The sequence below is a fragment of the Dyella sp. Tek66A03 genome, from assembly GCF_052567735.1.
The window spans coordinates 4,863,461-4,921,131 of sequence record NZ_CP199584.1; the positions used below are offsets into that span (position 1 = coordinate 4,863,461).

A 57,671-nucleotide genomic window follows, 5' to 3' on the forward strand; every position below is an offset into this window, starting at 1 on the left:
GCTACGCGTTCTTGGCACACGAGTTGATCATGGCTGTCCACGATCATACGGCACCCGCACACCTGTCTTTTCTCTCCCCGGGTGACCCGTTCACTTCCTCGCCTGCCGCCGATCCACTGGCGCACGGACCCCAGGCGCACTCGCCATGCGGCACGACCTTCGACGACGTTGCGCTAGCGCATTACGCGCTTTCGCGACTGTGGTTTGAGGACGAGCAGTATCGAAAGGCAAAGGCAAATCACCCCGGCGCCGAGCCTTTGACATGGCCACTTCCAACGCTTTTCAAGGACGGAGTGGCCGTGGCGATCCGGTGCCTGGAGCACTACGCCAAGCAGCTTAGCGACGAGCGAGCGATGAACGGGTAAGCGCGTCCTTGTGATCGTTCCCGCGGTGCACCGGCCGGTTAGGCGGTGCACCGCACCTTGGTGACGACTTACCCCGAAACAAGGTTTTTCCCTACACGGATCGCCGCCGGCGCCTATCCGCGGGTCCGCTTTGCCCTACGCGGTGCTCCCCCTTGGCAGCGCACGCCGCTCGCCAACCATCACTCATTCAAACGGAGTTGATCATGGTTCAGACCGATCACAAGGAAAGCGCTCGCGCGTTCGCGCCCATCGACGACGAGCGCCCGAAGCCGCCCAACCTCGAACAGGCCGCTGCATCGGGGGCATATCGAACGCCTGTTGGTGGCGTTTTAACGTTGCCGCGTCTGCGGCACACGGCGCTCGTTGTCGCCCTGAGTTCGGCCGCAATGAGTGGCGGCGTGGCGGCGCAATCCGCTTCGGGTGCCATTTTCGGCCAGGTGGCCTCGCCGAAGAACAGCGTGATCATGATTCAGAATCTCGACACCGGCCTCTCGCGCCAGGTAGCGGTGGATGAGGCGGGTCGCTATCGCGTGGTGTCGTTGCCGACGGGTAAGTATCGGGTCAGCCTGCAACGCGACGGCGCCATCGTCGGGGAACGCGATGATGTGGTGGTCACCATTGCCGGTGGCACCGAAGTGTCGTTCGCCGCTGCCGTGAAAGATCTGGAAAGTATGACCGTGTCGGCGGCTTCGTTGCCGCCCATCGACGTGTCGTCGGTCGACACGCGCACGGTGTTCAATGCCGAACAGCTATCCAAGCTGCCGATCGCGCGCAGCGTGTCCGCTGCCGCCTTGCTCGCGCCTGGCGTGGTGACCAACAGCGCCTACAACGTGCCGAGCTTCGGCGGCTCCGCTTCCTCGGAGAATGCGTACTACATCAATGGCTATGCGGTGACCGATCCGCTCAAGTCGATCGGCTTTAGCACCTTGCCGTTCGATGCCATCGACGAAATGCAGGTTTTGACCGGCGGTTATGGCGCCGAGTTTGGTCGCTCTACCGGCGGCGTCATCAACATCACCACCAAGCGCGGCACCAACCAATGGAAGGGAGGCGTGGCGGCCTATTGGGCGCCCGAGATAGGGCGCGCCACGCCACGCAACAACTTCTACCCCAAGACGGGCTTTTATCCGAAGACGGACGGCACGCTCCTCGGCTATCGCAACAAGAACCAGTACTGGGAAACGTCCTATGGCGCCTACCTTGGCGGGCCGCTGATCAAGGACAAGCTGTTTCTTTATCTCTCCGCTGAGGTTGCCCAGAAGGAGGGCGCCAAGGTCGACTCGACCATCAGCAATCCACGAGCCGCCAACGGCTACAACCAGTATCGCTACGAGATGCCGCGCTGGGTGGCCAAGGTGGACTGGAACATCACCGACGATCACATCCTCGAACTCACCGGCGTCTCCGACCGAGAGCAGTACGAGAGTGCCTTGTTTCCCTTCAACTATGGCGACTACAGCCACGGTGACAAGCAAACAGGTGGCAAGTCGACCAAGGAGGGCGGTGAGCTCTACATCGGCAAATACACCGGCTATCTCACCGATCGCCTCACCTTGAGTGCGCTCTATGGCCGGCAAAAGCTTGAGCACAAGGACGTGCCCTGGGGGTACGACGCGAGCTGTCCGCGGATATCGGGGAACATGAGCGCTGTCAATCAAATGCCGGGCATCACCTATCACCCGACCTGCCAGTTTGCGACCGAGGTGCAGCCCCCAGGTGTCAGGGACGAGACGCAGAGTTGGCGCCTGAATCTGGAATATCGCTTGGGCGATCACAGTCTGCGCATCGGCGCGGATACGCAGGAGGCGCGTTCCATTACGGGCACCGAATATGCCGGTGGTTACGTCTGGGTGTTCCAGCAAACGGCGAACAAGAATGCCTCCATCAACTCGGGCTTGGGCGTCGGCTCGCCGGGCTCGGCAGGCGGTTCCGGCCTGGGCGTGCCCGGCTCCAACAAGGGCTACTTTGCGCGACGTCAGTACTACACGCAATCGGCCGATGTGAAGGTGGAGCAGTCGTCGCAGTACCTGGAAGATCTCTGGCAGGTGAGCCCCAACGTGCTGCTCTCGGTGGGGCTGCGCAACGAACAGTTCACCAACTACAACAACGATCGCGAGCCGTTCGCCTCACAGCGCAATCAGTGGGCACCCCGCCTCGGCGTGTCATGGGACGTGCACGGCGACGCCACGCTGAAGGTCTTCGGCAACGCCGGCCGTTACCACCTGGCGCCGCCGAACAACGTGGCCGTGCGAGGCGCGGCTTCCTCGCTCTACACCCAGGAGTACTTCACCTATACCGGCACCGATCCACGCACCGGCGCACCCATCGGCCTGAAGTCAGTGCCAGTCGATAAGAGCAAGGGCTATACCTGCCCGGGTGGCAACGCCGTCTCCAGCAATCTGGAATGCGGGCAATCGCCGGACCCGCGCACGGTCGGCGCGCGCAATTTGAAGTCGCACTACCAGGACGAGTACATCGCCGGTGTACAGCACCAGTGGAGCCCCGACTTCAATTGGGGTGCCAAGCTGACCTATCGCGTGCTGCGCAGCGCGATCGACGATACGTGCACGCCCGTGTTGGGAGGGCATTGCGTCCTGTTCAATCCTGGCGTCGAGAACACCTTCCTGCTGGAACAGCCGGATGGCTCCTTGAAGGAAGTGACGTACAGCAATGCCGAGCTGGGTTTCCCACGACTGAAGCGCAAGTACTACGCCCTGGATCTGTACCTCGAGCACCCCAGCCGGGGTGGCAAGTGGTACGGCAAGGTCGAGTACACCTTCTCGCGCAACTACGGCAATACCGAAGGCCAGTTGGCGTCGGACCTGGACACGGGCGCAGGCGGCCAGACCGACGTATCGCGAACCCAGGACTGGGATCTGCCGCAACTGATGGTGGGCGCCAACGGCCTGCTGCCGAACCATCGCAGCCACCAGCTCAAAGCGTTTGGCTATTACCAGGCGACATCAGAGTGGCGCTTCGGCGCGACGGCGGTGATCGCCTCGGGTCGCCCGGCCAGTTGTACCAGCTTCTATCCCACGGCCGACAAGGGCCTCTACACCGGCGCGTATTACCACTACTGCGGCATCGCCGGCTCAGGCACGGCGCCGGGTACGCCCGGCTATATCCCGCCCTCGGCCGACTATCGTTTCTCGCCGCGCGGCACCAGCGGCAGCACGCCATGGACCTATACGCTCAACCTCAATGCCGCTTACACGCCAAACTGGGCCTCCCAGAAACTCACCTTCCGGGCGGACATCTTCAACCTGTTGAATCGGCAGATCGCCCAAGGCTACGTGCAAGGTTATGCCAGCGACCGTGTTACGCCGAGCCAGACCTATCGGCGCGAGTTGAATTACACGGCGCCGCGGCAGGTTCGGCTTTCGGCGCAATATGACTTTACTTTGTGAGGGGGATGAATCTGTAGAGGGGAAGAACCAGGCCCGCTGTGAAGTGGGCTTGGTTTTTGGGGGGTGAGGAAAAGGGTCAACGTACTGCGTTGGCCGGCGCGCATGGGTGGGGGTAGGGGCTCGAATCGAGCCTGCCTGGTGTGCGAGCGGCGTAGTTCATTGAGACAAGAATGGCTGACGGCTGGCGTCACCGCTCGCAGTTCTACCGGGGCCAGCGCAGACGGCCAAGTGTTGAAGCCGCGCCAGTAAGATGACAGCGCGTAGCCAAGCTAGTCACCAAGCCTCGCTCAGCGAAGCGGAGTGCTGGCAACGGATCGGTTTCGCTCGTGGGTCGAAGGCAAGACGGCTCTCTTCACCGCAGTGCCACCGATCGGGCGACAACCTCGCCATCTCTAATTGTCCCTGACAGCTTTTTCCTAATTGTCCCTGACACCTTATTTTTATGAACTACGCTGCCATCAGACTATCGACAGCGTGCTTTGCCACGCGAGCATAGTGACCGGCATGGGGATGGCCGGCCTTCAGCTCTTGCTCAAACATGGTCATCGCAGTTGTATATAGGGTCTCATAAGAAACATTCCTCCCAGCATGCTCGCGCACGAATCGAAGAACTGCCGATGCAAAAACGTGCCCGCGTAACAGCAGCTCGTGGTACCCACCGTGCCGACTCAATGATTGCTCAGCCCTGTCCCTAGACTCTTGAGAAATCTGTCGCTCAATTCGAGCCAAACGCGCTTCGATTTTCGCAGCTGATGTAAGAGGCGAACTGCGATTAACCATGAAACTCTCACAATTGTCGCTTAGAGCTACGACACCGAGATTATCGAGTTCACTTGCCAAATCGTTAACTACGACTGGACGTAGCGCTTGAACCAGCGAGTCGATCCACGCCGATACATCCTCATCTTTCGGGGCTGACTTTCGATGCAAAAGGTGAGCAATTCTCTTGATGACAGCACGCGTATACAGCGAGTTTTCGATCGAGTGACCGTAACTGTACACGACGCGATTGCTGCCACTCCGCGTACCCGAGTACAGGGTGTAATCTGCATCTCGGGCGACTACGAGCTTCGCACCTTCGCGCTCAATGCGAAGCACGAGCTTTTCGACCTCCTCAGAGCCACCCGCACTCTCCACCGTTACCCTCCCGCTCTCCACCCCCGCAAATACCGCGGACCAGAACGGAATATCGTCATCTCCCTCAACATAGACCAGCGCATCGGCTCTGTAGAACTTACTAAGAACGTTTACCGCGTCAATCGAGTACTCAAGCTGCGCCATGAATCATGTCTTCCATGTCGATCATTGAACTCTTGTAACCAGCGGCTACTTCTGGCGAATGTGTCGCAACGATAATCTGCGCATTTGGATTCATTTTCTGCACAGCCGGAACGATTCGCCTCTGCCAAGCGATATGGAGGGACAGCTCGGGCTCATCGGCAAGAAATACGAAAGGCTGCTGCCGCTGAAGAAGTGCCTCGATCAAGAGGATTAGAAGTTGCTTCTCACCAGAAGAGAGCCGTTCCGGTGAGAGTGGGCCGGACCCCGCTTCGATCTTTAGATCGCCGCCTATGAGCGAGAATTTTTTGTCCGTGATGAAAGTTCGAACCTGCTCAAGGAATAGGTTTATCTGGCTATAGATAACCGTCGTGTTAGCACTCGCGTCTAACGACAGTTTTACGACCTTCTCTGTTCGACGCATCGCCTCGAATGTCGCGAAGTCAACCTTCTCCTCCCTTGCGGCGAGGCTCTTCACCGCCTGCTCGATCGACACAACATGCTCATTTATCCGCTTACTGATGTTCGACCCGGTTACACCCAACTGACTGTAAGCGGCCACCAGCTTGCTCTTTTCCTCCTGAGCATTGAAGGCAAGCGAAATCTTGTGCGAGTGCGCTTCCTTCTCGTAAAGAAGAGTAGTGAGCACTTGCCTCTGCAAGTTGATCGAGATTTCTTGAGCCTGCTGCGATAGCTCAAGCTGGTAGTGGGTGAGTTGCTGAGTGAGCTCCATCAGCCGAACATCGACTGGGGATATATAACGCTTTCCAGCGGGCCGCTCCCGCCCGTCTGGAGGAGCATCACTGCGCATCCGGTATACAGAAAGCGAGGCAAGGGATAGCAGACCGCTCAGGACGCTGCGGACCTCGGCGGCCTGTTCGTTTGCACGTCTGCGATATGCGCGGTTCGGCTCGTCGGCGGTACTAAAGATCACTGCGTACTTCTTTCCCGAGATCCGGTATTCGACGTGTGCATACGGCCGGTCAAGGTTTTCGTGCTTTGTGACTTTGATCGTGCGCTTCTGCCCAGATTCGTTCATCAGCACGATCGTCGCACTATCGAATTGATTTCCTTCAAGCGCATCAAAGTCTACGGATAGGATTCCCTGCAAAATATTCATGAAGGTGGTCTTGCCGGTGCCGTTCCGGCCGATGATCACGTTGACTTCAGGATTGAACCCCACACGCACGCTGTGTCTGTGCCAGAACCCGTCAATTTCGATGGATTTGATTGTGAACATTTACCACTCACTGTAGGGCTAGGCTGTCCCGGTATGCGCCGGGCCCGAGGATGCTGAGGGATCTCGTTCAATATGTATACCTTTCGATAGAAGCTTAGCCGATACTTCTGCCGCCTAGTCACACAACGCGAATATCGCCCTGCCTTCTACACCGACCTCCGGGCTACCTCTTAAAGCCTCCCGGAGGTGTCGCGCCTTGTGCCAGCTTTAGGACAATTACCGAAGGCGTCACCGAGAAAGGGCCCGAGGGGGTTAAGACGTTTAACTACCTCCGACCCTTTTCGTGGCCTACTTTTTGCGCTTTCGCTTCTTAGGCTGGCGTCGACCGCCCGGCGCCTGCGATACAGGTAGCTTGAGACAATCCACTACATCAAAGAACAGCCTCCTCTCCTGCTCAAGGGGCATGTTTAGCCACTCGGTAAGCTCGTTCAATGGGCCGCAATGACGCTCGACAAAACCGCCGAACGGCCGGGGCTCGAAGCTAACTTTCTTAGTGTCGCCACCGGCATTCACGCCAACGACCGTTGCCGAGGTCTGGCAAAGAGCAAACGTCATGAGCGTATGGGTCGGTTGCGCAGTGCGAACAAAGAAAAAGAGGTCGCCCAACACGCCATCCAGCTTTGCGACATATTCACGAACCTCGGGTATCTCGAAAAGCTCTCTGCTGTCGTTGTCGTAGCCAGAAAAGAATATTTCGACTTTGTTTTGACAATCGGCGGCGAGTTCTCGGGTTGCCCGCAACCGGTCGAAAAATGCGCGTGGATAGGCGAGCTCGGTGGACCTCACATCCTCCGCATCCAACGCGTAGAGGATGACCTCGGATTGCTGCAACAGCTTGTTGAGCGCCCAATAGTCGGCCAGATCTTCGGCGGCATCGCGTACCGGCCCAACGATATCTATTAAGGCCCCTTTCGATGTGCGCAGCCTATTGGAGAAGGGAACAGTCATCTTCCACGCTTTCTCGGTAGGCTCAGCTGTCGTTGCCTTGAACTGCTCCCAGTAAGCCTCACCAGACTCGGGGTCGCAAATAATCACTATCACAGGCAAGGGATAATTGGCCAAATAGTTCAGATGTTTCTGCTCACCCCGATATACACAGCCCCATTGGTTACGCTCCTCCAGAAAAGACTTTCCGCATTTGATCTGGACGGCCAGCACCTGTCCAGTGACGGCGCCTTCGGGAGTGACGACGTCGACCTGACCGTCGATACCGAAGTCATGTTCCTGCGGATTCCGGCGAAATATCCAACCGAAGTCGTCGTTGACCACCTTAGAAACAATACTTACGCCTTTCTCGCCGAGCTTTGCGCTGTGCGAGAACTGTGGAAACGCGCTGGTCATGGACTGAGCTCCCTAGTCATTCCTGGCCGAACTGCCGCGATGGCAGTTGGTCGTGTATCAAAAAGGTGTCAGGGACAATTTTTGACGTCAGGCCGGTGCTTGGCCTGAGGCCGACGGTCCACATGCACTCATCGTCGTATCCGCAGCCCATGAGCGATGCTATCGCGGATGGCCCGACCTTTAGGCATCGATGTCGCCGTCATTCCTCTGCACGTGGTGCAGCGAGGCAACAATTGGCTCCCATGCTTTCTAGACGATGAAGATCGCCAGCGCTACTTGCAATGCCTGCTCCAGGCACTATTGCGTTTCGGATGCCGACCGCAGGCCTATGTGCTGATGACAGCCCATGTGCACTGCCGCTTAAGCCGAAGAGGTGGACGTGAGCTCGCATTAGATGCGTACCTTTTCGCGCAACCACACGGGCCTATTCAATGGCCCGTACGGCCGTACCGGTACACGTTGGGATCTGACTAGGTCATCGGTTCATCTGCTTTGCCCACAAGACCATCGTCGGCAAATCTTCTTTCAAATGCGGTTGCTATCAGCCACACCATCGCAGCTGGCAACATCCAAAGAAAGAGAGCAAATATGTACATCTTGATCGATCCCGGCGATGGACCGAGCAATCGGGAAATCCCTACGTCAGGGGTTCCGAAAGAGTAAAGGATGGCTCCAAGCGTCAGCTCCAGAAAGACGATAGAGAACGAATTCCCGTGCTCGCGAAGATGTCGGTAGGACTCAATGATGTCCCCTTTTCCTCGTTCCTTTGCGCTGGCTCGGCGGCCTGCGAGCCGCTTATAGAAAGCGTAAAGCTCGTCTGACTTAACGAGAGTTTTGATCACAAGCCAGAGTTGCCCTGCGATAATGCCTCCAAAGAGAGCAGCGGAACCGAAACTCACAAAGGTTGAATCTGCATCCGTGGATGGCAGGTACTTAGTGAGCGCATATGCTCCCCCCAATATTGCCGCCAAGCCGGTAAGAAAGATCAGCGGCCTTTTCCACAAGGGACGGTGGTTGGTCACATCGATTGAATACCGTACGGCGTGCAGCACGAGCATCGGCGCGCTAGCGATGTAGCAGAAAGTCAGTCCATATGCTCCGAGCAGTAGAACATGAGCAGACTTAAGGCTCGCCGCATCCTTGGGTAGCGGCAGCAGTGGCTGAAGTACAGGGGCCTTCTGGAAGAGAAAGTAGACGATTAGGGCGCCAACTACCGTGCCTGTCGCATAGCGCACTAGATAGAATTCCCACCAACGGGAGCCGGCCTGCGGCTCTTCTTTGTCACTCTTCTTAGTCATCCATCCCCCTCTAGATACTCAATTCAATTGTATTCAGGTGTTGCATAGCCCGCTGATCGCCGGTCTTCTAAATCGAACGTTTCTTGGTCTTCTCCAATAGGTATCTCTACGTAGAGAGAGAGTGGTCTGGCCAACCAGCCACTCGTAGTGCATCACCGCACCAACACCGCCATCGCCTTGGCTCGAGTCATTGCAACGTAGACGAGCTGCGCGAGATCTAAATCGTCGGATGCATCACCAAGCATGCCATTAGCAAGCACAACGACTCGATCGAACTCGAGTCCCTTGGCACGATGCATTGTCGAAACCCGCACAGCATCGTTGCCAGCCGAGTCAGCCGTATCAGACTCGATCGTGCTCACCTCGATGTTAAAGGTCCGCAACGCCTGCGCCACTTGATCTCGGGTAACCTTGGTATGTGTCATCACGCACACTGATGGCGGGGACGGATTCACTCCATCTCCCCACCACTGACGAACGCGATCAACTGCCACCTGCACAGCTTCATGCGAGCCAACCACGTCGACGATCTCGGGAGAAGGTCCATGAGACAGTGACTTATAGCGCTGGTTGTCGTCACGACCTCCATCGAGATCGTCGATCTCACGCCCCTCAAGAAGCGCCACTGCCTGCTTGCGTATCTCATCTGTAGTTCGGTAGTTGAGATACAACTTGCGCGAGCGTCCACGGATGTCGATGCCGCAATGCCCCATCACGGCGCGATGCTTGGTATAGATGCGCTGGTGACCATCCCCAACGAAGAAAAGGTCGTTCTTGCCTTTGGCGATCATGGCGCGCATCAACCGCAGCGCTTGAGGACCGAAGTCCTGTGTTTCGTCTACCACGATGGCCGAATACGGTGCGGGCGCCTCATCTAGGGCAAGGAGTTGCGCCGCATCGTGGTACGCATCATCCACGTCCTTCAAACGCTTGGAACTGAGGAGGGTGCGGTATTCCTCGAACACCGGCCAGATGAGGTCGCGCTTGGCACGCCCCAAGATGGTACGACGCCCGATCCGCGACACCTGGCGGTAGCCATCGAGATCTTGTACACCCTGGGCGGCAACCACACGCTCCCATTCCTCGACATAGAATGCTTCATCCAAATCGACTTTGGGGCTAACCACCTGCATGGCCTTGCCCCACGCGTCATCGTCCCGCTTGTAGATGATACGGTGCTCGTAATTCTTGCTGCGCAGATATCGATGCACCCATCGGTCGAGATTGATCACCTCCAGTCGATTGATGGCCTCGTCCTCCATGAACAACGACTTCATGTTCTGCGCGACATCCAGTGCCAGATTCCGGGTAAAGGTCGTAAACAGTACCTTTTGCCCCTCTGCTGTGCGGTTTTGTGCCAACCACTTTGCGCGATGCATGGCCAGCACGGTCTTTCCCGTTCCGGCACCACCGAGGATACGCACGGGACCACTGCGGTCTCCGACTGCGAGCTTACGCTGCAGCGGGTGGAGGAATACGCGCCATTGCGCCAGCGGAGCATTGAGAATCGCTGCCATCTCGTTGTCACTGGTGACGACCACGAAGCGTGACTGGCTTTCCGCAGCATCAAGGGCAGCTGCGAAATTCGCCGTGTCGATGGACTGATTCACACGGGTCTCGCGCTCACCCAGGATCGTCGAGACGCTGTCACCCGTCAGGACTAGGAACAATCCCTCGTAAGCCTCCAGCGGAAGCGATGCCTGGGCCGCATCGAGATCCCGTTCGTTGCACATACGTCGGACCAGTGGGAGCAATTCCACTGGGGTACCCAACTGGACCAGCTGCTCATCCGTAACCGATGCAAATAAAGGCGCGGTAGGCTCGTCGGCCGTCGGCCCGTTCGCCTGCGTCGCAGGCGCCGTATCCCCGGTGGGTGGAAGCTCGTCCACGGACTCCAGACTGACTATCTGCAGCGAGCCCGTAGCTGGATTGACTGCAATCTTGCGCCGTTCGGCCCAACGGTAAGCCTCATCATGGTGATCGACATGCAGCAGGATGTAGATGTCGCCTAAATCAGGCTTGAAGACGATTCCGCGCCAATCTTGGTCGATCCGCACTGAGCGTAAATTGCCGTCGCGTGCGCCCTTGATGGTTTCGTAGTTGATGCCGGTCGCCGTCGGGTCCTGCTGAAACTTAAGTGCCCACTTCACGATGCGGGCATGCATTGCTGACGGCAACTTGCCTAGCTTCAGCAAGAAGTCCTGGGACAGTGCGACACGGGGGGCAAGACTCATGGTTCGGTTACTCCTTGATCATCGTCGATACATGGCTGGCCCACTCGGGATCATCGCCGAGCACCACCTTCCACGCCTGCGCCTTCCAGCGCTCCAGTTGCTCCACTTGCGAGGCCATTAAAACGACTACACGCGCTGATTCCCAGATCAGCTCGGCCTCGGCGACCACCTCGCCACCCGACTCCCATTCAAAGCCGACTTGGTCAGGTGGTTCAACGTTTTGTGCACGCAAGGATTCGAGCCCAGCCCGCATGGACTCGAGTGTTGAGGCCACGACTTGTGCCCATACGCTATCTTCGGCGTCAGAGGCAGAGACGGTGCGCTGTTTGGCCAAGTCCAGGTAGTCACCGTGGACAATTCCTTCATCTTCCACCAGGAACAGATTTGGCAACACTTGTAAGTGATTGAACAGCACCAACCATTGTTGCCATGCAGACTTCAACGCTAGGGCATCTGCAGCACGCAAGCTGTGCAATTGGACGACGCCATAGCCGGCTGAGAAATCGCCTGTCATATAACCCGAAGGCCATGCCAAACTTGCGACTACCGGGCCATCCGCACGGGCAGACAGCGCATTGGACGCTCCTGTAGGGGCAGTATTCATGCCCTCTGGAAGGGCTGCGGACAACCGCTCTACCGTAGCTTTTGCAAGAGCGTGTTCCACGTTGTTCGACGGTACGGTCAGCCGGCAAACCAAGACCGCCGCCTGGCGTTGTTGCCGGGCCAGCCCCAAGTCCGGCAATTCTGCATTGTTGGAAACCGCCAGCCAACGCAACAACGATGCCACCGCGTTCTCTGGGGTAGCTGGTGGAGCGACACCCAAACTGTCCATCGCATGTTTGGCCAAAGTATCTGTATCGGCACGACGATGCAGTGCCACCACATCGACGTCGCTGCTGACCGATCCGGACAGGGCTGCAGCCACGTCATCCCATGTCACCGACCACACCCAGTAGCGACCACTAGCGACAAGTGCAGAGCGCTTGCGCGCATCCTCGCGCAGGCAATCGCGATGGTAAGCCCAACCATCGGCGAAGACGGCGATCGGCCGACGCGAAGTTCCCGGGCGCACGGGCACCAGGAGGAAGTCCGGTCGTGAAGCAGCAACCACGCCCTGCTCCAGGCCGATGTCCACCTGGGTACGCATCCAGTAGCGTTCGGCACCCACCTCCAGCAGATAACCCGTTTTGCCCTGTACAACTTCCTGCATGACGCGGATCGTGGGCAGCTTCTCGACGCCGCTCAAGCGACGCAAGCTTTCCACGAAGCGCGATTCCAGCTCAGAATCGAACTGCGGGTTGATGAAGATCTCCGAAATGGATTTGACCCGCTCCAGACGGTCAAGTGAACCCACCAGATCGCCCAGCACTGCGGCCGCCGAGCGACGCGACACCATGGCCATAGCCCGCCCCTGCCGATACTGATACAGGCAGCGATAGCACCCGTCCTTTTCCGGATTCTCGTTGCACGCGCAACTCTGGATTGCGGCATACGCTTGCTTGAGGACCTCGCCCAGCGTCTGCGCATCCTGGCTCAGCAGCTGGTGCAGGTAGCCGGTACCACCAGGCACCGAATCGTACAGCAACACGTAGTGTCGCCTCGGGGCGCCCTCTTTGCCGGGCTCTTCCTGCGCCGTGATGCGCAAGTGATCCACCTTGCCACCAAAGCGCTTCTTCAGCCCCAGCTGCAACGAGGCCATGAACGACTGCAGTACAGTGTCGTCCAGGCCCGATCGCGTGTATGGGACAAGGATACGCAATGCCTCGGAGGCAAACTCGCGATACAGGTACAAGCAATCGATGATGTGCTTCGGATCGTCACTGCCATACGCCTGGCAGTCGCGCATATGCGTCTGGGCCGGGCCCGCCTCGCCTGCCGGGTTGCGTCGCGGCGGCTTTTGCACCATGCCGCAATGACGGCATAGCTTGAATCCGGGCCGCACCGACTCCTGGTCGGCAACGCGGAAACTCTCGCCGGCCTTTCCACGTTCGCCAAAGTTTATATCGCGAAAATTCGCGTGACGGATGAATTCGAAACCGAACGCCAAGGCATCCGACTCCAGCTTCCAGGCGATCTCCACCGCATCCGGCTCGAAATCCACTAGCAGCTGGCGCAGGAAGAAGCGCGGTTCGCGGTCATCGCTGCTGTCATCAATCCGTGCGTAGCGATCGTTGGCGTTGGCCATGGCCTGCCTAAAGCGAAGCAGCGTCCGCTTCTGCGTCACATTGGCCCACATCGCATCGCCGCAACGTGGGCAGGCGGCGTGGGCGTCACCGGTCTGGTCCACGTTTTCCATGTGATGGCAGGCCGGGCACAACCGCCACTGTTCGGCCTTGGCCAGCTCCATGTTGACCTGATCAATTTCGACGCGGCGCCGATTGGCATAGAAGCGGTTTTCTGGCGCGAACTCGGACAGTGCAGACGACGCGGGTGTAGTGGCCGGCTTTTTTTGGACCAAGAGATAGGAGCGTTAAGCCGCCAGTGCCTCAAACTCGGCGGGCGGCCGGTAATCGAGCGTGGAGTGTAGACGTTCGTGATTGTAGTAGCGTGCGACGTAGTCGATCACGGCATGACGCGCCTGTTCGCGCGTTGGGTAGGTTCCGTCGATCCATTCCTGTTTTAGGCTGCGGAAGACGCGCTCGACCACCGCGTTGTCCCAACAATTACCTGTACGACTCATGCTTTGCACGGCACCGTGTTGCTGCAAATGAGTGACATAAAGGTCCGCGGTGTACTGGCACCCTTGATCGGAGTGCACGATGAGCCCGGGTCCGGGCTGGCGGATGGCGAACGCCAGTTCGCTGGCCGCAAGAGCCAGCCGCGCATCAGCCACCTGCGCGGTCGCCCAACCGATGATGCGCCGGGAAAACAGGTCGACCACGATGGCCAGGTAAAGCCAGCCCTGACGGGTCGGGATGTAGGTGATGTCACTGGCCCAGGACTGGTTAGGGCGGCCCGGATCGAACTGGCGCGCGAGAAGGTTTTCCGCGGGCGCCGGCTTGGTGTTGCGACGGTAGTGCTGAAAACGCTTCGTCTTGGCCGTGATGTTCATCAGACGCATGATCGTGGCGGCCCGTTCTCGCCCGGTCGGGATGCCGGCCCGACGCAGCCCGTGCGCCAGGGTGCGGGCGCCGCAGCTGCGGTTGCTTTTGGCGTGGAGGTGGCGAACCTTCCGGGCGATGACTTCATCCACGACCGGCGCCGGACGCGGTGCGGCGTAATAGCTACTGCGCGACCAACCCAGCAGCCGATGGATGCGCCGGATGGATACCTCCCCTCTCACCTTGTCGAGCGCCTGCGCCGTTGAAAGAGCACGGCGAGGTGAGAGGGCAACGATTTTTTTAGGGTATCGCGCTCTTGTGCCAGGGCCTCGCGCGCTTCTTCCGAAGCCTTCAGCTGCTCCTGCAGCTCCCGAATGAGGCGCTGCTGATCGGCGACGCCGCTGGGAATTTGCGCTTGATGTGCGCGCCACGCTTGGACCCAACGACGCAGCGCCGTCGGCCCAACCCCTGTCAGTTGCGCCGCCTGCGGCGGGGAATAGCCCGCCTCAACGACCAACCGAATGGCCTCTGCCTTCACCGCAGCGGCAATCTTTCTATGACCCATGGTTCACCTCGTAGGAGATTTTGCTCCTATCCGGTGGTCCAGAAATACCCGGCCACTTCAGGGGCGCTCATAGGTCTGCGCTGGAAGCGTGACGTAAGCACCGGAACCCTCCTCGCCATCACCGCGTTTGCGCCACAGCAAGGACTTGAGTTCGACGCCCGCCTCGGGAAATGCATAGTTCGGAATCAGCCCAGCATCGGTGAGCGTGCCCAGCAGTTCACGCGCGCCAATCTCCCGGGCCTGCCCTAGTGCCGAGTCACGCTCGCGCGCCAACTCATCGATCTGGACCTGGGTAGCCTCGTCAGCGGGTTGCTGCCGGAGCACCTGGATCAGCCGTTTGCCTTCCTCCGCCCGACGCCGCAAGTTGGCGCGCTCCCGTGCCAGCTCCTCCAGCAACTTTAGGAGTCCGATGCGCAGGCCGTCGAGATCACCCTGACCCAGCATGTAGTCGCTCAGGCGGTCACGCACTCGTGACTGCACGTCATCGCCCAGCAGGCCGAAGAATCGCTCAAGCAACGTCATTTCGTTTTGCTGCACGTAGGTCAGCAAGTTGTACGGGAAACGGCCAAGTTCGTTCTTTTCGACCGCATCCAGCGCCACACTAGTTTTGTCGGGAAAGGACGTTTCCGGAATGCCCGTTGCGACCCAGCTATCGATACAGAAAGCCAGCAACTGGCGGCGCATGACCTCGGCAGCCTGCAAGAACACTCCCGGTGGGTTGACCTCGCCGGCCATCATTTCCAGAGGTTGCTCGTAGAAGTAAAGATCGTGTGGACTGGCACCGTCGGCCAGGGTCACCACCACTGCATTGCCATCCCGGCGGCCAGCACGACCGATGCGTTGCAGGTAACTGGCCTGCGTCGGCGGCACCGAGCACAGCAGCACCGATGATAGGTCACCGATGTCCACGCCCATTTCCAGCGTGGGCGTGGCTGATAACAGGTTTTCGTACCACGGTTTGCTGACGGGCGGGCGCGCTTTGAAGCGGATTTCCAGCGCCTCACGCTGCTCGCGCTCGAGCAGACCAGTATGCTCGGCCGCGATCACCCGCCGAATATCGCCCTCGCGAAACCGTCGGGCCATCCACGCATCGGCCCCGTTCACCGCCTGCGCTTCGGTGTAACTGTCCTGCATGGCATCGACGCAGGGCATGCCCAACAAACGCTCGACCAGATCCGCCGCCACCGTCAACGCACGCTTACCCTGTGCCGAGCGTAGCTGTACCACGCGCGATTCGAGGTGCAGGCGATCTGCGGCAAGGGCGAGCGAGCGCCCAGGAACACCTTCCGCCGCCACCAATACGCCGTCGGCCAACAAGGCATCGATAGCTGCCAGGTAGATGTCCTCATCACCCCGCTTCGGAAGCAACACGTCTTGCCCGAGGCAAGCCGCCAACCATTGTTGGTACCAACTGCGGCCCTGGCCTTGTACCAAACGATCAAAATCAGCGTGCCGACCCAAAGTGAGCATCGCCGGATGCGCCGCCTTGGAGCCCATGACGGGCAACCAGTCTTCACGCCTCTGATTGGCGCGAAAACTGAACAGCCCACCCTCCCGGGCGTAGTGTTCCATCTCTGGGTGACTCACTGCACCCCGCTGACGCAGATGGATCAGGAAGCCCCACAACCATTGCAATACGCGCGGCATGGTCAGACCGTGCAGACCAAACTGTTCACGCAAGGTGTCGCTTAACGAGCCAGCCACCGCGTCCAACGCATCCGCCGGCAGTGTCAATGTCGCCAAACCGAGACGATCGAGGGTGCGACCGCGTCGACTGAGATAAGTGAATTCCGCCACGGCCTGCCAAGCCAGGCGCTTGCTTACCCGCTCCAGCAGCCGGCCATCGGCAGGCAGGTGCCCTGTCGACTGCAGACGTTCCCAGTCGGCTTGCCACATCATGTTTGGGCCGATGAACTCGGTGACGAACTGTTCCGGTGTCAGACGAGCGGACCACGCTGGATCAAGCCATAGCGCTGGCAACTTCTGCAGATACTGCAGCCACGGCACCGAGGGCATGGCCATCGTCTGCAGCGTGCGCGTCATTGCCATGCGCACATTGTTGAGATAGGTGCGGCTGCTGAAGAAGCCGGAGCGGTGTGCGGCATCCTGTACCGAGTCGGAGAATGCGATTAGCTTCTTGTCATCGTTATATGGCGTAGCCCAGCTCTGCTCGATAAGCTGCGCCCCCAGCGTGGCATTGCGTGCACCAAGCAACAGCAGGCGATCGCGCGTGCTGCAAGCGGGGCACACCGGCACGTGCCAATTGAAGGTCACCCCTGCTCGCTCGGTCTGACGCTGTTCCAGGATCTCCCAGACAGGGGTCAGTTCTTCATGACCACAAGCTCCGCATTTACCATCGCCGTCTTGCAGCGAGCCACAGCGTCCGCACAGGTTTTGATGGCGCGCATCGCACTGCGGCCGCATACCCGTCGCAGGATAGAGGCGCGACACTTCCGGGGCCGAACGGAACCAGGCGTTGTAGATCGACTCCAACTCAGTATCTAAGCGCGTGGCACTGTCCGGTCGGCGTGCCAGCCAACCGGTCGTGTGACACTCTGTGCATTGCACCAGCGGCAGATGAATGCCCTCCGGTGCCGCCTTCAGGTCCGCGGCCGAACGCAACGCCACCTGCTTGCCTTCCGGGCGCACGCTTGCAACCAGGCGCCGCAGTTCGCGCATCCACAACTGCACTCGCAAGGTCACCAGCGGGCGGCGGGGATTGGCCGGATCACGCGCCCATGCCAGCAGGGCCACTAGCGCATCCAACACTCGCTCTGCATGCGGCCGCGCGATCGCGGGCATTGGACCGGTCAGTTGCTCCTTCAGCTGGGGCCACTCGCCGATACCTCCCTTGAGTACACGTAGCAAGTTGTGCACCAGCAGATGCCGCTTCAGCAGCGCACCCAGCTCGCTACGCCATAGGTCATCTCTCACGTTTGCCGGTACCGGCAGCCCCGAGAAGAACAATGGGAACCATGCCTCGATGGCCGCTTCCTGCGAACGATAGCGCGCCGCATCCAGGGTTTCGCCAATGTCATCACGCCCCTGCAAGACGTGTTCGATGGTGGCGTCGCCCAGAAAGTCCGCCACACTCTCGCGACTCTCGGTGATGACCGAGGCAGCCGGAAACTCGCTGCCAAAGATCTGTCGCGCGTAATCACGCAACGGCGAGGTATCGCCATCACCTAGCGTGGCCGAGGTGCCTGCGCAGATCATGTGCCCATCAGGTGTATTCAGGCGGGCCCGCAACCGGCGTAAGAGCATGGCCAGGTCTGTACCCTGCGCACCATCGAAGGTGTGCAATTCGTCCACTACTGCGTATCGTAAGGTGTCTGGACCGTTGTGCGCCCAGAGGGGCCGATCCTTGGGGCGGATCAGCAGGTAGTCGAGCATCTTGTAGTTGGTCAGCAAGATGTCCGGAGGCGCTTTGCGCAAGCTGTCCCGATCGGTGATCACCGTCGTTGCCGTCATCGATGCGCCGCTGCCGGGCTTACCCTTGCCCCCGCCAACATACAAGCCAACTCTCAGGTCCTTGAACACCGGCGTACCGGCAATCACCTCAGCAAAACGCCGGGCCTGGTCGCTGGCCAGAGCGTTCATCGGGTAAATCACCAGCGCCTTGATGCCTTTGACCTGGCCGAGTGCGCGCGTTCGCACGCAATGGTCAAGCAGGGGATAAAGAAAACATTCCGTCTTACCGCTGCCGGTACCGGTGGCCACCAGCGTATTCGCCGCATCACGATCACTTGCCAGACGCTGCCAAGCGGATTCCTGATGGCTGTAGCCTGGGTTGGGTAATGTGAACCCACCGAAAAAGCCCGTCCCCTCCACGCCCGTACGAAACGGCAATCCCGCCTGCAGATAGGGCCCCTTGCCGACGCCATCCATGCCTTCGACGAAACGCTGCACCACGCCGCCAAAGAACGTATCAGACGGTTCGTACGCTGTGACCAGAAAGCGACGTGTGCTTTCGCGAATCTCGTGGGCAAGGATGGACGGCAGCATGGTTTTCCCTGTTTCCACTCATGCCAGCACACCGCTGACTGAATGAGCTTGGTGGGTCACGACAACGTATACGTTGTTATCGTTCGTTGATTCTGCTTCTTAAGCGACACCGTGGCCAAACATTCTTCACTCATTAGCCAGTCAGTAACTCGATCATTGATGGGAAGTTCTTTGCAATCATGTCTCAGACACCTGTTGCAAAAAAATCCCAGGCAATGCGGTAGTCGGCTTCACGGTTTGCGAGGGTGAAGGGCGCTTCGTAGCGGCGACTTTTTTCGCGGGAGCCGTTGGGAAGGGTGTCGTCGCTGACGGTCTGCTCGATGACGGTGCCCTCGGGGGCGTCTTTGACGTCTTCCCAACCGTGGTTGCCTTTGACGACCTTGCCATCGGGAAGAGTGATCACGGTGGGCGGTTCTTTGCGAGCGCCTTTGCGGGGGAGGCCGACGCCAACGAGGCCTTTGGAGTTGGTGAAGACGATGCGACCGTGGATGTCGTACCAGGTGTCGCGCTCGTATTGCAGCATCACCGGAAACTGTACACGGTAGATCAGCAACAATTCGTCGAGGGTGAGGCCAAGAGCCCGAGCGACCAGCACGTCGATCTCGATCAGGGCCATCCGTCGGCTGTAGTCGGTGCGCAGCGCGCAGTCACGGGTCCAGTCGCTAGCGAGGTTGGCGAAGAAGTCTTGTGGCAGGCGCGGGTTGTCGGGCTGGCTCCGGCGCTGGTCCGTGAAAGCCAGGTCAAAGACTTCTTGCCAGAGGTCAGCGTAGTGGGAAGTGAGGCAGTTGAGCGCGAGATATCGAGACGCAACTTCGGAGGCGACATCCATCTTTGGAAGCAACAACCACGTGCCATGCAAATTACTTCGACCAATTGTCTTTATATAGAAATCGGCGAGCAGTGATGAAGTAACGATCCCTGCGCCGAGCAAATCCACAATGCGATGAAATGCATTGCTCTGCACGCCATGTATATGAGCAACACCCAGCGGGGCTAACGCACCTGTAATGGTTCGCTCTCCGGAAATCGAGAGCATGCCCCGGAAGCAAAGCCTGTAGTAATCCGTCACCGACCTTGCCGCCGTCTCACCCTCCTCCACCCAGCTCACGCGCGGAATGCGGCGTGCGTATTCGGCACGGTCGGACATGGGGTGATAGTTGCTGCGCGGCAGATAATGTTCTGGCAAGGTTTCCAGGTCGAGTACGTCGTAATGGCCCTTTTCCGTGCATACACTGCGCGGTGTCTTGTTGTAAGGGTTGGCGAGAAAAAAGTGTGGGCCGGATAGTATCCAATCGGCTGTCGTGTCAGGAAAGTGATTGTCGCCAGACGCACGGCGGACGATGGTGCCGTCCTTTTGCTGGCTGGTTTCGTGCCACATCTCGCTGGTATAGAAGTTCTGACCCAGATCGCCGAGTCGGCGCGGATAGTCGGCTAGCTTGCGAAGCACACTGTTGAGCGCACCGGCGTGCAGCGCCGGCAGACGCGCACGGCGCGGTGGCGTGCCAGGTTCGTCGTATAGCTTCGCGAAGACGGCAAGCACGGCATCGTCCACGTGCACGATGCGGTCGCGGTGGCCGGCGGTGTTCCATTGTCCAGCAATTGTCTTAATCCCACCGACCGGATCAGTGCCGGAATACTGATAGCAGCCATCTGTGGTGGAGGGAGAGAAAAGATTGGCTATGTGTTCGAAGTCAACTTGGACTCGCTCCGGACCGTAGATGTTTACACTCCACGTTCTCGTGACGCCGATAGGAAACAAGATCAGCGCGTTCATAAACTGGAAGTGCGAACGTAAGCGAGCATACATCGCCTCGCGCAGGTTGCCGCCCTTGGGATCGTCATACGGCCCCTCCGGATGCAGCAAGCCGGTGAAGCCACGACTGCCAGCCAGCCGCCAGGCCAACGGCATGAAGCACTTATACAAATTGGATTGCACGCCCTTGAGCAACGGATAGTTCTGGACCGCATTGAGCATGGCCTGGGTACCTTCCGCCTCCTCCAGCTCAGCCGTCCAGTCGGATTGCAACCTAGGGAAACGCTCGAACGCCTCCGCGCGCAATTTCATCAAGTCGCTGGCGCTGAACTTGCGGATCGCAAACAGCGGGTTCGCCTCGCCCAGCACGCCGGATTCGTTCCACTCCACCTTGAGCCATGGTGGATTGCCTAGCACCAGATCGAAACCGCCTCGATCGCGAAAAACGTCGGCAAAGGTGAGCTCCCAGTGCATGAAGCGGCGCTGGCGGGAGATAGCTTCCACGCCGGCGATGCGCGGGAACACTTCGCGTAAGCGGTTGATGCGCAGACGGCCGAAGCGATCGTGCAGGGTCGGTTGCACGGGCGTAGCGGTGAGCTCGAGTTGGGCCTCGAATCCAGTCAGCGTGGCTTGCGGTTTGGGGGCAGGTGCCTGCGGTGCTGCAGTGGCCTGAAGGTCGAGCGAGGATTGCGGGGCGAAATCGACGATATTGCCTTCAAGGATGGCTCCAATCTCCATCCACCATTCCTCACGACCGGGCAGGTTGGCGCTTTGCTGGATGGGCCAGAACCAGAATGCACACCAATAATCCATCACTAGCTTCAAGCGGCGGTAAGGTGTGGCTTCATCGGCGTCCTCGTTGAACAGGCCCTGCTTGCGGGTGGCCTCCTTATCAGCGCGACTACTGACCGACGCGGCGACATCGCGCTGCGGCCAGACGCTGAGCGGGTCTTCAGTAGCCCTGCGATCGCGAGCCAAGATGTGGATGTGCTCGGCCCACAGCTGGTCGACCTTGTTGCTGAGTTGCTGCAGACGACCGATCTCATGCGCTTCGAGTGGTTTGCAGAACGCCTTGCGCCATTGCTTGAGGCGCTCAAAGTCATCCGGGTAGAGGCTCTTGGCGACCTTGTCGGTGTAGCTGGCCATGCCTGGGTCGGGCAGCAGGAAGTGGTAGACCTCGCTAGATTTTCGGTCGGGCTGCTGCGGATCGAGTCGGCGCGGGGCCTCTTCATGCCAGGCCGGCCTGGCGCCCTTGAGCAAGCTGCTGGCGGGATACACCTCGTTGCGCGCGCCGATGAGGCTGTTGCCGTCGAACAGCTGGTAGCCGAACCACGGCACGCGCGCTGGGCGGGGGTGGCCTTGCTCGTCCTCGCCGTCGCCGTAAATGGCGTTGAGCCACAGAGAGACTTCGGCCAGCTCAACCGCGATGGGGTTGAGATCTACGCCAAAAACGTTGCGGTCGGCGAGGTACATGCGCACTTTCTGCAGCTCGCGCGGATAGTCGTCGTGCGGTATGCGGCGTTTCATTTCTTCCTGTTTCAGCTCCAGGTATTTTTCGGCGAGCTGATTGACCGCCTCGTTCAGGAACGCGGCGCTACCCATGGCCGGCTCAACAACGGTGAGCGCAAGGATGTCATCGGCTTTCTTGCCGACCAGCAATTCCTTTAGCGCGTACTTGACCAGGCACTGGGTGAGTACCTGCGGGGTGTAATAGCTGGCGCTCTTCTGGCGGTCGCGGCCAGCGAGGCGGTAGATGAAGCTGCCTTTGGGATAGCGACGCAGTTGCTTGTGGCCGTCGTCGTTGACGAAGGTGACCCGCTCGTTGTCTCTGTATTCTCTGATGCGTCCCTCAGGGACGAACCAAGCGCTGTCCATAACGTCGGTGCCGCTGCCTCCCTCTTCCTCGTGGGTGTCTTCATCGTCGTCATCGCCGCTAGCACGGGTCTTCTTTGGCGCGGGCTGCACCTCGAACAAATCTTCCTTGGCGAAGAAACCACGGTACGACAGCAGCGCCTCATAGACCGCGCCGAGCTGATTGATCGACAGCAGCTGGTAGCTGACCCGACCGCGACGCAGACGCCCCTTACCACGGGTGAGCGACATCTGGCCGATGACCGATTGCCAAACATGGTTCGGAAACGCTAAGCGATTGAGCAGCGGGGTGGCGGCGGGGTCGAATAGGCGGCTATCGAGCGGGGCGAGCGTGAAAGCGTCCTTGACGCTGGCGGCGTGACCTCGCAGTCCGGGGTTGACCGCCGCCTCGCTGCCTTCGTGGATCAGGCTAAACAGGCGCTTCAAGGTGGCATCGAAGTAAAACCCGTCGCGCGCCTGCGGCGTGCTCAGTGGCACTTGCTCCAGATCGCGCAGCGATTCGAGGCTATAACCCTTGAGATAGGTTTCGCTGCGCTGAATCGGCACATAACCCAGCTCCGGGCGCGCCTCGATGTAGAACACAAACAGCAAGCGATACATCAGACGCAGGCATTCGAGGCTGAGCTGTTCGGCATCAAGCTCGCCGCGACCGGAGAACACCGACTTTTTTTGCTCCTCGGCCAGGGTGCGCAGCTGGGTCGCAGCATCGTTGCCGAGCAGCTCGATCGCTCCGCGGATGGCGTATTTCAGATCCTCGCTGACACCGAAGGCGTGCTTGTGGGCGTTCTCATCGAGGCCATCAAGCAGGATGCTGCCATCGTCCGGCGCCAGGCTTTCGCGATACAACAGCGCGGCGGTGGCTTCCATTGTGGGCGTGTCGCGACGGTCGAGGATCTCGGCCCAGGTGAAACGCAGGGCGCGATTGTTGGGCCACTTGTAGCGGTCAACCAACAGCCAGTCGTCCAGGCCCACCAGCAACACGAACCGCGGCGCATCGTCGGCGCCAAATACGGCGTCGGACAGCCAGCTGGCCCACGTGGCGTCTTTTGCGTCTTTCGGCGGATCGCCGGGATAGACCGAGAGGTCGATCGGCTGATCGAGGATGTCCTCGTCTGCATGGCCGGGGATAGCGGCGGGAATCACCAGCAGTTGCGCAGCGCGATCGGGGGGACCGAGGCGCTGCCAGATTCGCAATGGTGAGTGTGCGACCAGGGTGAGCACGCTGGGAGTGATGGCATAGCCGAGCGCCGCTAACAGCGGGCGCTGAAGTTCGGCGACGGCAGAGAGGAAAGTATCGGGGTCCTGGATGGAACCTACCTTTTCGCGCTGGCGGAACCAGCGGCCGCCACAACCGGCGAGCACGCGTTGCGGACTGCGCCAGTCGCCTCCGTCAGCCTTGGCGGCCTCCTCGCGCGCGTTCCAAGCGTCCAGGCGCTCGCGAATGTCGCCCTTGAACACCTCGGCCAGGTAGTGGTGACCGTAGAACTCGTTTTCGTTGGCGATGCCGGCAAAGACGTCGGCGTTTTCCACGGCCATCAGCGGTAGTTCCTCTTGCTCACCGGCATACGGCGGCGAGCACTTGCAGGTGCGGGTGCGGTTCGGTTTGCAGGGTGTCGCGCACCCAAACCTCGTAATCGTCGAACACCTTGCGGATCTGACTCTCGCGTTGTGCGCGCTTTCCCTGCACCAGGCTTTGCAGGCCGCCTTGGTGCTCCAGGCGCAGCTCAAGCTGCTCGATCTGCTTGTCCTGCAGGCGCTTCAGGTTAGCCAGGGTGCTTCGCAGACGTTCGGCCATGTCGGCGGCAAAGTGTTGCTGGCGTTCGCGCATGTGTTGCTGCATGTGCGCAACGGCACGGCGCAAGTCGTGCTGCAAGACGGCGGCATCTAGCGGCTTCCCAGGATTGGGCAACGTACCGGCCCTGAGCTGGGCACGCTCACTGAATGTCGTGAACGGCTCCAGCATGATCGATGCATCGCCCTTGAGCACAGCGACCTGCCAATCCACCAGCAGGGGCTGCCCCTTACGGTTGGGGATCAGGCCCATCAGTACGAAAGCACGCTCGCCCTCGGCCAATTGGGGTGAGCGAATGACGGGCGCGGAGTGCCTGCCAAAATGTGTGAGCACGCGATCGCGCAGCCATTCCACGATGGGATGTTGTGGCCACAGATAATGCACGGCCGGCCAGCTCTGTTCTTCCGACTTGGCCTGGCGGGCGCGCTCAATGGCGTCGGCCACGCGCTCGGCATTGGCGCTCAGGACATAGCGGTCGTTGTCTGCGATGGCCTCGCGTGGAATCTGGCGCAGGCGCTGTTTCAGGTCCGCCGGTGCGGTGAGCGAGAGCGTGCGCTGGCCATCGTCGAACGAGAGCTGGGCAATGGGCCTGGCCCGGCCGAGTTCTTCCAGTGCGGTCTTGGCGAAGGCGTAGTCGTCGGCGAACAGGCTGGGCATGGGTTTGATCTGGTCCAGAGGGGACGGTGCCGCCTCGGCCGCACCATTGAAGAACTGAAGCAGCCAGTCGCCCTCGCCTTCACTCGGCTGGGTAGCTTCGTGCTCCAGTTGTTCGGCCACGACCTCAGCGGCGGTGCCCTCGGCCATCAGCTCGCTGACCTTGCGCGCCTCCAAGTCGGGGTCGTGCAGGTTCATGAAGGCGCTGGGATCGCCTAGATCGCGGTTGGCACGCTCGTCTTTTTGCTGTAGCACTTCGAGAATGCGCAGGTCGCCGCGGATGCGCTCGACGGCGGTTTCAGTGAGCAAGTAGGTGATCAGCGGCTGCTTGGTCTGGCCGTAGCGGTCGATGCGGCCGTTGCGCTGCTGGAACACCATTAACGACCACGGCAAATCGAAGTGAATTAAGCGGTGGCTGAAGTAGTGCAGGTTGAGACCTTCGGAGGCCACGTCTGAGCACAGCAGTACGCGGATAGGATCCTCGCTGCGACCAAAGCGCTCGACCAGCGCCTGCTGCTCGGTATCGCCGAGGCCACCATGCAGGACGCCGACCTCGTTTTCCTTCAGGCGCAGGTCCGCGCGCAGGTGCTGCTGCAGGAAGTGCAGCGTCTCGATGCGTTCAGAGAAGATCACCAGACGGTCGTCGGCGTGGGACGGGGACCAGGCGTAGTCGGTGTCACGCAGCAGGACGAGTAGCCGCTGGTATTTGCTGAAGCCGGCAGCGTCAATGGACTGAAGTCGCGCAACAAAATTTTCTAACGCCTCGTGCTCGGCACGTTCGTCCGCGGTTTGCTCGGCGCGCCTAGCGAGGGTGGCCATGCGACTTCGAGCCGATTGCAGCGCCGCGGCCGGGCTGGAGAACAGGCCCTTTTGGGCGCCCACGCGCTGCAGTTCGTGCTGGCGACCACTCTGGCGTTTGCCGGCCTGGGTAAACGGGATCTCCAGCAGTGCCTCGAACCCTTGCTCTTCGGCGGGTGTGGCCTGCGCGCGGTGCACGCTGGTGATGCGGTCCTTGAAGTCGCGCTCGACTTGATCGCGGATGTCTTTCTTGAAGCGACGGATAACCAGGCCCTTGTCGCGGTAGTCCTCCGGGGTGTAATCGTCCGGATCACTGATGGCCGTGGGATCGAGCAGGCTCATCAGAGAGGCGAACGAACGGGCCGAGCCGTCGTGCGGTGTGGCCGAGAGCAGCATCAGTGTGTCCGAGCGGGTGGACAGCAAGCGCGCCAGCCGAGCACGGCGGGACAAGCCACTTTCCTGCGCCCGCGCCGCGACGTTGTGGCATTCATCAATGATGATGATGTCCCACCACGCGTTCTCGAGGTAATTGCGGTATTCGAGGTTGTTCTTCAACGTGTCGATCGAGATGATCGTGCGGTCGTAGAAGTTGAATGGGTTGTGGTTGGCGGGGATGCGGTTGCGCACGGCCGCCAGGCCGGTGGAATCCAGGCGAACCAACGGGATGGAGAAGCGACTCCAGAACTCTTTCTGGAACTGAGTGAGCATACTTTTGAGTGTGATCACCAGGATGCGTGCACCGCGGCCGCGCTGGATCAGCTCGGTGGCGAGAATGCCCGCTTCCAGCGTTTTGCCCAGGCCTGTGGCATCGGCGATCAGTATGCGCTGGCGCGGCTGGGCCAGCGCCTGCAGTGCCGGATCGAGCTGGTAGGGCACTAGGTTCATCACGGCGCGATGGCCGAGGCGGATGGCCTGGTCGTTGGGCAGGTTCCGCCGCAGCACGCTCTCGATGTACAGCATCGAGGCGTTAAACGCGTTGGAGTCGTCCGCCACCAACTCGGTTTTGGCAGGGTCGAGCACGTCAACGCGCTCTTCCAGACGGGTCAGAAACTGGGCGGAACGGCCACGCACCAACTCCGATACACCGTCACAGATGAGCAGGTCACCGCCGTCGCTAGACGGGTCCACCCGCCGCACCAACCACTCCTCATCGCGGATGAGTACGCGTGCGCCCGGCGCTACCGTCGTGTCCAATTCCTGAGCCCCTCTTCCTATGACGCTGCATGCTGGCTCAGGGAGCCACGCAGAACAAGGAGGGCCACGCATTGAGCTTCCCGGCCCGCGGGTCCCGAATCGGATTAAACGTGCATGCAAGCCGCCCTCAGAATCCCGTCATCGCAACAATGTGCCACGGAGGGTTAGGGTCGTTTTGGTTATTTCTCGGACTCCGAGCCCGTCACGACTGTCACGGAATGTGTCACGGACTGTCACGGGCATGACCCCAGCGCAAAGCGCCGCCACGCGCCCTACTGGGTAGGCCACATAAGTGCGTGTAATTAAGGGGCTTTTTGCTAAATTCGATGGTGGCTATGGGTGGACTCGAACCACCGACCCCAGCATTATGAGTGCTGTGCTCTAACCGGCTGAGCTACATAGCCTTGGGTGCCGCCCGGCACTGTCGTCGACGTGACGTCGATCAGGCGGGGCCCGGCAGTCTAATGGCCCCTGCCTTTCGGTTCAAGTGTTCCGCTTGCCGCCACTTCCTGCGCTATGGTTGAATCATCCCCAGCTAAGGCGTTCTGGACGCGCGAATTTTGGTCGCGCCAGCAGCCTCAGGAGGCGACATGATCGACGTTGATGGCTACCGTCCGAATGTGGGCATCGTGCTGCTTAATGCAGACGGCCGACTATTCTGGGCGCGCCGCGTCAATCGTGATGGCTGGCAGTTCCCCCAGGGCGGCATGCGCAGCGACGAGACGCCGCTGGAAGCGATGTATCGCGAACTGGAAGAGGAAACCGGGCTCGCTGCCCACCATGTGGAAGTGATTGGCGCCACCCGCGGCTGGCTGCGTTATCGCCTGCCGAGCCGCTATGTACGCCACCACCAGCGCCCGACCTGCATCGGCCAGAAACAGGTGTGGTTCCTGCTGCGGCTGGTGGGCGAAGAGAATGCCCTGCGCCTGGACGCCTGCGAAAAGCCCGAGTTCGACCTTTGGCGCTGGGTGGATTTCTGGTACCCGGCCTCGCATGTGGTCAATTTCAAGCGCCAGGTGTACGAACGGGCGCTGCGCCAGTTCGCGCCGCTGGTGGAGTCGCTGCTCAGCGTCCAGGTGGGTGAACTGCCCCAGCGTGGCGAGCACGATCCCGACGGCCATCCCGGCAAGGGTTGGGCCGCTGCCTGAACCGAAAGCCAAGGCTGCCCGGGGCCGCCAAGCGATGTGTTGACAATCATTCGCATTTGCGTTCCCATATGTGCCATGTATATCTGCATGTGCAACGCCGTTACCGACCATGACATCCGCCGCGCCGCGGCCGATGGCGTGCAAAGTTTTGCCGAGCTGCAGTCCCGCACAGGGTGTTCCGACTGTTGCGGCACCTGCGAGCAAGAGGCACGCGCCACGCTCGATCAGGCCGTCGCCCAAGTGGCGTTCCCGCTGCCGATTTTTGCTGCCGCCTGAGTCGGCTTCGAACCTGCGTTAGGCGCTACAGCGCGCGGCCTTGGCCGCGCGTTTTGCTATGGGCAATCCATAGCAATTCTCGTTTCGTCAGCCCTTGTTGGGACGCCGTATAGTCGAGCGCTGTAGACGCAAGGAGACTTCTCATGAAGGGCGACGCCAAGGTCATCGAGTTCCTCAACAAGGTGCTCTACAACGAGCTGACCGCCATCAACCAGTACTTCCTGCATTACCGGATGTACAAGAACTGGGGTTACGGCGAACTGGCCGCGCATGAGTACAAGGAATCGATCGAGGAAATGAAGCACGCCGATCATCTGATCGAGCGCATTCTTTTCCTGGATGGGCTGCCGAATCTGCAGCATCTGGGCAAGCTGCGTATTGGCGAGAATCCGCTGGAATGCCTGAAGGGTGACCTCGACCTGGAAATGGCGGCGGTGAAGGATCTGCGCGAGGCGATCGCCTACAGCGAAGGTAAGGCGGATTACATCAGCCGCGACCTGTTCAAGAACATCCTGCACGACGAAGAAGAGCATATCGACTGGCTGGAAACCCAGTTCAGCCTGGTCAAGGACATCAGCGCCGAGCGCTACTTGCAGAGCAAGATGGACAGCTGAGCGCCTACGGGCTGGCGAAGCTGGAGACGCTTTAATACAGATCAGTCGGTCATCCGGCGCCTTCAGAACCATGCAAAGGCGCTGGATCCCAGCTTTCGCTGGGATGACGGATTAGGCGGGGGTTCGTGGGCTGGAAGCGTGGCGCTGTTCCTTGACGCTCCTGCCAGGGCACGGCTATACCTTGCCTTTTCCTGGGAAGGCCGTGCATGGCTTCACGCCCACCACCGCGATTCGTGGTTCGGCCGCATGACGCGGCTGGGCAGCGTCGGCGTGTGCTGTGGCTGGGGGCGGCCTGGCTGATCAGCCTGTTGCTGGTGGCGCTGATCGTTGGCGCCACGGTGCGTCGCGCGACGCCGGCCGCCAAGGAGCAACGGCAGCTCAAGACGCTGACCCAGGAAAATGATGATCTCAAGCAACAGGTTGCCAACCTGCAGCGCGCCGAGCAGGTGGGCGATATCGCGACGAAATCGCTGCGGCAGACCCTGGCGGAGCGGGAAGAAGAGATCAATGGCCTGCGCACCGACCTGGGTTTCTATTCGCGCCTGACCGGTGGCGACACCCAGCGCGAGGGTCTCAAGGTGCAGGAAGTGCGCCTGCAACCGGTGGCCAACTCGCGGGCCTGGAACCTCACCCTGAGCATCACCCAGAACGCCAAGCGCGGCGAGGACGTGACCGGTACCGCCACGATCAGCGTCGAAGGCTTGCGTGGCGACAAGGTGGTCCGGCTCGACTGGCCGGCGCTGGGCGACACCGCCCAGAGCGGCGGCATGGCTTTTCGCTTCAAATACTTCCAGCAGCTGCACGGCACCATTGTGCTGCCCGCCGACTTCCGCCCCACCCGCCTGCTGATCCAGGCCCAGCCGACCGGTGACGAAGCGGTCAGCCGGACGGTCACCTGGGGCGATGCGCTGTCTGGCAACCTCACACCGACCCATGGAGAACAGGATGCTCAACCGTAAACGCCCGGACCGATCGCCCACCAGCCACGACACCAGCCTGATCGCGCGCGGCACGGTGATCCGCGGTGATGTGCACTTCAGCGGCGCGCTGCACCTGGATGGCCGGATCGAGGGCGCCGTACTCGCCGTTGAGGAGCATGCCGTGTTCACGCTGAGCGAGAACGGTGTCGTGCAGGGTGAGATCCGCGTACCGCACGCCATCATCAATGGCGAGGTGCACGGCGACATCCATGCCGGGGAGCGCCTTGAGCTGGCACCCCAGGCGCGCATTACCGGCGACGTGAACTACCGGACGCTGGAAATGGCCGCGGGCGCTCAAGTCAACGGACGCATGAGCCATCTGGCCGTCGACCGGCCGCGGGAGCTTCCTGCACCGCAGCTGGCTGGCATCGAGGTGGTGCCGGCCTGATCGCGCTATGCTTGCGCCTTAGCCGCTGTGCCCCCATTAGAACGCCATGGATACCGTCATCCCGTTTCCCACTGTCCCGGATTACCGCAGCGCTGGTGCGCCTCTGGTCTTCACGGAAGCCGCTGCCCGCAAGGTGCACGAGCTGATCGTTGAGGAGGGCAACCCAGAGCTGAAGCTGCGCGTGTACATCACCGGCGGCGGCTGTTCAGGTTTCCAGTACGGATTCACGTTTGACGAGGCCCAGGCCGAGGACGACTTTGCGCTCGACCGGGAAGGGGTCACCCTGCTGGTCGACCCGCTGTCGCTGCAGTACCTGACCGGCGCCGAGATCGACTACTCGGAAAGCCTCAGCGGTTCGCAGTTCGTCATCCGCAACCCCAACGCCAAGAGCACCTGCGGCTGCGGTTCGTCCTTTTCTGCCTGAGCATCGTCACGGCATGGAACGCACCACCTTGCCGCGACTCAATACCTTCGCGGGACTAAGCCTGATCCTGGACCGGGTCGCCGAGCGACGCGACGAGTCGCTGTGGGTGAACGAGCAGGCGAGTTCCGAGCATGCCCGCTACCTGCTGCTGGATGCGCTGGGCCAAACCTACCTGCTGCCCGATCGCGAGGCGCTGCGCTGGCTCGACAGCGGCGAGCGCGAACGCTTGCTGGGCGAGCTCAAGGCGACGTTTTTAGGTTTTGCCGGCGAGCGACCGCATTTCCTGCTGGCCATGGACGACGGCAACCAGGCGACCGAGATGGAAAGCGCGCTCGGCGCCCGCCGCGCCGGTTTGCGCGATGTGGGCTTGCAACTGGCCGCCGACGAGGCGGGCCTGTTCGCCTATGCCAAGGGGCTGGCGCATTGGCAGCGTGAAACCCGCTACTGCGCGCACTGCGGCGCACCGGTGATCCTGGTTGCCTCCGGCCACCGCGCACAATGCACCAACGAAGCCTGCGGGCGCGTGCATTTTCCGCGCACCGACGCCGCCGTCATCGTGATCGTGGAACACGAAGGTGCCTGCCTGCTCGGCCGCCAGGCCGGTTGGCCCAAGGGTCGCTATTCCACCCTGGCCGGTTTCGTCGAACCCGGTGAGGCACTGGAAGACGCCGTACGCCGCGAAGTGTCCGAGGAATCGGGCGTCGTCGTGGGCGAGGTGCGCTATCACTCCTCGCAGCCATGGCCGTTGCCGCAATCGCTGATGGTGGGTTTCACCGCGACGGCCGTGTCACGCGTAATCCGCCTGCGCGATCACGAGCTGGAAGAGGCGCGCTGGTTTACCCCACAGGACATCGTCGACGGTCTCGCCGACGGCAGCTTCCTGCCCTCGTTGCGGCTTTCGGTGTCGTACCAGTTGCTGGCGCATTGGCTGCAGCAGCGCGCGGGGCTCGACCTCGACGCGTTGATCGCGCAGACCAAGCGCTGAGTCCTTCAGCGACCGCTCGCGCGGTCGCTGTGTAAGCCTGTTGTTGTCGCCAAGCTGTCATGGCGCTTGCGCCGTGCTATTCGCTGGCCTTGGCCTACAATGCGGCCACTCAATCGGAGAGCTGCACCCATGGCTGTCAGCCTGCTTACCGCCCTCATCGCACTCGGTCTGGTGCATGTGATGCCACAGCTGGCGCATTGGCGCGGCGATGGCGGCTTCCGCCGCTGGGTGGCGCAGCTGGGGGACACCGGTGGACCGGCGCGTGTCGCGGTGACTCTGGGTGTACCTGTGGCGCTTTGCTCGCTGGCGATCTGGCTGATCAGCCTGGTTCCGGGCGCCGATCTGCTGCGCCTGATCTTTTCGCTGGTGGTGCTGCTGTACTGCTTTGGCCCGCACGCGTTCGAGGCTGACCTGGAAGCCATCCTCAAGGCGCCCGACCAACCCTCGCGGGAGGCTGCCGCACAGGCGCTGTCGGACGATGGTGAACCCGTAGCGTGGCACGCCGTTGCCCTGGGCGAGGCGACGGCTTATGCGGCGCTGCGCCGTCGCTTCGGCGTCTTGCTGTGGTTTTTCCTGTTGGGCCCTGCGGGTGCGCTGCTCTATCGCCTGGCGCAGACCTTGGGCCGCGACCAAACCCTGCGTGTGGATCCACAGGCACGCGCCTCTGCACACGCCTTCGCCAACATGGCCGACTGGCTGCCCGCGCAGCTGATGGTGTTCACGCTGGCGCTGGTCGGGCATTGGGATGCGGTGATTGGTGCGTGGAAACGTTGGCACCAGCAACAGCCGCCGCGTAGCTGGTACGTGGAAGGCCCGGGCTTTCTGGGCGCCGCGGCGCGGGCGGATGTGCAGGTTGATATCGAGGCGGGTGATGGGTATGCCGAGGAACGCTTCGATCCGATCGCCGAGCTGATTCGGTTGCGTGGTGCGTTGCTGCGTGCGTTGCTGGCGTGGCTTAGCGTGGTGGCGGTGATTGTGTTGGCTGGGTGGATGAGTTGAGTGTTTCGGCGCGTTGATTCGCGCACAGGGTGCGCTCCTACAACGGCGTCGCTACTGTCGAGACCCGATGCGAGCTCAGGCGAAGTCTCCGCGTAGTTCGCGCACGCGCGCTTCCAGTGCCTCCGTGCGCGCCTCGGCCGGCGCCATCGGTGCGCCTGCCACCAGCTCCACTCGTGCGCGAAAGCGGCGCGGCAAGCGTGCGCGATGCAGCATCGAATCGCGGCGGCTCCACACACTGCCCCATAGGCCACGTAGCGCCAGCGGCACTACCGGTACGGGGCGACGTTCGAGGATGCGTGAGACGCCTTGTCGGAAAGGTGCGATGTCGCCGTCAAGGGTCAGGCCACCTTCCGGAAAGATGCACACCAACTCGCCGTCCGCGAGCGCCGCATCCACCTCGTCATAAGCCCGCTGCAAGACTTCGGGATCTTCCCTGTGCCCTGCGATGGGAATCGCCTTGGCGGTGTGGAACACGAACTTCAGTACCGGGATGTTGAAGATCTTGTAGTACATGACGAAGCGCGCGGGGCGGCGCAGGTTGGCCATCAGCAGCAGCGGGTCCATGAAGCTGACGTGGTTGCACACCAGCAGTGCCGGGCCTTCTTCCGGAATCTGGTCCAGGCCATCCACGCGCACGCGATACAAGATGTTCACCAGCACCCAGGTGATGAAGCGCATCAGGAATTCGGGCACGAGGGTGAAGATGTAGGCGGCCACGACCACATTGAGCACGGCGGCGGCGAGGAAGATCTGCACTGCCGTGAAACCCATGGCCCCCATAGCCAAGCCGAAGCCCGCGGCCAGGCAGATCAGCAAGGCGTTGAGAATATTGTTGCCCGCGATCACGCGCGACAAGCGATCACGCGGCGTGCGCGCCTGCACGAAGGCAAACAACGGCACCACGTAGAAGCCGGCGAAGACGCCGATCATGGTGAGGTCGAAGGCGATGCGCCAACTGCCTGCGCTGCGCAGGAAAGCCCACCAGTCCAGTCCATGCGTGACAGCGACCCCGGGATGGGCGAAATAGAGATCGATACCGAAGGCGGTCAGGCCGAAGGCGCCCAGTGGCACCAGGCCCACTTCCACCCGCCGTCCCGACATGCGCTCGCATAACAGCGCGCCGACGCCCGTGCCGATGGAAAACAAGGTCAGCACGAGGGTGTTTACCGAGCCGTCGCCACCCAGGTTCACGCGCGTGTAGCCGGGCAACTGCGCCACCAGCACGGTGCCGAAGAACCAGAACCACGAAATGCCGAGCACCGCATTGAATACCCTGCGGTCCTCACGCGTGATGCCGAGCACGCGCGAGGTTTCGGTGAACGGATTCCAGTTGAACACCAATCCGGGCGCCGTCGCCGGCGCGGCCGGAATGCGCCGGCTGGCGAGATAGCCGAGCACGGCGATCAGGATCGTCGCGGTCGAAGCGAGGATCGGCCCATAGCCGGCAATCAACATGAGCGAGTTGCCGACGATCATGCCGATCAGCATGGCCATCTGCGTACCCATCTCCACCAGGCCGTTGCCACCGACCAGTTCCTCGGGCTTCAGCGCCTGCGGCAGGATGGCGTACTTGATCGGCCCAAACGTGGTGGAGTGCAGTCCCATCAGGAACAGCACGATCAACAACAACGTGGTGTGATGCGTGTAGAAGCCGATCGCCGCCAGCAGCATCGCGCCGATCTCGAACAGCTTCACAATACGGATGATGCGCGTCTTCTCGTATTTCTCCGCCAGCTGTCCTGCGGTGGCGGAGAACAGGAAGAACGGGATAATGAACAACGCGGGCGCGAGGTTCGTATACAGCGACACCGTCTTGTCATCCAAGCCCATCTGGAACGCCACCAGCATGATCAAGGCGTTGCGGAAGGCGTTGTCATTGAAGGCACCCAGCGCCTGCGTCCAGAAGAAGGGAGCGAAGCGGCGACTTCCAAGCAGGTTGAACTGGCTCATGCGAGGCCTTGGCGTTGAATCGCCGTCAAGCCTATCTCGAAATCTGCCAGGTCACATGCCTAGCTCTACTGTCGCGCTGCCCGCCGCGGGCAGGCGGCCCCAGGGCATGGCATGACGAACCGTCGTAGAGTGACTGCTGACGCAGCCCGCGTGCTGCCACACCCGGGGCAATCGCCATGGCTGACACCCTTCGATCCACACGCGAAGTCATTCTGCGCACGGAGGCCTGGGACCAGGCGGCGAGCTTCTACGGCTCCGTCCTTGGCTTGCCGGTGAGTTACCGGAGCGACCATATGATCGGATTCGAAACGGGTTCGTTTTGCCTGTATGTCGAACGTGGCGAACCCCATCCGCCGGTCTTTGAGTTTCTCGTCGATGACCTGGCCGCGATGCGAGAACGGCTAGTCGCAGCGGGTTGCACGGTGGCGGAAGAGGATGCGTCCTTGCCGCGTTGCTATATCCGCGACCCTTACGGTTTCGTCTTCAACCTACACATTCGTTGACGCGTGCTTCTAACCCCGACACAGGGAACGTTTGCCATGTGGACTCATGAAGAAAGTATCGAAACCCGCGCCACGCCGGCGCGGGTCTGGCAGCTGTTTTCGGACGTGCCGGGATGGAAGGCATGGAACGCGGGCATCGAGCATATCGAGCTGCATGGTCCGTTTGCCGCAGGGACGACGTTCACCATGCAGCCGCCGGGCACCGACGCCTTCGTCAGCACACTGACTGCCGTGGCGGAGAACCAGGGCTTCACGGATGAGACGGTCATCGATGACACCCGGGTGATCGTGGCGCACTTGATCGAACCGCTGGCCACGGGCCTTACGCGGATCACCTACAGCACCCGTATCACGGGACCGCTGGCAGCCGAGATCGGGCCGATGGTCACCGGCGATTTTGCTGAAGTGTTGCAGTCGCTCAGGGCGATCGCTGAAAGCACATGACTGGCGGTCGATGCGGTTGACGCCATGCCGGTGCTGGCGCCGAAGCGCCAGCAGCTAAGCGCGACTCAGCCGCGACGAAGCGCGCGGTAGGCGATATCGCGGCGGCAGAACGCGCCTTCGTAATGAAGCTTGCCGACCGCGGCATAGGCGTGTTCGCGCGCGGCGGCGATGTCCTTGCCCAGGGCGCAGACGGTCAGCACGCGACCACCCGCGGTGATGACGTGACCCTGTGCATCGAGCTGGGTGCCGGCGTGGAATACCTTCACGTCCGCGCCGAAGTCGGTTTCGAGACCCGTGATGACATCGCCCTGGCGGACCTTGCCGGGGTAGCCACCGGCTGCCATCACCACACCGATGGAAGGGCGGGCATCCCATTGCACGTGGGTGTGATGTAGCTCGCCGTCCAGCGCTGCCTCGATCAGGTCGACCAGGTCGGACTTCAGGCGCAGCATGATCGGCTGCGTTTCCGGGTCACCAAAGCGCACGTTGAATTCGATGACCTTGGGCGCGCCGCTCTTGTCGATCATCAGACCGGCATAGAGGAAACCCATGAAAGGTGCGCCTTCCATCGCCATGCCGTGCAAGGTCGGCTCGATGACTTCCTTGAGGATGCGACGCTCGACCTCGGGTGTCACCACCGGCGCGGGCGAATACGCGCCCATGCCACCGGTGTTCGGGCCCATGTCGCCTTCGTCGCGGCGTTTGTGGTCCTGGCTGCTGGCCATGGGCAGCGCATGCTGGCCATCGCTCATCACGATATAGCTGGCTTCCTCGCCGTCGAGGAATTCCTCGATCACCACGCGGGCGGAGGCATCGCCAAACGCGTGCGCACCGAGCATGTCATGCAGCGCCTGCTCCGCATCGGCTAGCGTGAGTGCGACTACCACGCCCTTGCCGGCGGCCAGACCATCGGCCTTGATGACGATCGGCGCACCGTGCTGGCGCACATAGGCCAAGGCCGGCTGGAGCTCGGTAAACACCGCGTAGTGGGCGGTGGGGATGTTATGGCGGTGCAGGAAGTCCTTGGCAAACGCCTTGGAACCCTCCAGCTGCGCGGCAATCGCGCGCGGGCCGAAGCAACGCAGTCCGGCCGCGCGGAACTTGTCGACCACACCGGCGACCAGCGGCACTTCGGGGCCGACCACGGTGAGGGCGATCTTTTCAGCCTTGGCCAGCTTGAGCAGCCCTTCCAGATCGGTGACGGCGATGTCCGCATTGCGCACGCCTTTTTCACGGGCCGTGCCGGCATTGCCCGGAGCGACAATCACCTCGCTGACGCGAGCCGACTGCTTGAGCTTCCACGCCAGCGCGTGTTCGCGCCCGCCGCTGCCGATGACCAGGACTTTCATGCTTGCTCCGCTACCGAAAGAAGCGCCGGGGGGCGGCGCAGCGCGCCATTGTAAAGGCTGAGGGGCGGTTTTCGGCGCGCAGCACGGGTGGGGGGTTCAGAATGGCTCAGGCATCCAGGGCCCCCTGTAGGAGCGCACACGGTATGGGCCTACAGAGGTGGGCGCGGTCGCAAGACCGCGCCCCAAGTCATTCGCGGCCTTCCAGCAAAGCCTGCAGTGCGGCGCGGGGCAGCTTGCCGGTTTCGTTGCGGGGCAGGGCCGCGACCAAAGTCAGGCGACGCGGCAGGAAGACCGGATCGACCGCCCGACGCAAGGCCTCGACGATGGTTTGTTCGTCCAGATCCGGCGCCACAGCCAGGGCCGCGATGCGCTGCACACCCATCGCGTCGTTGCCGTCCAGCTGGAAGACGACGCCGTCCGTCACACCGGGGATTGCCAGCAGGCGATGGGTGAGGTCGCCCAGCGACGCGCGCTTGCCGGCGATCTCCAAAAGATCGGCATGGCGACCGCATAGCCGGAAGCGACGGCCACCGTCGTGCAAAGTCACCAGGTCGGCCAGCGTGATCGGTTGCTCCAACTGCGGCGCACGCACCTGAGTACCATCGGGCTGCGGGTGCAGCTGGACCTCGTCATAGAGGGTCCAAAGTTCATCGCCCGCCGCACGGCGACTGGCGATCACGCAGGTTTCGGTGGAGCCAAACACTTCCAGCAAGGGACCGCCGAAGCGCGCCTCGGCCGCCTGGGCCAACTCGAGCGGCATCGGCGCGGTGGCGGACACCATGGCGGCGATGGGCGGCAGCGACACGCCCGATTCGATCAGCGCGCGCAAATGCACCGGCGTGATCACCAGCACGCGTGGCGCAGGTATGTCGGCCAGCGCGGCGGCCACGTCGGCCGGAAAGAAGGGGCGGCCGGCATGCACGCTCACTTCGCCCAGCAAGGGCAGCAGCACCGTCATCTCCATGCCGTACATGTGTTGGGGCGGCACCGTGGCGACCACGTGGTAGCCGACGCCCACCGCGGCTTGCAGCATGCGCTGGTTGCCGCCGTTGCTGGCGTGGAAGCTAGCCCAGGTCTTGGCGTTGCCCTTGGGCACGCCGGTGGAACCGGAGGTATAGCCAATGGCGACTACCTGGTCGGCGGGAATCGACGGCACCTCAAAGTGATCGCCAGCCGTCGGCGCTGCGGACAGCGCCGGAAGTTGCCGGTAATGCGGCGGCGCCTCATCGAGCGCCAGCTCGCCCACGGCATAGCAGCCCGGATGGGCGGCCATCACTTCGCTCACCGCCTGGTGCGCGCGCGAAGGGGGCAGCAGGTTGGCCTGGCCACGCAGGGCAATGGCGCAGAAGGCGACCAGGAAGGCGTAGCGGTCCTCGCACAGATTCACTGCGGTAGCGGCCGGCGGCAGCTGCTCGGCGACTTCGTGCACGTGCGCCAGAAACGCTTGCGCGCTGACTGCCTTGCCGTGCCGCCACGCTACCGTGCGCTCTGGATGCCCAGCCGCCAGCAGGGGCAGTCCAAGCGCCGCCTGTTCCTGCCGACTGAATTCGTAAACGATGGCCAAGTCTTACTCCACAACGGCAATCTGCCCGACGACGAACCGGTGGGCGCCGGTCCGAGCTGAGGGCGGTGAAAAACGGAGCCCACGAGGTTCCCCATCCTCAGGGCGGCCACTGAATCTGCCCCTACCGGCGCTTCGTGGCATGCAGAAACCGTTCATCCATCCAGCGCCATACCCGGCGGACTCGGTCAGGTGCGGATGATAGCGCCGGTGAGTGCGTCGCGGATCACGGTGGGGCGCTCCTGGCCGCCTAGCGGGGCCTCGAGCACCCCATCCAGCGCCTCGCCAAAGTAGTCCTCGACCATGGCCGATGAACGCGCCGCCGGCTCGCCGTGCGGATTGGCGCTGGTCGACACCAGGGCCGCGCCGAACGCGCGGCACAAAGCCGCTGCGGGTGCGTGGGCGGTCACGCGCAAGGCAATCCCGGCATGCGCACCAGCGACCCAGTCCGGCACGGCTGGCGAGCGCGGGAAGATCCACGTATGCGGCCCCGGCCAGCTTTCCCGCACCTGGGCGAGCACCGCGGCCGGCACCGCGGCGAAATCGATATACCGCTCGACCTGGGCGAAGTCCGCGGCGATCAGCAGCACACCCTGGGTCGGCGGACGCTGCTTGAGCGCGAACAGGCGCTCGAAGGCCGCCTGGTCATGCGGATCGCAACCGAGGCCATAAACCGCCTCGGTGGGGTAGGCCAAGACGCCGCCACGACGCAAGAGCGCGCCGGCGGCGTCGACCTCAGCCAGGGTAAACCGAGCCGGCACTCAGGCGCTGGCCTTGCTGCCCGCTGTCTTCTTGCTGGCAGCCTTCTTGGTTGCGGCCTTCTTGGTTGCCGTCTTTTTGGCAGCCGTTTTCTTGGTCGCGGCTTTCTTGGTGGCGGTCTTGGTGGCGACCTTCTTGGTGGCGACCTTCTTCTCGGCCGGGGCCTTCTTGGCGGCAGCCTTCTTGGCCGTCTTCTTGAATGCCCCGCGCCCCTTCTTGACCGGCGCCGCCGCGAGCAGCTCCAGGCATTGCGCCTCGGTCAGCTCCTTGGGCTCCTGGTCCTTGGGAATACGCGCGTTCTTTTCGCCATCGGTGATGTATGGGCCGTAGCGACCATTGAGCACCTGCACGCCGTTGCCGAAGTCCGTGATGATGCGATTGGCCAGCATCTCGACCTTCTCCTGCACGATCTGCAGGGCACGCGGCAGCTCGATCGTGTACGGATCATCCTCGGGCTTCAACGAGGCATACGTGCTGCCCTGCTTGACGAAGGGGCCGAAGCGACCGACACCTACGCTCACCTCGTCGCCGTTCTCGGCCTGGCCCAGGTTGCGTGGCAGCTTGAACAGCTCCAGCGCATCCGCCAGGACGATGGTGTGCATGCTCTGGCCAGGACGCAGCGAAGCGAACTGCAGCTTCTCGTCCGTGTCCTTGTCGCCGATCTGCGCATACGCGCCATAGCGACCCAGGCGCACCGACACCGGCTTGCCGGTCTTCGGATCGGTGCCCAGCTCGCGCGCGCCGGTGGCTTCGCTGCGATCGACCGACTCGGTCTTCTCGTCCACCTGTTGCTTGAACGGCTGCCAGAAGCGCTCCATCAGGGGCACCCAGGCTTCTTCGCCACGGCTGACCGCGTCGAGCTCGTCTTCGAGCTTGGCGGTGAAGTCGTAGTCGACATAGCGGGCGAAGTGCGCGGTGAGGAACTTGCTCACCGCACGACCCACGTCGGTCGGCTTGAAGCGCCGGCTGTCGAGCAGCACGTATTCGCGGTTGAGCAGCACCTGGATGATGCTGGCATAGGTCGACGGACGGCCGATGCCGTGCTCTTCCAGCGTCTTCACCAGGCTCGCTTCGGAATAGCGCGGCGGCGGCTCGGTGAAATGCTGGTCGGCCTGGATATCGTGGAGCGCAATCTGCTCGCCTACTGCCAGCTTCGGCAGGCGACGGCCTTCGTCCTCATCGTCCGCGCCCTTCTGGTCGCGGCCTTCCTCGTACACCGCCAGGAAGCCCGGATCGACCACCGTGGTACCGGTGGAGCGGAACGAGGCGTCGCCCCCGGCCACATGCGGCAGGGCGAACTCCACCGACACCGTGTTGAGGGTGGCGTGGATCATCTGGCAGGCGATGGTGCGCTTCCAGATCAGTTCGTACAGCTTGCGCTGTTCTTCGTTGAGGAAGGCCGACACCTCGCGCGGCGTCTGCATGGCCGAGGTCGGGCGGATCGCCTCATGCGCTTCCTGGGCATTCTTGGACTTGGATTTGTAGACCTGCGGGTGATCCGGCAGCGCCTTGGTGCCGAAGTCGCGCGCGATCAGCTGGCGCATCTCGGTCACGGCATCTTCGGAAAGAGCCACCGAGTCGGTACGCATATAGGTGATCAGGCCGACATTGCCCTCGCTACCCAGCGCGACGCCTTCGTACAAACCTTGTGCGATCTTCATGGTGCGGCTGGTAGAGAAACCCAGCTTGCGTGCCGCTTCCTGCTGCAAGGTAGAGGTCGTGAACGGCGGCGCCGGGCGACGCTTGCGCTCCTTGCTGCCGACGTCGCTGACGGTGAGGCGACCGTGGGCGGCCTCCTTCAGCGCTGCACGCGCGGCCATCGCGTCGTGTTCGTTGGTGAGGTCGAACTGCTCGAACTTCTTGCCGTTCAACTTGGTGAGGCGAGCAGTGAAATCGCCCTCGGGGTGGCGCAGGGCAGCCTCGACGCTCCAGTACTCGCGGGCGACGAAGGCTTCGATCTCCAGCTCGCGCTCCGCGATCATGCGCAAGGCCGGACTCTGCACGCGGCCAGCCGAAAGGCCACGCTGCACCTTGCGCCAGAGCACCGGCGAGAGGTTGAAGCCGACGAGATAATCCAGCGCGCGGCGCGCCTGCTGGGCGTCGACCATGTCATGCGAGAGCTGACGCGGGTTGGCCACGGCGGCCTTGATCGCCTTGGGCGTGATCTCGGAGAACACCACCCGGTGCAGGTGCTTGCCTTCGGTCAGGCCTCGCTCCTTCAGGATCTCGCTGATATGCCAGGAGATCGCCTCACCTTCGCGATCCAAGTCGGTCGCCAGATAGATGTCGTCGGCTTGCTTGGCGGCCTTGGCGATGGCATCGACATGTTTCTCGTTGCGCTCGATCACCTCATAGGCCATGGCAAAGCCATTTTCAGGATCGACCGCGCCTTCCTTCGGCTTGAGGTCACGCACGTGACCGTAGGAGGCCAGGACGTGGAAGTCCTTGCCAAGGTATTTGTTGATCGTCTTGGCCTTGGCCGGCGACTCGACGATAAGCAGGTTTTTTGCCATGTAACTCGGTATCCGCCATCAATGGCCAGGCCCATCAGGGCTGGTCTCTCTATCTAGTTAAAGGCATGGCGGCTCGACGACGTCAAGCTGGACCATGTGAAAACACGGTGTAGAGCGCCTTTGCTCAGTCCGGCAACCGCTGGAAACGATTGCCGGGCAGGGCTTCGATCCGACCGTCGAGCTCCAGCATCAGCAGCGTCGACGACAACGAAGCGACAACCTGACCGGTGGATGTGATCAGTTCATCCAGCGCTATCGGCCCATGACCGAGGGCATTTAGCACCAGCTCGCTGGCTGGATCCGTTGCCGAAGCCGAACGACCCGTCTCAACCGGCTCAAGATCGAGCCGGCTGGCCAGTTCGCGACCCAGCGCGACGGCTGCAGGCGCAAGCGCCTCCACGATCTCAGCAGCGCCTTCGACCAGCCGCGCACCATCGCGGATGAGCCGATGGCACCCTCGGGCGAGCGGATTATGGACGGAACCGGGCAAGGCGAACACCTCGCGTCCCTGTTCGGCCGCCAGCCGCGCGGTAATCAGGGAGCCGGATCGCAGCCCGGCCTCCACCACCAGGGTGCCCAAGGACAGTCCACAAAGCAGGCGATTGCGGCGGGGAAAGTGGTCGCTGCGGGCCGGCGTCCCCGGTGGAAACTCGCTGACCAGGGCGCCCTGCTGGGAGATCCGCCGAGCCAGACCCTGGTGTATGGGCGGATAGACCCGATCCGGCCCGGTGCCTATCACCGCCACCGTGGGCAATCCGGCGTCCAGGGCGCCCAGATGCGCCGCCCCATCGATGCCCTCGGCCATGCCGCTGGTAATGGCGAAACCGGCCAGGCCCAGTTCACGAGCAAACGTACGGGCCTGTTTCCGGCCACTCAGGGTGGCGTTGCGCGAGCCGACGATGGCTACCTGTGGATGCAACAAAAGGCTGGCATCACCGGCCACGAACAAGGCCACAGGCGGCTGGGGAATGGTTTCCAGCAGTGGCGGAAAGTCCTCGTCGAGGCAGCACAGCAGGCGGTGGCCGGGTTCGGCCAGCCAGGCCAGGTCGGCGGCCAGGCGCACTTGGTCCGGACGCATCAGCCAGGCGCGGGCCTCACCGGCGAGGCTGGCGGCCTGCCGACGCAGCGCATCCAGCACCGCCGTGATGCTGCCGTCGTGCTCGGCCAGGCGCGCGCGCAGACCACCGGGGCCCAAGCCAGGCGTACGCAGCAGGATCAGCCAGGGGAGCCACGCGTCGTGATCTTGGGTTTCGTCCATGGACGGACTTTAGGTGGCGGCTCCAACAGAAACGGCGCGGTGATGACCGCGCCGTCCTGTCGTCCACTGCCGTCGCTGCTTACGCAGCGGCAGGTTTTATTCCGGTAGTTCGAGCTTGTCGTGCCTATGCACCGGGCGCAGGCCATCCATGACCAGGCCGTAGCTGACGCGGTCAAACGTGCGGAACACCATCACGTGGCCCACGAACTCCTGCGGCAAGTCCACGCTGTGGCCGACTCCGCGATTCCAGCTGTTGCTGGCGACGTCGTCGGGAATGGTCTCGCCCGGCTGGTAGATCGAATAGGTCTGGCCGTTGTCCACGCCGTCCTTCGCACCGATGTTCAGTGCCACCACCTGGTGCGGACCGACCGCGTCGAAGGCATCGGCAAACGCGATGACACGCGCATTGCCCGGCAGCGACTTCGGTGCATGCGGGTAGAAGTAAGGGTCGTAGGGCTTGTCATCCACCGGCAGGATGCGATCACCCTTGCGGATTTCCATGGTGGAATCGAGCAAGAGCATGGTCGACGGATCGCCGGTGCGCAGCACCTCGGCGGTACCGATCACGCTGACCTCGGTGCCGATTTCCTTGCCGCGGCCGTAATGACCGTCATTGCGGAAATCTTCCTTCCACGGCGTCCGCACCAGCGATACGTTGCTGTCGAGCTCATGGGCCACCAGGTCGGCGCCGTTATCACGCCCCGCGTCGCCGTTGAAGTTACGGAAGACATTGGTCGGGCGCACGATCACAAAGCGCTGGCCCGGCTCGGCATGCAGGTCGCGTACATAGACATTGCGTCCGACCGTGCCACGCAGATCCGCCTCCTCGAAGCCCACGACGTAGGGCAACGCGGATACTTCGTTGGAATCAAGCACGCGCATTTCCTTGAGGAAGGTGCGCAGCTCGGACAACGGAATGGCCGGAACGGCATCGCCTTCAGGATGGATGCGAGGCTGCAAGCCCAGGCGCGGACCATTAATGAAGGACAGGTTGAGCACATCGCCCGGATATATCAGATGCGGGTTCTGTACTTGCGGATTGGCTTGCCAGATTTCCGGCCACAGCCACGGCTTGGATAAGAAACGCGCGGAGATCGCCCAGAGCGTGTCGCCCTTTCGTACCGTATAGGTATCTGGATGATCGGCACGCAATTGCGCGCCAGCAGCGTAAACAGCCACAGTGACCAGCATGCCGGCCAGCAGCCCAATGGACTTTCTGATCATAAACGGGATTCCCCATCCCCCGATGCTCGGGCGAGTGTAACCGAACAGTTCAACCACGCAACTGGCGCCAGTTCGCAAAATGGCATGCCAGACACGAGGTTGGCGACGTACAATAATGCCCATTCTAGATCGCGCCCGGGCTTGGCTTTTACCAATTCGCCCGCAATTTGCGCGCTGAGGTAAATGCCATGTCCGTCTTGTCCATTCTCGAATTCCCCGATCCCCGCCTGCGCACGAAGGCCGAACCCGTGCGGGTGTTCGACGCCGAACTCAAGCAGTTCGTGGCCGACATGTTCGAAACCATGTACGCCGCCAATGGCGTGGGCCTTGCCGCCACCCAGGTCAACGTGCACCAGCGCGTGCTGGTCGCCGACATGAGCGACGAGCGTAACCTGCCCCTGGCCCTGATCAACGCCGAGATCATCGAGAAGGATGGCGCCCAGGTCTATCAGGAAGGCTGCCTGTCGTTCCCCGGCATCTATGCCGATGTGACCCGCGCCCTGAAGGTGAAGGTGAAGGCGCAGGACGTGGACGGCAACGAGATCGTGGTCGAGGCCGAAGGCCCGCTGGCGGTATGCATCCAGCATGAGATGGATCACCTCGCCGGCAAGGTCTTCGTCGACTACCTCTCGTCGCTGAAGCGTTCGCTCCTGCTCAAGCGCATGGACAAGCAGCGCAAGCAGGCGGCCAGCGCTTGAGCGAGCGCCCGTTCCGCATCGTCTTTGCGGGTACGCCCGATTTCTCCGTTCCCTGCTTTGAAGCCTGCCGCGCCAGCGGTGCCGAGGTGGTGGCGGTCTACACGCAACCGGATCGCCCGGCCGGCCGCGGCCGCAAGCTGACGCCCAGCCCGGTCAAGCAGGCGGCGCTGGCGGCCGACATTCCAGTGGAACAGCCGGAATCGCTGAAGTCTGTCGAGATCCAGGCCACGCTGTCCGCTTATAAAGCGGACCTTATGGTGGTGGTGGCCCACGGCCTGATCCTGCCGCGCAAGGTGCTGGCCCTGCCGCGCCTGGGTTGCTGGAACGTCCATGCCAGCCTGCTGCCCCGTTGGCGCGGTGCGGCGCCGATCCAGCGCGCGATCCTGGCCGGGGATGCCTATAGCGGTGTCGACCTGATGCAGATGGAGGCCGGTCTCGACACCGGCCCCGTGCTGTTGGGGCGGCGCACGCCGATCAGCCGCGAGGACACCGGCGGCACGCTGCATGACCGCCTGTCCGCATTGGGTGCCGAGGTGCTCGCCGAGGGGCTGGCCCAGGTCATGGCCGGCGCCACCCTGCTGCCGCACCCCCAGTCGGAAGAGGGTGTCACCTATGCACACAAGCTCGATAAGGCCGAGGCGCGGCTGGATTTCGCCCGACCTGCGATCGAGCTGGAGCGCCAGGTGCGCGCCTTCGATCCGTGGCCGGTCGCCGAAGGCGAACTGGCTGGTGAAACCCTGCGCATCTGGGCCGCACAGGCCAGCGAGCGCGAACACGGCGCCGTACCCGGCAGCCTATTGAGCGCGGGCCGCGACGGCATCGAGATCGCCTGCGGCCAGGGCGCCCTGCGCATCACGGCGCTGCAGCGCGCCGGCGGCAAGCGCATCAGCGCGGTCGACTACCTCAACGCACGACCCGAACTGCGGCGCGCCTAAGCATGAGCCAGGACACCCGCGCCCTCGCCGCCCAGGCCCTCGCCGAGATCGCGCTTCGTGGCGCCTCCCTGCGCGATGCCATGGAGCGCTACGCGCCGCGACTGGCCGACGCTCGCGATCGCGCCCTGCTGATGGCCCTGCTGAGCGATGGCGCACGCTGGTGGCTGCGTTTCGACGCGGCCATCGACCGCCTGCTCGAAAAACCGCTGCGCCAGAAGGAGCCGGCCATCCATGCGCTGCTGGTGCTCGGCCTGGTGCAGCTGGAAGTACTGCAACTGCCCGATTACGCCGCCGTGGCCGCCACCGTGCAGGCGACGCGCACCTTGCAGCGGCCACGCATGTCCGGCCTGGTGAACGCCGTACTGCGACGCTGGCAGCGCGAGCGGGTCGAACTGCTGGCGGCGCTCGACGCGAAACCGCAGACGCGCCATGCGCATCCCGCGTGGCTCGCCAAAGCCATCGCGCGCGACTGGCCGGAACAGGCCGACGCCATCATGGCAGCCGACAATCTCGAACCGTCGCTGATGCTGCGCGTGAATCGCCGGCGCGCGGCGCGCGACAGCGTCATCGAGCATCTTCGTTCAGGCGGCTATACGGCTGACGCGCATGACTGGCTGCCCGATGCCATCGTGCTGCCGCACAGCACCGACGTGACGCGCATGCCTGGTTTCGCCGCTGGCGAATTCGCCGTGCAGGACGGCGCGGCGCAGATTGCCGCCGATCTCGCCGACCTTCGTGACGGCCAGCGCGTGCTCGACGCCTGCGCCGCGCCGGGTGGCAAGGCGTGCCACTTGCTGGAGCGCGCGGACCTCGCGCTCACGGCGCTGGAGTTCGAACCGAAGCGCGTTGCGCGCATCCAGCAGAATCTCGACCGCCTTGGCCTGAAGGCCCATATTGTTACCGGCGACGCCGGGCAGCCAGCCGATTGGTGGGATGGCAAGCCGTTCGATCGCATCCTGATCGATGCGCCGTGCTCGGCCACCGGCGTATTGCGCCGTCGCCCGGATGTGCGATTGCATCGGCGTGAAAGCGATATCGCCCCCGTGGTGGCACAGCAGCGGCGCATTCTCACCGCGCTATGGCCGTTGCTCGCGCCGGGCGGACGCCTCGTCTATATCACCTGCTCGCTGCTACGCGCTGAAAACGAGGCCGTGGTCGGCGAGTGGCTGGAGACGCAGGCGGATGCCCAGGTGGTTGCCTTCAGCTTGCCGGTCGGACAGTCCGCTGGCGTGGGCTGGCAGGTGTTGGCGGGTGATGGCGACCTGGACGGTATGTTCTATGCCGTGCTCGAAAAGGCCTGACGCAAGATAATCACCCGCCCGTGCTCAAGCCGGCCAGTCGGCGCGGCCCCTGGCATCATCGACCGCTGGCGACGCGGCACAGCCACACCGGAATCCACCCATGCCTGCTTCTGTCCAAGCCACCACCGAGGAACGCCGCCGTTTCTGGCTGCTGATGCTGTTCGCCCTGGTGGTGATCGGCATGGGTATCGGCCTGCGCGATCCCTGGCCGTCGGACGAGCCACGCTTCACCCTGGCCGCCAAGCAGATGGTGGAAAGCGGCGACTGGCTGTTCCCGCATCGCGGCAGCGAGTTGTATGCGGACAAGCCGCCGATGCTGATGTGGACGGAAGCCGCGAGCTATGTGCTCAGCGGCAGCTGGCGCATGGCGTTCTTGCTGCCCTCGCTGCTGGCGGCGCTGGGCACCATGCTGCTGGTCTACGACCTGGGACGGCGCCTGTGGAATCGACAGGTCGGGCTGTATGCGGCGGCGGCGCTGCTGATCACGTTCCAGTTTGTCTACCAGACCAAGCGCGCGCAGATCGACCCGCTGGTGATGTTCGCCATCACCGCGGCGAACTGGGGCTTGCTGCTGCATATGCTGAAGGGCCCAAACTGGCGCGCGTATTGGTTCGGCTGCTTCTGCGCCGGCCTGGGCGTGATCACCAAGGGCGTCGGCATTCTCTCGCTGCTCCTGCTGATCCCCTACGCAGCCGCCGCGCGCTGGCAATGGCATGGCGTGGCACGCATGGGCCCAGGTGCCTGGTGGCGCTGGCCGTTGGGCTTGGTCGCGCTGCTCGCAGCGATCGGGCTGTGGCTGGTACCGATGCTGCTGGGCGCGCACGCCCACGGCAACGACCCGGCCTATACCGCCTATATCAATGACATCCTGTTTCACCAGACGGCCGGTCGCTATGGCAAGTCATGGGATCACCATCACCCGGTGCTGTTCTATGTCCCCATCGTCCTGTTCAGCTGGCTGCCGCTGTCGCTGACCTACCCGGGCACGCTGCCGCGCTGGTGGCGCGCGCTGAAGGCCAAGGACGCGCGCATCCTGTTGCCCTTGTGCTGGATCCTGCTGGTGCTGGTGTTCTTTTCGATACCGAAGGGCAAGCGTGACGTCTACATCATGCCGGCCGTGCCGATGTTGGCGCTGATCACGGCGCCGTATCTCGACGAGCTGCTGCAGAAGCGCTGGCTACGGGCGGCGGGACTCTTGTTTATAGGGGTCTTTGGACTGGCCATGCTGGCGGTGGGCGGCGCGGCCCTGGTCGCCCACCCGAAGTTCGCCAGCGAATTTGCCGCGACGCGTGGCTTCGACGATGGCGGCCGCGCGCTGTGGTGGATGTTTGTCGTGATCGGCGCCGCGCAACTGCTGCTGGTGGCCACCTTGCGCCTGCGCCGAGCCGTGTTCGCGGTCGTCGGCGGCTTGACGGCCATGTGGCTGGTCTGGAGCCTGTGGGCGTACCCGCTGCTCAACGATTCCAGCTCCGCGGCCGGCCTGATGCAGGAAGTGCGCGAGCACCTGGCCACGGGCGACGCACTGGGCCTGGTCGCGTGGAAGGAGCAGAACCTGCTGATGCTCGATCACCCGGCCACCGACTTTGGCTTTACCCGGCCGTGGCCTGAGCAGTACGCCGCCGCAGTCGCCTGGCAGGCACAGGATCCGGCGCACCGCTGGCTGTTCGCCCTGGACCCGGCGCTGGGCCACTGTGTCGACCGCAGCAAGGCCATCAGCCTGGGTCACGCGAACCGGCGCGAGTGGTGGATGTTCAAGGCGGATGCGGTGACGCCCGGCTGCCTGCCGGATGCGAGCGATGAGCGGGCAGCGGCGGCCGAGGGATAACCGCCTGGCATGAGCTTCCGTCAGGCTTGCCGCGAGTCCAGCAGCTGGCGATAGACCGCTTCGGTTCGCTGCACAAACAGCGGCAGGCCGAAGTCGCGCTCCGCATGCTGGCGCGCGGCCCGCCCCATGCAGGCAAGTTCGTCGCGCTGCTCCAGCAAGCGCCTGACCGCAGCGGCGATCGCCACGCGGTCGCGAACTGGCACCAGCCAGCCGTCGACCTCGGCATCGATGTTCTCGGGCAGCCCTGCGTAGTCCGTGAGCAGCACGGGCTTGCCCATGGCCATCATCTCGCGGCAGGCAAACGAGATGGTCTCCACGTCGTACGACAGCACGAAGCCGACATCGAGCGCAGCCACCAGCGGTCGCGGATCGGTCAGCACACCGGGAAACACCACCTGCTCGTCCAGTCCGAGCGCACTGACGCGCTGACGCTCCTCCGCCGTGGGCGGCACGCCGGCAATCGGTATCCGCAGCCTTCGGCGGATGTCCTCGGGTAACGAGGCCACCGCATCAAGCAGATCCATCCAGCCCTTGTAGTTGGCGGTGCCGGCGTTGCTGCCCAGCAGAAAAACCGTGGCATCGCCCCCGTCCCAGCGCCGACGCTCGGCGGCGGCGGCTTGTGCCTCCCAAGGCTTCCAGCGCTCGATATCGACGCCGTTGTAGACCGTGTCGAGCCGGCAACGCCGGTAGGCCGTGTGCTTGAGTTCGCGGCGCGTGTATTCGCACACCGCGATCACCTGGTCCGTCTGCCGCGCACGCAGCCAGTGGCCCAGGCCACGCACCGGCTTGGAGTTGTGCTTGGTCCAGACCAGGGCGGGGCGGGTGGCGGGCATGGCCGACAGCACCAGCCGGTGGTCGGCCGAACCGTTCACATGGACCAGGTCGAAGGCCTGGGTCCGCAGGTAATGCCGCAACTGCGCCCGCGCCCGGCGGCGTGCCCGCCATCGGTTCAGGCCGTTCGGGAACGGCTGGTCGAGCACGAAGACACCGGGCAGGCCGCGCGCTTCCCGATTCAAACGGCTATCGGGCGGTGCGGCCACATGCACTTCGTGCCGCGCCGCCAGCGCCGCAGCGAGTTCACGGATATACGTGGTGTGGCCGCCGCCGTCCCCGGCGTGGAAGTTGGTGAACAAAAGCTTCAAACCGGTGCCTCGATAACGACGAAGTGCTGTTCGAAAGGGCTTGCGACGGATGAACCCAGCCTCGCCGAATGCGCAGCACGGGGCTCTTTTTCCCCATAGAATGTCATAGCTTGTGCGGCAATATTCCGATCGCCGCCAGGCCGGGGACCTAGCGGAATACCGTAGTGAAACAAGGTTCGCACTTGTGCGGACAAGGCTGGCTTATACCTCGCAAGCCGGACACTGAAGAGGATTTGATGAACCAGGTTCCACGCGCCCCCCAGGCTTCACGCGCCCGCACGGTTGTCGCGACGCTGCTGCTCGCCCTGCTGCCGATCTCGTTCGCCGTGCCAAGCAAGCTCAAGGCGGTGCCGATCGCCTTGCTGTTCTTCTACGGCATCGGCCTCTTGATAGCCGATCGGGATGTGCGAACCAACTACCGGGCAGCCAGGCCGGTCGTACTGGTTTGCGCATTGAGCCTGCTCTATGCGATCGGCAACATCCTGGGACATCGCCTCGGATGGAGCGAGCTGGACCTGCCTTCGCACATCCTGGCCTTCCTGGCGATCGCCGCGGTTTTTGGGCGTTCCGTCCATGTGCGCTGGTTCTGGCTGGGGCTCAGCCTTGGCGCCGCCGCACTCGGACTGGTGTGCATCTATCAGCACTATATCCAGGGCGCTCCGCGTGCTTCCGGGCTGGATGGGGCCGACTGGGGCGTCATCGAGCTGGCCATGTTCATGCTCGTCCTGTCGCTGAGTGCCGTGGTGCAGATGCTGCGTCCGCAGCTTGCCTGGCCGGAGCGCGTACTCCATGCGGCATGCGCCATCCTGGGCAGTTTCGGCGCCCTGCTTACGCAAAGCCGCGGACCGCTGCTGGCTTGCGCACCGGTTTTCCTGCTGGTTGTGCTGCTCCATGTCGTGCGTACGAAACAGTGGCGTGATGGCCTGGTCGTGCTTGGCGGCGCCTTGGCGATCGCCACCGTTTCGGTGGTTTTCCTGCGCAGCGAGATCCTCGAGCGCTTCAACGCCATCGGCCAGGAAGTAACGACCTTCCACGCCCAAGATACCCAGGGTGCCGTCCGCGAGCGGCTTGAAATGTGGCGCGTGGCCGGCCGGGCGTTTATGGAGCACCCGGTGGCCGGCGTGGGCATCGACCAATTCGGCAAGTACACCCAGACCCTGGTAAGCAAGGGGCTGGCGAGCGAGAGCATCGCGAAATACACGCACCCGCATAGCGAATACCTTGAAGCGGCCGTCTCTGGCGGCGTGCCTGGGCTTATCGTCCTGCTGCTGCTGTTTGGCGTTCCCATGGTGTTTTTTGCCCGCCGCGTGTTCGACCCATGCGACACCGTGGCCACGGCGGCAACCGTCGGTCTGCTGACGGTGAGCATGTACGCGCTATGCGGCTTGACCGACAATGTGTTGTATCGACCCATGCCGCATTCGCTGTTCTTCTTTCTGACCTTGGGCATGGCCGTCTTGGCAGGCCGCCTGCAGCGTGAGCGGTCACTGCGCGAGATCGCCGCCCCATGAGCATCGCCTCCCGGATCGCCCAGCGCTGACGCCATGGCACGCATCAACCTCATCGCTTGGGACAACAACCGCGGGCTCAGTCACGATATCCGCCTACTGACGGAGGCCTTGCGCAACCTCGGCCATGAGGTGAGTTTCACCGCCGTGGGACCGCCGCGCCAGCGCCGCTGGTGGAAGTCCCTGGCGCAGCGGTTGGGGCTATGGACGCGACGGGTGCAGGGCGGCAGCGGGTATCGCTACGATCTGAGCATCACCCTGGAACACGTGAGCCCGGCCCATTTGGGCTTGGCGCGCCGCAACGCCTTCATCCCGAATCCGGAGTGGTTCTCCAAGCGGGATCGCCGGCACCTGGGCCAGTTCGACGCGGTGTTCACCAAGACCCAATCGGCGACGGCGCTGTTCAAACGTCTTGGCGCGCCGGCCGTCCATATCGGCTTCCAGAGTACCGACTGCTATCAGCCGAACGTCGCGCGGCAACCCAGCTTCCTGCACCTGGCGGGCGCCAGCCGCATGAAGGGCACGGAGCGACTGCTGGCGGCATGGCGGCGGCACCCCGAATGGCCGACGCTGCATGTGTTGCAGGCGCCCCGCGGGGACGACGACTCAAACAGTACGACCAGCAATATCGAACACCGGCGCGAGTACGTGGCGGATATCGCCGAGATCCGCGCGCTGCAAAACGCCCATGTGTTCCAGCTATGCCTTTCGGAAACCGAAGGCTGGGGCCATTACATCGCCGAGGCGCTCAGTTGCGCCGCCGTCGTGCTGACCTGCGATGCCCCACCCATGAACGAACTGGTCACGCCCGAGCGTGGCATCACGGTGGCTGCGAGCGCCGGCGAAGCGCTGAATCTTGCCACCCGCTATCTGTTCGATGAGCAGGCGCTGGAGCAGGCCGTGGAGCGCTGCATCAGCATGCAGCGGACCGAATGGGAGCAACGGGGAAGACAAGCCCGCGCCTGGTATCTGGAAAACCAGCAGGCTTTTGAAGCGAGGCTCGACGCCGCCGTGCAGAAGCTGCTTTAGCGCCGGTTTACGCTCTCCGCATGGCCCGGACCATTGGTCTCCGGCCCACCTCTGGCTCTAGAATCGCGCTTATGCCTACCCTTCCCGTCACCCTCGTCGTCATCACTTACAACGAGGCGAACAACATTGCGCGTTGTCTCGACAGTGTCCCGTTCGCCGCTGAGAAGGTCGTGATCGACAGCGGCAGCACCGACGACACCGTCGCCATCGCGCAGGCGCACGGTGCCAGGGTGGTGCACCATGCCTGGCTCGGATTCGGTCCGCAGCGCAATTTTGCCACCACCCAGTGCAGCCACGAATGGATCCTGGCGCTGGATGCCGACGAGTACCTGACGCCCGCGCTTTGTGCCGAACTGGAACAGCGTCTGCCGGCCTTGATGGCCAGCAATATCTGCGCCGCCTACCTGCGCCGGGCGACCATTTTCATGGGTGCGCCCATGCGCTGGTACCTGCCTGCGATGGGCGAAAAAATGGCACGCCTGTTTCATAGCGGGCGGGCACGCTGGGCCGATGTACGCGTGCATGAGTCGCTGCGTTTCAACGGGCCCTCGGTGACCTTGAAGGCGGCCTTCAACCACGAGAACAACCCGAGCCTGCCCGAGAAGCAGGTCAAGATACTGCGCTACGCGGAGCTGAAATGCCGTGACTGGCTGGAGAAGAACAAGCCGCTGCGCCTGTGGGAGATGCCCTTCGTCTATCCGCTCACGTTTTTCAAGGACTACTTCCTGCGGCTGGCCTGCCTCGACGGCTGGCGCGGTTTTGTGGTGGCCGAGACCGCGGCCTCGTATGCCGTCTATAAGCGCATGCGTTACTACGAAATGAAGTGCAATCCCGCCTCGCTCGAAAGTGCGGCCGACGCCCTGCTCCGCCATGGCATCGATCGCTGAGCCATGAGCAAGCAGCACTACCTCCTTTATGGCTCCGAGCGTTACGCGTTGGCCATTCTGCGCCCGATACAGGAGGCGATTCGGGCGCGCGGAGACGACGCGGCGTGGTTCTTCGACGGGCCCGGCGCGGAAGATCTGGCGGACGACGAAACGCTGCTGACCGTCGCTGAAGTGAGGCGCTGGAATCCGCGGGCGGTGATCACGTCCAGCAACGCCGTGCCGCATTTTTTCCCGGGCGTGAAGGTGGAAACCTTCCACGGCTTCGACGCCGGCAAGCCGCGGCATATCTATGTCCGCGGCTTCTTCGATCTGTATTGCACGACTGGGCCGCGCGACACCGCCAAGTTCCAGGAAATCGCGGACCAGGTCGGCCACTTCACGGTGATCGAAACGGGCTTCCCCAAGCTCGACCCTTTCATGAAGGAGATCAGCGGGCCGTTGCCGCCGGTGCGCAAGCCGCCGGTGATCCTCTATCACTCCACCTTCTCGCCCTCGTGGAGTGCCGCGGAAACGCTATACGACGAGGTGCAGCGACTGTCGCGCGATGGGCGCTGGCGCTGGATCGTCACCTTCCATCCAAAGATGAAGCCGGAAACCACGGCGCGCTACAAGGCGCTGCAAAACGAGTTCCTCAGCTTCGCCGAGAACGACAACATTCTCGAGCTGTTCCCGCAGGTGGACATGATGTGCTCGGATACCTCGTCCGCGCTCAACGAATTCCTGCTCACCGGCAAGCCGGTGGTGACGTTCAAGAACCGTCGCCCGGGTCCGCAGCTGATCGACATCGACGAGGCATCGCAGTTCGAGCCGGCGATCGAGCGCGCCCTGGCGCGACCGCCCGAGCTGATGCAGGCGATCCGCGAGTACGGCGATGCGATCCATCCGTACCGCGATGGCCACTCCAGCGAACGCGTGCTGCGGGCCATCGACACCTTCATTGCCGCGGGCGGGCGCAACCGGCGCCGCAAGCCGTGGAATTTCTGGCGCAAACTCAAGATCCGCCGTCGTATCGGTTACTGGGGTCCGGCCTGACATCGCTGCACGGCCTACCCGCTGGTGAAGCCGGGTAGACGGTGGAAGCGGCTGGGTCGAGCTAGAATCTGCGCACCTTCACAAGGGGACTGCCCGTGGCATCCAGCAGCTACAGCCGCTCCGAACACCTGCGCTCCCTGTGGCCCTGGCTGCCGCTGTGGACGCTCGCCGCGCTGCTGGCGATCTTCTCGCACGGCCCGATGCCGCTGTACTCCACCCGCACGCTCGCCGTGGCGTGGGAAATGTGGAACCACCAGCACTGGCTGGTGCCGCATATCAATGGCACGCCGTATAGCGAGAAGGTGCCGCTGCTGTTCTGGATGATCCACGCCGGCTGGCTCGTGTTCGGCGTCAACGACATCTGGCCGCGCGTGCTCGAGGTAATCTTCGGCGGCGCACAGCTGGTGCTGGTATCGGTGCTGGCACAGCGCCTGTTCCCCAACCGCCCCTGGGTGGCCAAGGGAGCGCCATGGATCCTGCTGGCGCTGGGCTATGCGTTCCTGTTCGGCCTGCAGATCATGTACGAAGTGCTGCTGGCGGTCTGGGTGCTGGCAGCGTTGCTGTGTCTGACCCCCAAGGCGCATCGCGCCGAACCACGCTGGCTGCTGTTCGGCCTGTGCATTGGCGCCGGCCTGCTGACCAAGGGCCCGGTCATGCTGCTGCACGTCGCCTTCCCCTGGTTGCTGGGGCCGCTATGGAATGACTGGGCGCGCGACAACCGCGCTCGCTGGTATGGCCGCGGCCTGCTGTCCGTACTGCTCGGTGGCGCGATGCTGCTGGCCTGGGCGCTGCCCGCCGGTTTCAGCGGCGGCGAGGCCTATCGCCAGCGCCTGTTCTTCACGCAGACGGCCGGAAGAGTGGTGGATGCGTTCGATCACGCGCGCCCGTTCTGGTGGTACCTGCCCGCGATTCCCGGCCTGCTGTTCCCGTTCAGCGGCTGGCCGCGGGCCTGGGCTGCGCTGATCACGCTGCGGCGTCCGCTGGATATGGGCCTGCGTTTCGCGCTGTGCTGGCTGCTGCCGGTGATGCTGGCGTTCTCGTTCATCAGCGGCAAGCAGCTGTATTACCCGCTACCGGAGTACGCCGGTGCGGCGCTGCTGATCGCCGGTGCCATCGCCGTGCTGCGCGACCAGCGCCCGGCGCTGGCCACGAACCCCTGGCTGGGAACCTGGCCCCTGGGCGTGGGCGGCATCCTGTTCGGCGCCTTCCTGTTCGCCCTGCCCGTGCTGGTGGCGCACAACGATTTGCATGGCGAATGGTTCGATAGCTCGCAGCGCTATAGCCGCTTCTTCAGCGTGGTGTTCGTGCTGCTGGGCGCGCTGCTGTTGTTGCGTGGCCGTGGCGAATTGCGCCGCCTGGCGTTCGCGGGCCTGGTCGGCACGCTGGCCCTCAATACGCTGTTCACCCTGACCACCTGGCAGAACTTCGACCTGCGTCCGTCGGCGCACCTGCTCGGCGCTGCCGATGCCGATGGACGGGCGATCGGCTACCTGGGCACGTACGCAGGCCAGTTCCATTTCGAGGGACGCATCAGCCGGCCGATCGAGCGCCTCAGCGAAGGCGATTCGCTGCAACAGTTTGCCCGTGAACACCCCGACGGCCTGATCGTGGCGAATCCAGAAAAACTTGAGGCCAGCGACCTGCGCTATCCGCTGTTGGTGCAACCGTTCCGTTCGAGCTGGATCGTCATCTGGCCCGCCACCTCGCTGGCCCAGTTGCGCGCTGGCCAGAAACCGCCCGAGCCGCTGCATCCGACCCGCGTCTATCAGGTCGATGACTGGCGCTTCCGTTCCATGCAGTGATGAACGCCACCCTGATCGCCAACCTGCGCGCACAATGCGGCGGCCCCCGCGATGGCGCGCTGTTGCGTTTCTCGCTCGGCAACGCGCTGCTCGGGGCCGGTGACGCACACGGCGCGGCCGAGGAACTGCGGCAGGCGGTGACCTTCGATCCGACCTATTCGGCCGCGTGGAAGCTGCTCGGCAAGGCCTGCCTGGCGCTGGACGACCACGCTGGTGCGGCCGCCGCCTGGCAGCAGGGCATCCAGGTCGCGCAGGCGCGTGGCGACAAGCAGGCCGAGAAGGAAATGACGGTGTTCCTGCGTCGCCTGGAACGGTCCGCGCCCTGAATCGGGCTCAGGTTTTCTGCAGTTCGTACGGGCTGGTCCGGTCATGGGCCGTGTAGCGCTTGTAGTGCCACTGGTACTGGGCGAAGGCCAGCTCCACGCATTGCTCGACGCCGCGATTGAGCGCGGCGCAGGCGAGGGCAAGGTCTTGCTCCACCACACCCGACGGCGCGGGTAGCAAATGGATGCGGTAGCCCTCGCCCTTGGCAAGCCGCTCGGCGAAGGCGAACAGCACGGTGGCCCCGGTACGCGCCGCCAGACGCGGCAGCAACACCATGGTCAGCGCGTCACGGCCAAAAAACGGCGCGAATTCGCCATCGCCTGCGCGCGGCTTCTGGTCCGGCAGGATGCCCACCGTGCCACCTGAAGCCAGCCGCTTGTACAGCGTGCGCACGCCCGCCCCCTCGGCCCGCACCTGTTCGGGCGCCAGGCCACCGCGCACCTTGCGCAGCAAGGCTTCCACCGCGGCGATACGTGGCGGGCGATAGAGGATGGCGATCGGCGTTTTGCGACACAGCCAGTAGTTGAGCAGCTCCCAGCAACCCAGATGGGGCGCTGCGATGATCACCCCCTTGCCGGACGCCAGGGCTGCATCGAACAAGGCCTCGCCGCGCACCTCGCGCACCATGTCCAGCGCGCGCTCCGCATCGCTGCCCCAGATCTTGGCGATCTCGGTGGCCGACTTGCCGCTTTCCATCATCGCCGCACGCAGCAGCTCGGCATGCGCCGCATCGTCCAGGCCCGGGCGGGCAATGCGCAGGTTGACCGAGGCGATGTGCGCGGCACCGCTGCGGCGCCATAGCGAGAAACGGCCGATCGCTGCACCGATGCTGTGCAGTACGCGCAGCGGCAACAGGCCGAACAGACGCAGGAGCAGATAGATGAGATAGATGTCGGGTCGCATGAGCGGCGCAGTGTAACCGTCCGGCGCGCCAGCGAGGCCTGGCGTAGCTCGTGCGGCGATCATCGACAGGCTT

Annotated in this window: 42 protein-coding genes and 1 tRNA gene; 22 read left to right on the plus strand and 21 right to left on the minus strand. The window is 62.8% G+C overall.

Features of this window, described 5'->3' with window-relative positions; genetic code table 11:
* Positions 1–29: 29 nt before the first annotated feature.
* Positions 30–365 carry a hypothetical protein gene (locus ACT01B_RS21585; protein ID WP_445145250.1) on the plus strand — a complete coding sequence of 112 codons (336 nt, stop codon included), beginning with the start codon at positions 30–32 and terminating at the stop codon, positions 363–365.
* A 203-nt stretch (positions 366–568) separates the two neighbouring features.
* Positions 569–3,772, plus strand: a complete 3,204-nt coding sequence (locus tag ACT01B_RS21590; protein ID WP_445145251.1) for a TonB-dependent receptor domain-containing protein — start codon at positions 569–571, stop codon at positions 3,770–3,772.
* Between the two features lie 447 nt (positions 3,773–4,219).
* Here the strand turns inward: ACT01B_RS21590 and ACT01B_RS21595 are convergent, their stop codons facing one another.
* The 12 genes from ACT01B_RS21595 to ACT01B_RS21650 all read right to left on the minus strand — a co-directional run bounded on the left by ACT01B_RS21595 (position 4,220) and on the right by ACT01B_RS21650 (position 27,241).
* Positions 4,220–5,053, minus strand: coding sequence for a DUF4435 domain-containing protein (locus ACT01B_RS21595; RefSeq protein ID WP_445145252.1), 834 nt, complete (start codon positions 5,051–5,053; stop codon positions 4,220–4,222).
* Positions 5,040–6,290: an AAA family ATPase gene (locus tag ACT01B_RS21600; protein ID WP_445145253.1), complete on the minus strand. Its 1,251-nt coding sequence runs from the start codon at positions 6,288–6,290 to the stop codon at positions 5,040–5,042. The genes ACT01B_RS21595 and ACT01B_RS21600 overlap by 14 nt, the downstream gene beginning before the upstream one ends.
* A 288-nt stretch (positions 6,291–6,578) precedes the next feature.
* Positions 6,579–7,631 (minus strand): DUF4365 and DUF1817 domain-containing protein, encoded by a 1,053-nt coding sequence (locus tag ACT01B_RS21605; RefSeq protein WP_445145254.1) that lies wholly within the window; start codon positions 7,629–7,631, stop codon positions 6,579–6,581.
* Between the two features lie 470 nt (positions 7,632–8,101).
* Complete coding sequence (locus ACT01B_RS21610; protein ID WP_445145255.1) at positions 8,102–8,929, minus strand: hypothetical protein; 828 nt, start codon at positions 8,927–8,929, stop codon at positions 8,102–8,104.
* A 152-nt stretch (positions 8,930–9,081) separates the two neighbouring features.
* The gene (locus ACT01B_RS21615; RefSeq protein WP_445145256.1) at positions 9,082–11,163 is read right to left on the minus strand and encodes a UvrD-helicase domain-containing protein; all 2,082 of its coding nucleotides are present in this window, start codon (positions 11,161–11,163) and stop codon (positions 9,082–9,084) included.
* A 7-nt stretch (positions 11,164–11,170) separates the two neighbouring features.
* Positions 11,171–13,621, minus strand: coding sequence for a DUF1998 domain-containing protein (locus tag ACT01B_RS21620; RefSeq protein WP_445145257.1), 2,451 nt, complete (start codon positions 13,619–13,621; stop codon positions 11,171–11,173).
* Between the two features lie 12 nt (positions 13,622–13,633).
* Positions 13,634–14,446, minus strand: coding sequence for an IS3 family transposase (locus ACT01B_RS21625; RefSeq protein ID WP_445144727.1), 813 nt, complete (start codon positions 14,444–14,446; stop codon positions 13,634–13,636).
* Entirely contained in the window at positions 14,443–14,769 is a 327-nt protein-coding gene (locus tag ACT01B_RS21630) for a transposase (protein WP_445144726.1), read from the minus strand. Before ACT01B_RS21630 ends, ACT01B_RS21625 begins: the two co-directional genes overlap by 4 nt.
* Positions 14,770–14,826: 57 nt before the next feature.
* Positions 14,827–18,774, minus strand: a complete 3,948-nt coding sequence (locus tag ACT01B_RS21635; protein WP_445145258.1) for a DEAD/DEAH box helicase — start codon at positions 18,772–18,774, stop codon at positions 14,827–14,829.
* Between the two features lie 184 nt (positions 18,775–18,958).
* Positions 18,959–23,935: an Eco57I restriction-modification methylase domain-containing protein gene (locus ACT01B_RS21640; protein WP_445145259.1), complete on the minus strand. Its 4,977-nt coding sequence runs from the start codon at positions 23,933–23,935 to the stop codon at positions 18,959–18,961.
* Positions 23,936–23,954: 19 nt separating this feature from the next.
* Positions 23,955–26,837, minus strand: coding sequence for a DEAD/DEAH box helicase (locus ACT01B_RS21645; protein WP_445145260.1), 2,883 nt, complete (start codon positions 26,835–26,837; stop codon positions 23,955–23,957).
* Positions 26,838–27,164: 327 nt separating this feature from the next.
* A tRNA-Met gene (locus ACT01B_RS21650) sits at positions 27,165–27,241 on the minus strand.
* A 186-nt stretch (positions 27,242–27,427) separates the two neighbouring features.
* On the opposite strand from ACT01B_RS21650, the gene ACT01B_RS21655 reads away from it, so the two are divergent.
* The 8 genes from ACT01B_RS21655 (at position 27,428) to ACT01B_RS21690 (ending at position 32,651) form a co-directional block, all read left to right on the plus strand.
* A complete protein-coding gene (locus ACT01B_RS21655) occupies positions 27,428–27,985 on the plus strand; it encodes an RNA pyrophosphohydrolase (protein ID WP_445145261.1) in 558 nt (185 codons plus the stop codon).
* A gap of 87 nt (positions 27,986–28,072) precedes the next feature.
* Entirely contained in the window at positions 28,073–28,261 is a 189-nt protein-coding gene (locus ACT01B_RS21660) for a (2Fe-2S)-binding protein (protein WP_445145262.1), read from the plus strand.
* 143 nt (positions 28,262–28,404) lie between these two features.
* The gene (gene bfr / locus ACT01B_RS21665) at positions 28,405–28,875 is read left to right on the plus strand and encodes a bacterioferritin (protein WP_445145263.1); all 471 of its coding nucleotides are present in this window, start codon (positions 28,405–28,407) and stop codon (positions 28,873–28,875) included.
* A 206-nt stretch (positions 28,876–29,081) separates the two neighbouring features.
* Positions 29,082–29,834: a DUF6776 family protein gene (locus ACT01B_RS21670; RefSeq protein WP_445145264.1), complete on the plus strand. Its 753-nt coding sequence runs from the start codon at positions 29,082–29,084 to the stop codon at positions 29,832–29,834.
* Positions 29,821–30,243, plus strand: a complete 423-nt coding sequence (locus tag ACT01B_RS21675; RefSeq protein ID WP_445145265.1) for a bactofilin family protein — start codon at positions 29,821–29,823, stop codon at positions 30,241–30,243. The genes ACT01B_RS21670 and ACT01B_RS21675 overlap by 14 nt, the downstream gene beginning before the upstream one ends.
* A 46-nt stretch (positions 30,244–30,289) precedes the next feature.
* On the plus strand, positions 30,290–30,667 hold the full coding sequence (gene erpA / locus ACT01B_RS21680) for an iron-sulfur cluster insertion protein ErpA (protein WP_266180191.1): 378 nt from the start codon (positions 30,290–30,292) through the stop codon (positions 30,665–30,667).
* Positions 30,668–30,680: 13 nt separating this feature from the next.
* Positions 30,681–31,652: an NAD(+) diphosphatase gene (gene nudC / locus ACT01B_RS21685; protein WP_445145266.1), complete on the plus strand. Its 972-nt coding sequence runs from the start codon at positions 30,681–30,683 to the stop codon at positions 31,650–31,652.
* Positions 31,653–31,781: 129 nt separating this feature from the next.
* Positions 31,782–32,651 carry a beta-lactamase induction protein gene (locus ACT01B_RS21690; RefSeq protein ID WP_445145267.1) on the plus strand — a complete coding sequence of 290 codons (870 nt, stop codon included), beginning with the start codon at positions 31,782–31,784 and terminating at the stop codon, positions 32,649–32,651.
* Positions 32,652–32,726: 75 nt separating this feature from the next.
* Here ACT01B_RS21690 and ACT01B_RS21695 read toward each other — a convergent pair whose 3' ends face one another.
* Positions 32,727–34,601, minus strand: coding sequence for an MFS transporter (locus ACT01B_RS21695; protein WP_445145268.1), 1,875 nt, complete (start codon positions 34,599–34,601; stop codon positions 32,727–32,729).
* 176 nt (positions 34,602–34,777) lie between these two features.
* Between ACT01B_RS21695 and ACT01B_RS21700 the strand changes: the two genes are divergently transcribed.
* A complete protein-coding gene (locus ACT01B_RS21700; protein ID WP_445145269.1) occupies positions 34,778–35,104 on the plus strand; it encodes a VOC family protein in 327 nt (108 codons plus the stop codon).
* Between the two features lie 36 nt (positions 35,105–35,140).
* Positions 35,141–35,548 carry an SRPBCC family protein gene (locus ACT01B_RS21705; RefSeq protein WP_445145270.1) on the plus strand — a complete coding sequence of 136 codons (408 nt, stop codon included), beginning with the start codon at positions 35,141–35,143 and terminating at the stop codon, positions 35,546–35,548.
* A gap of 65 nt (positions 35,549–35,613) precedes the next feature.
* On the opposite strand, the gene purD is transcribed toward ACT01B_RS21705, so the two are convergent.
* The 6 genes from purD to ACT01B_RS21735 all read right to left on the minus strand — a co-directional run bounded on the left by purD (position 35,614) and on the right by ACT01B_RS21735 (position 44,212).
* A complete protein-coding gene (gene purD, locus ACT01B_RS21710) occupies positions 35,614–36,897 on the minus strand; it encodes a phosphoribosylamine--glycine ligase (RefSeq protein WP_445145271.1) in 1,284 nt (427 codons plus the stop codon).
* A 187-nt stretch (positions 36,898–37,084) separates the two neighbouring features.
* Positions 37,085–38,461, minus strand: a complete 1,377-nt coding sequence (locus tag ACT01B_RS21715; RefSeq protein ID WP_445145272.1) for an AMP-binding protein — start codon at positions 38,459–38,461, stop codon at positions 37,085–37,087.
* Positions 38,462–38,646: 185 nt separating this feature from the next.
* Positions 38,647–39,219, minus strand: a complete 573-nt coding sequence (locus ACT01B_RS21720) for an L-threonylcarbamoyladenylate synthase (RefSeq protein WP_445145273.1) — start codon at positions 39,217–39,219, stop codon at positions 38,647–38,649.
* The gene (locus tag ACT01B_RS21725; RefSeq protein WP_445145274.1) at positions 39,220–41,730 is read right to left on the minus strand and encodes a DNA topoisomerase I; all 2,511 of its coding nucleotides are present in this window, start codon (positions 41,728–41,730) and stop codon (positions 39,220–39,222) included. It lies immediately after the preceding gene.
* Positions 41,731–41,854: 124 nt separating this feature from the next.
* Entirely contained in the window at positions 41,855–42,988 is a 1,134-nt protein-coding gene (gene dprA / locus ACT01B_RS21730) for a DNA-processing protein DprA (protein WP_445145275.1), read from the minus strand.
* Between the two features lie 96 nt (positions 42,989–43,084).
* Positions 43,085–44,212, minus strand: coding sequence for a LysM peptidoglycan-binding domain-containing protein (locus ACT01B_RS21735; protein WP_445145276.1), 1,128 nt, complete (start codon positions 44,210–44,212; stop codon positions 43,085–43,087).
* A gap of 188 nt (positions 44,213–44,400) precedes the next feature.
* Here ACT01B_RS21735 and def point away from each other — a divergent pair, with 188 nt between their 5' ends.
* The 4 genes from def to ACT01B_RS21755 all read left to right on the plus strand — a co-directional run bounded on the left by def (position 44,401) and on the right by ACT01B_RS21755 (position 48,971).
* Complete coding sequence (gene def / locus ACT01B_RS21740) at positions 44,401–44,910, plus strand: peptide deformylase (protein ID WP_445145277.1); 510 nt, start codon at positions 44,401–44,403, stop codon at positions 44,908–44,910.
* Positions 44,907–45,845: a methionyl-tRNA formyltransferase gene (gene fmt, locus ACT01B_RS21745; RefSeq protein WP_445145278.1), complete on the plus strand. Its 939-nt coding sequence runs from the start codon at positions 44,907–44,909 to the stop codon at positions 45,843–45,845. Before def ends, fmt begins: the two co-directional genes overlap by 4 nt.
* Positions 45,846–45,847: 2 nt before the next feature.
* Entirely contained in the window at positions 45,848–47,146 is a 1,299-nt protein-coding gene (gene rsmB, locus ACT01B_RS21750) for a 16S rRNA (cytosine(967)-C(5))-methyltransferase RsmB (RefSeq protein WP_445145279.1), read from the plus strand.
* Positions 47,147–47,246: 100 nt separating this feature from the next.
* Positions 47,247–48,971 (plus strand): ArnT family glycosyltransferase, encoded by a 1,725-nt coding sequence (locus ACT01B_RS21755; protein WP_445145280.1) that lies wholly within the window; start codon positions 47,247–47,249, stop codon positions 48,969–48,971.
* A 20-nt stretch (positions 48,972–48,991) separates the two neighbouring features.
* On the opposite strand, the gene ACT01B_RS21760 is transcribed toward ACT01B_RS21755, so the two are convergent.
* Positions 48,992–50,113: a glycosyltransferase family 4 protein gene (locus ACT01B_RS21760; protein ID WP_445145281.1), complete on the minus strand. Its 1,122-nt coding sequence runs from the start codon at positions 50,111–50,113 to the stop codon at positions 48,992–48,994.
* Between the two features lie 236 nt (positions 50,114–50,349).
* On the opposite strand from ACT01B_RS21760, the gene ACT01B_RS21765 reads away from it, so the two are divergent.
* The 6 genes from ACT01B_RS21765 (at position 50,350) to ACT01B_RS21790 (ending at position 56,697) form a co-directional block, all read left to right on the plus strand.
* Positions 50,350–51,624 (plus strand): O-antigen ligase family protein, encoded by a 1,275-nt coding sequence (locus ACT01B_RS21765; protein WP_445145282.1) that lies wholly within the window; start codon positions 50,350–50,352, stop codon positions 51,622–51,624.
* Between the two features lie 33 nt (positions 51,625–51,657).
* Entirely contained in the window at positions 51,658–52,650 is a 993-nt protein-coding gene (locus tag ACT01B_RS21770) for a glycosyltransferase (RefSeq protein ID WP_445145283.1), read from the plus strand.
* 71 nt (positions 52,651–52,721) lie between these two features.
* Positions 52,722–53,537, plus strand: a complete 816-nt coding sequence (locus tag ACT01B_RS21775) for a glycosyltransferase family 2 protein (protein WP_445145284.1) — start codon at positions 52,722–52,724, stop codon at positions 53,535–53,537.
* A 3-nt stretch (positions 53,538–53,540) separates the two neighbouring features.
* Complete coding sequence (locus tag ACT01B_RS21780; RefSeq protein ID WP_445145285.1) at positions 53,541–54,569, plus strand: CDP-glycerol glycerophosphotransferase family protein; 1,029 nt, start codon at positions 53,541–53,543, stop codon at positions 54,567–54,569.
* 95 nt (positions 54,570–54,664) lie between these two features.
* The gene (locus ACT01B_RS21785; RefSeq protein ID WP_445145286.1) at positions 54,665–56,371 is read left to right on the plus strand and encodes an ArnT family glycosyltransferase; all 1,707 of its coding nucleotides are present in this window, start codon (positions 54,665–54,667) and stop codon (positions 56,369–56,371) included.
* Positions 56,371–56,697, plus strand: a complete 327-nt coding sequence (locus tag ACT01B_RS21790) for a hypothetical protein (RefSeq protein ID WP_445145287.1) — start codon at positions 56,371–56,373, stop codon at positions 56,695–56,697. Before ACT01B_RS21785 ends, ACT01B_RS21790 begins: the two co-directional genes overlap by 1 nt.
* Before the next feature lie 7 nt (positions 56,698–56,704).
* On the opposite strand, the gene ACT01B_RS21795 is transcribed toward ACT01B_RS21790, so the two are convergent.
* Positions 56,705–57,598 carry an LpxL/LpxP family acyltransferase gene (locus ACT01B_RS21795; protein WP_445147546.1) on the minus strand — a complete coding sequence of 298 codons (894 nt, stop codon included), beginning with the start codon at positions 57,596–57,598 and terminating at the stop codon, positions 56,705–56,707.
* Positions 57,599–57,671 lie beyond the last annotated feature (73 nt).

Bases quoted from the DNA above. Each gene is read 5' to 3' on its own strand.
- ACT01B_RS21585 (WP_445145250.1), top strand. From the start codon at position 30: ATGGCTGTCCACGATCATACGGCACCCGCACACCTGTCTTTTCTCTCC.
- ACT01B_RS21590 (WP_445145251.1), top strand. From the start codon at position 569: ATGGTTCAGACCGATCACAAGGAAAGCGCTCGCGCGTTCGCGCCCATC.
- ACT01B_RS21595 (WP_445145252.1), bottom strand. From the start codon at position 5,053: ATGGCGCAGCTTGAGTACTCGATTGACGCGGTAAACGTTCTTAGTAAG.
- ACT01B_RS21600 (WP_445145253.1), bottom strand. From the start codon at position 6,290: ATGTTCACAATCAAATCCATCGAAATTGACGGGTTCTGGCACAGACAC.
- ACT01B_RS21605 (WP_445145254.1), bottom strand. From the start codon at position 7,631: ATGACCAGCGCGTTTCCACAGTTCTCGCACAGCGCAAAGCTCGGCGAG.
- ACT01B_RS21610 (WP_445145255.1), bottom strand. From the start codon at position 8,929: ATGACTAAGAAGAGTGACAAAGAAGAGCCGCAGGCCGGCTCCCGTTGG.
- ACT01B_RS21615 (WP_445145256.1), bottom strand. From the start codon at position 11,163: ATGAGTCTTGCCCCCCGTGTCGCACTGTCCCAGGACTTCTTGCTGAAG.
- ACT01B_RS21630 (WP_445144726.1), bottom strand. From the start codon at position 14,769: ATGGGTCATAGAAAGATTGCCGCTGCGGTGAAGGCAGAGGCCATTCGG.
- ACT01B_RS21635 (WP_445145258.1), bottom strand. From the start codon at position 18,774: ATGCTGCCGTCCATCCTTGCCCACGAGATTCGCGAAAGCACACGTCGC.
- ACT01B_RS21640 (WP_445145259.1), bottom strand. From the start codon at position 23,935: ATGGCCGTGGAAAACGCCGACGTCTTTGCCGGCATCGCCAACGAAAAC.
- ACT01B_RS21655 (WP_445145261.1), top strand. From the start codon at position 27,428: ATGATCGACGTTGATGGCTACCGTCCGAATGTGGGCATCGTGCTGCTT.
- ACT01B_RS21660 (WP_445145262.1), top strand. From the start codon at position 28,073: ATGTGCAACGCCGTTACCGACCATGACATCCGCCGCGCCGCGGCCGAT.
- bfr (WP_445145263.1), top strand. From the start codon at position 28,405: ATGAAGGGCGACGCCAAGGTCATCGAGTTCCTCAACAAGGTGCTCTAC.
- ACT01B_RS21670 (WP_445145264.1), top strand. From the start codon at position 29,082: ATGGCTTCACGCCCACCACCGCGATTCGTGGTTCGGCCGCATGACGCG.
- ACT01B_RS21675 (WP_445145265.1), top strand. From the start codon at position 29,821: ATGCTCAACCGTAAACGCCCGGACCGATCGCCCACCAGCCACGACACC.
- erpA (WP_266180191.1), top strand. From the start codon at position 30,290: ATGGATACCGTCATCCCGTTTCCCACTGTCCCGGATTACCGCAGCGCT.
- nudC (WP_445145266.1), top strand. From the start codon at position 30,681: ATGGAACGCACCACCTTGCCGCGACTCAATACCTTCGCGGGACTAAGC.
- ACT01B_RS21690 (WP_445145267.1), top strand. From the start codon at position 31,782: ATGGCTGTCAGCCTGCTTACCGCCCTCATCGCACTCGGTCTGGTGCAT.
- ACT01B_RS21695 (WP_445145268.1), bottom strand. From the start codon at position 34,601: ATGAGCCAGTTCAACCTGCTTGGAAGTCGCCGCTTCGCTCCCTTCTTC.
- ACT01B_RS21700 (WP_445145269.1), top strand. From the start codon at position 34,778: ATGGCTGACACCCTTCGATCCACACGCGAAGTCATTCTGCGCACGGAG.
- ACT01B_RS21705 (WP_445145270.1), top strand. From the start codon at position 35,141: ATGTGGACTCATGAAGAAAGTATCGAAACCCGCGCCACGCCGGCGCGG.
- purD (WP_445145271.1), bottom strand. From the start codon at position 36,897: ATGAAAGTCCTGGTCATCGGCAGCGGCGGGCGCGAACACGCGCTGGCG.
- ACT01B_RS21725 (WP_445145274.1), bottom strand. From the start codon at position 41,730: ATGGCAAAAAACCTGCTTATCGTCGAGTCGCCGGCCAAGGCCAAGACG.
- dprA (WP_445145275.1), bottom strand. From the start codon at position 42,988: ATGGACGAAACCCAAGATCACGACGCGTGGCTCCCCTGGCTGATCCTG.
- ACT01B_RS21735 (WP_445145276.1), bottom strand. From the start codon at position 44,212: ATGATCAGAAAGTCCATTGGGCTGCTGGCCGGCATGCTGGTCACTGTG.
- def (WP_445145277.1), top strand. From the start codon at position 44,401: ATGTCCGTCTTGTCCATTCTCGAATTCCCCGATCCCCGCCTGCGCACG.
- rsmB (WP_445145279.1), top strand. From the start codon at position 45,848: ATGAGCCAGGACACCCGCGCCCTCGCCGCCCAGGCCCTCGCCGAGATC.
- ACT01B_RS21755 (WP_445145280.1), top strand. From the start codon at position 47,247: ATGCCTGCTTCTGTCCAAGCCACCACCGAGGAACGCCGCCGTTTCTGG.
- ACT01B_RS21765 (WP_445145282.1), top strand. From the start codon at position 50,350: ATGAACCAGGTTCCACGCGCCCCCCAGGCTTCACGCGCCCGCACGGTT.
- ACT01B_RS21770 (WP_445145283.1), top strand. From the start codon at position 51,658: ATGGCACGCATCAACCTCATCGCTTGGGACAACAACCGCGGGCTCAGT.
- ACT01B_RS21775 (WP_445145284.1), top strand. From the start codon at position 52,722: ATGCCTACCCTTCCCGTCACCCTCGTCGTCATCACTTACAACGAGGCG.
- ACT01B_RS21780 (WP_445145285.1), top strand. From the start codon at position 53,541: ATGAGCAAGCAGCACTACCTCCTTTATGGCTCCGAGCGTTACGCGTTG.
- ACT01B_RS21790 (WP_445145287.1), top strand. From the start codon at position 56,371: ATGAACGCCACCCTGATCGCCAACCTGCGCGCACAATGCGGCGGCCCC.
- ACT01B_RS21795 (WP_445147546.1), bottom strand. From the start codon at position 57,598: ATGCGACCCGACATCTATCTCATCTATCTGCTCCTGCGTCTGTTCGGC.